Consider the following 57,671-nt stretch of genomic DNA (forward strand, 5'->3'; position numbering starts at 1 on the left):
AAGGACGAACCGCTGGCCGCCGCCGCCGAGTGATCGACGCGGGCTCGGAGCTCCGGAGTGATCCGGTGAAGTCCAGCCCCCCCTCCCTGTCCCTCCCCCTCCAGGGGGGAGGGGACGCCAGAGGCGGGGATCTTCGAGAGGCCGGCGACCGGAGTTCCGGGCGAGGCCGATGAAGAGGGCAGGGCATCGATCCGAGCGTTCCCTCCCCCCTGGAGGGGGAGGGACAGGGAGGGGGGCTGGGCCTCCCCGATCCCGGAGACAACCGAACGACGACACCGCCGCGAGCTCCGCCCGCGCGATCCCCTGCTCACACCCCAATGGCCGTCCGCCGTATGGCGCGGAGGCCGCGAGAGAGGTGAACACCCATGCCCCAGTCAGCCGATCGCGTGCTCGACCATGCTCCGCTGTTCCGCGAACCGGAATACCAGGAGATGTTCAAGACCAAGCGGGAACAGTTCGAGTGCCCGCTGCCCAACGAGCAGGTGGCCGCCCAAGGCGAGTACACCAAGAGCTGGGAATACCGCGAAAAGAACCTGGCCCGCGAATCCCTGGTGGTGAACCCCGCTAAGGCCTGCCAGCCGCTCGGCGCGGTCTTCGCCGCCGCCGGCTTCGAGAAGTGCATGTCCTTCGTGCACGGCTCCCAGGGCTGCGTCGCCTATTATCGCTCGCATCTGTCGCGTCACTTCAAGGAGCCCTGCTCGGCGGTGTCCTCCTCGATGACCGAAGACGCGGCGGTGTTCGGCGGCCTCAACAACATGATCGACGGCCTGGCCAACACCTATTCGCTCTACGAGCCGAAGATGATCGCCGTGTCGACCACCTGCATGGCCGAAGTCATCGGTGACGACCTCCAGAGCTTCATCCAGGGCGCCCGCAAGAAGAGCTCGGTTCCGGAAGAGTTCCCGGTGCCCTTCGCCCACACCCCGGCCTTCGTCGGCAGCCACGTCGACGGCTACGACAACATGATCAAGGGCATCCTCGAGAACTTCTGGAAGGGCGCGGTGCGCTCGGCCGACAGCTCGAAGCTCAACATCATCCCCGGCTTCGACGGCTTCTGCGTCGGCAACAACCGCGAGCTGAAGCGGCTGCTCGACCTGATGGGCGTCGACTACACCTTCATCTCCGACGCCTCCGACCAGTTCGACACCCCCTCGGACGGCCACTACCGCATGTACGACGGCGGCACGACGATCGAGCAGGTCAAGTCGGCGCTCGACGCCAAGGCGACGATCTCGCTGCAGTACTGGAACACCCGCAAGACGATGGACTACGTCGCCGAGCAGGGCCAGGAGACCGCGACCTTCCACTATCCGCTCGGCATCCGCGCCACCGACGCCTTCCTGATGAAGGTCTCGGAGATCTCCGGCAAGGCGATCCCCGAAGCGATCCGCCTGGAGCGCGGCCGCCTGATCGACGCCATGGCCGACAGCCAGGCCCATCTGCACGGCAAGAAGTACGCGATCTACGGCGATCCGGACTTCGTCCAGGCGATGGCCCAGTTCGTCATGGAGACCGGCGGCGAGCCGACCCACTGTCTGGCGACCAACGGCACCAAGGCCTGGGACGCCGAGATGAAGGAAATGCTGGCGGCCAATCCGTTCGGCAAGTCGGCTCAGGTGTGGGCCGGCAAGGACCTCTGGCACCTGCGCTCGCTGCTGTTCACCGAACCGGTCGACTTCCTGATCGGCTCGTCTTACGGCAAGTACCTCGAGCGCGACACCGGCACGCCGCTGATCCGCCTGACCTTCCCGATCTTCGATCGTCACCACCACCACCGCTTCCCGCTGATGGGCTATCAGGGCGGCCTGCGCGTGCTGACGACCTTGCTCGACAAGGTCTTCGACAAGCTCGATCAGGACACCATCATCCCCGGCGAGACCGACTATTCGTACGACCTGACCCGCTGAGGTCGGGAATCCGACACTGTCCGACACACGACGGCCGCCCGAAAGGGCGGCCGTTTCGCGTTCGGCGCGGTCGAAGACACTCGTGACGGGAAGGCGGGCGGCCTATTTCTAGACAGGCGCCAAAATTGGTAGAAAGGCACCATCGATGAGCCTGAACATCAAGGATCCCCGAGCGCACAGGCTGGCGCAGGAGATTTCCCGAGCCACCGGTCAGAACATGACGCGGGTCGTCATCGAGGCCTTGCAGGAGCGTCTCGACAGGATCGAAGGGCGGAAGAGCCGGGCGAGCGTCGACGAACTCCTGGCGATCGCCGATCGCGCTGCGGCTCACGTCCGCCGGCCCCTCGTCGACCACGCCGAGCTTCTTTACGACGAGAACGGGCTTCCCAAATGATCGTCGACACTTCCGCCCTGATCGCGGTCCTCTGTCGCGAACCCGAGGCCCGGGCCTTCGTCGAACGCATTCACACGACGGACGTCTGCCGCATCTCGGTCGCCAACCTTCTGGAACTCCACATGGTCGTCGAGCGTCAACTCGGCCCCGAGGGCGCGCGTCAGGTCGATGCCGTTCTCGGTCGGGCCGGGGTCGTCGCCGAACCGGTGACACTCGAACACGGTGAATTCGCGCGTCGGGCGTTTCTCGACTTCGGCAAGGGGCGGCATCCGGCCGGACTGAACATCGGCGACTGTTTCGCCTATGCCCTCGCCAAGGCCAACGGCGAGCCGTTGTTGTTCAAGGGCGACGACTTCTCGCGGACCGACATCGCGATCGCCTGATCGCCTCCTGGCACACCCCTTGCTCCTACCTCCTCGATCGATCCGCTCGCGTCGCCTTTGCGACACGACGGACCAACCCGAGGGGGACCGGACGCCATGCTGTCACCGAAGGTCCAGGCACTCTTCGACGAGCCCGGCTGCGACAAGAACGCCGCCAAGGACGAGAAGACGCGCAAGAAGGGTTGCGCCAAGCCCCTGACCCCGGGTGCGGCGGCCGGCGGCTGCGCCTTCGACGGCGCCAAGATCGTGCTCCAGCCGATCACCGACTGCGCCCATCTGGTCCATGCGCCGCTCGCCTGCGAGGGCAACTCCTGGGACAACCGCGGTGCCGCCTCGTCGGGCCCGACCCTGTGGCGCACCTCCTTCACCACCGACCTGACCGAGCTCGACGTCGTGATGGGGCAGGGCGAGCGCAAGCTCTGGAAGGCGATCCGGGAGATCGCCGAGGCCCATCGCCCGCCGGCGATCTTCGTCTACGAGACCTGCGTCACGGCGCTGATCGGCGACGACCTCGACGCGGTCTGCAGCCATGCTTCGGCGAAGTTCGGCCTGCCGGTGATCCCGGTCCATGCCGCCGGCTTCGTCGGCTCGAAGAACCTCGGCAACAAGCTCGCCGGCGAGGCGCTGCTCGACCACGTCATCGGCACGGTCGAGCCCGACGACGTCGGACCTTACGACGTCAACATCCTCGGCGAGTTCAATCTCGCCGGCGAATTCTGGCTGGTGAAGCCGCTGCTCGACGAACTCGGCATCCGGGTCCGCGCCTGTGTGCCCGGCGACGCGCGCTACGCCGACGTCGCCGCCGCCCACACGGCGCGGGCCACCATGATGGTGTGCTCGACGGCGCTGATCAATCTCGCCCGCAAGATGGAAGAGCGCTGGGGCATCCCCTATTTCGAGGGCTCGTTCTACGGCGTCGCCGACACCTCCGAGGCGCTGCGCCAGCTTTCCCGGATGCTGGTCGCGCGCGGCGCGCCGGCCGATCTCCTCGACCGCACCGAGGCGCTCATCGCCCGCGAAGAGGCGATCGTGTGGGAAAAGCTTGAGGCCTTCCGGCCGCGGCTCCAGGGCAGACGTGTCCTGCTCAACACCGGCGGCGTCAAGTCGTGGTCGGTGGTCGCCGCGCTGATGGAGATCGGCATCGAGATCGTCGGCACGTCGGTGAAGAAGTCGACGATCGAGGACAAGGAGCGGATCAAGCAGATCCTCAAGGACGAGAACCACACCTTCGACGGCATGGCGCCGCGCGACCTCTACGCGCTGCTCGAGCGCGCCGACGCCGACATCATGTTGTCGGGCGGCCGCACCCAGTTCATCGCCCTGAAGGCGCGGATGCCCTGGCTCGACATCAACCAGGAGCGCCAATACCCCTACGCCGGCTACGACGGCATGGTCGAGATGGTCCGCCAGATCGATCTGGCGATCCACAATCCGATCTGGGAGCAGGTGAGGGCGGTCTCGCCGTTCGATGCCGACGGGCGGGTGATCGGCGAGAGCGTGATCGGGTCGGGGCGCGGCGTCGTCGCGATCGGCGGCGCCCAGCCCCCCCTCCCTGTCCCTCCCCCTCCAGGGGGGAGGGGACCCGTGGGGATGGGGTCTTCGTACGACGATGCGTGGGGCTCCTCCGACGCCGCGACGCCCATCGACGCCGATGGTGCGATCGCCCTCACCCCGGCGTCCTCTCCCCCCTCGAGGGGGAGAGACAGAGAGGGGGGGCTCGGCCTCTCGATCTCGGTCGCCTCCACCCCCACCCACAAGAAGTTCGCCGCCGCCGGGTCCGGCGACGCCGACGACTGTTGAGGAGGGCGCCATGACCACCATCCTCCCCGTCACCAAGTCCGCGTCGGTCAATCCGCTCAAGTCGAGCCAGCCGCTCGGCGCCGCCTTCGCCTTCCTCGGCGTCGATCGCTGCGTGCCGCTGTTCCACGGCAGCCAGGGCTGCACCTCTTTTGCGCTGGTGCTGTTCGTGCGCCACTTCAAAGAGACCATTCCGCTCCAGACCACCGCGATGGACGAGGTCGCGACGATCATGGGCGGCGCCGATCACCTCGAAGAGGCGATCCTCAACCTGAAGTCCCGCACCAAACCCGAATTGATCGGCGTCTGCACCACCGCCCTGGTCGAGACCCGCGGCGAGGACTTCGCCGGCGATCTCGCCACCATCCGCGCCCGCCGGGCCGAGGCGCTGGCCGGCACCGAAGTGGTGCTCGCCGCCACTCCCGACTTCACCGGCTCGATCGAAGAGGGTTGGTCCAAGGCGGTGGTCGGCATGATCGAGACGATCGTCGATCGCACGCCCCAGCGCCGCGATCCCCGCCGCGTCGCCGTGCTGCCGGGCTGGAACCTCACCGTCGCCGACATCGAGGAGATCCGCGACACCATCGAAGCCTTCGGCCTCGAACCGGTGATCCTGCCCGACGTCTCCGGGGCGCTCGACGGCACCGTGCCCGGCAAGTGGATCCCCACCACCTACGGCGGCACCCGAGTCGCCGATATCCGTTCGCTCGGTAGCTGCGTCCATACCCTCGCCATCGGCGAGGGCCAGCGCGCCGCGGCTGAAGCCCTCGAAGCGGTCGCCGGCGTCCCCTTCACGCTGTTCGAGACCCTGACCGGCCTGAAGCCGGTCGACCGCTTCGTCACCGCCCTCGCCGAACTGTCGGGCGCCCCGGTGCCGGCGAAGCTGCGCCGCCGCCGCTCGCAGCTCGCCGACGCCCTGCTCGACGGCCACTTCCACTTCGGCGGCAAGAAGATCGCCATCGCCGCCGAACCCGACCACCTGTTCCAGTTGTCGACCTTCTTCGTCGGGATGGGCGCCGAGATCGTCGCCGCGGTGACCACCACCGGCACCTCGCCGATCCTGCGCAAGGTGCCCGCCGATACCGTCAAGGTCGGCGACTTCGGCGACTTCGAGACGCTGGCGGTCGGTGCCGACCTGCTGGTCGGCCACAGCCATGCCCGTCAGGCCGCCGAGCGGCTGGACATCCCCTTGATGCGGGTCGGCTTCCCCGTCTTCGACCGGCTCGGCGCCCAGCACCGCTGCCACGTCGGCTGGAGCGGCACCCGCGATCTGATCTTCGAAGTGTCCAACATCTTCCAAGCCAATGTCCGGGAGCCCACCCCGGATGCCCTCAACCCGCTCCTGAACCGGGAGGCCGTCCATGACCGCCGTACGCCGCCTGACGCTCGTGCCCACTGACGGGGCCGAGGCCACCTCCGCCGAGCGCCCGGCCGGCGCCGTGCGCGTGGCGATCGCCACCTCCGACATGAAGGGGCTCAACGCCCACTTCGGCTCGGCCGCCCGCTTCGCCGTCTACGACGTCACCAAGGACGGCTGGAGCTTCGTCGAAGCCCTCGCCTTCGACGACGTCACCCAGGAGTCCGGCCAACACAAGACCGACGGCGACGACCGCATCACCCCCAAGGTCGAGGCGCTGGCCGGCTGTCACCTGCTGTTCTGCCTGGCGATCGGCGGGCCTTCGGCGGCCAAGGTGGTCGCCCACAAGATCCATCCGATCAAGGTCGCTCAGGCCTCGCCGATCGACGAGGTGCTGGAGCGCACCCGCACCATGCTCGCCGGAACGCCGCCGCCGTGGCTGCGCAAGGTCCTCGCCGAGGCCGGCTTCGCCCCCCCCAAACCTTCCTTCGCCGACGACTGAGGAGTCCCCGATGACCGACGCCACCGCCACTCTCTCCGCCGACGACGCGGCTCTCGCGACGCCCTTCCTCGCCACCCTGGTGCGCATCATGCGCGCCGAGGACGCCTACGGCGCCTGGGAGAAGCGCTCCGACGCCCATCTCCTCAAGGACTTCATCCTGACCAAGGAACAGCGCCGCGAGATCCCGATCATCGGCGATCCCGATCCGGACGTGCTGTGGCGGGTCGACAAGTTCTACGCGGCGATCGGCCTGACCATCGAGGGGCGGACTGGCTTCGTCGCCTCGCCGATGATGAAGATCGGCCACGAGGGCTTCGGCCGGGTGATCCTCACCGTCGGCCGTCTGGTGGTGCTGTCGCGCAGCCTGCGCGACGTCCATCGCTGGGGCCACGAGGACCTGACCAAGCTCGCCGAGGCCGGCACCAAGGCGGTCGACGAAGCCTGCGAGATGATCGCCAAATATCCCGGCCTCGCCGACTGGTGATCCCTTTCGGATCGGGGCGGCTCCCGCCCCTCCGTCGTCATCCCCGGCGCGACCGACCCTTTCCAGGGGGCGGCGCCCGGTCTCGTGGGCCGATCGGGCGCTCCCCGGAGCGCCGGGGATGGCACACCCGCCAAGCCGACGACCCGGGTCGTCGGTCCGACAACGGCGACCTCGTCGCCCCGAGAGGCGGCCGCACGCGGGCCGCGCCAGGAGATCCGATCATGTCCGACGTCGATGCCCTGAAGGCGGAGATCAAGAAGCTCTCGGCCAAGGCGATCAACGCCAAGATGAACCTGCACGACCTCTCCGAGGAACTGCCGGTCGGCTGGCAGACCATTCTCGGCGTCGCCCAGGCGACCCACGACGCCTATGCCGCCCTCGAAGCGGCCCGGGCCCAGCTCAAGGCGATGGAGGCCGCGTGATGTCCGACTTCAACACCCGCGACGGCTCCACCTGGATGCCGGAATACCTGACCACCATCGACGGCGCGACCTGCATCGGCTGCGGCCGTTGCTACAAGGTCTGTTCGCGCGACGTCATGCACCTCTACGGCGTCGACGACGAGGGCGAGATCCTCGGCCAGTGCGTCGAAGGCGAGGACGAGGACTTCGACGGCGAACTGAACCGCATGATCATGGTGGTCGACAAGGCCGGCGCCTGCATCGGCTGCGGCGCCTGCGCCCGGGTCTGTCCGAAGAACTGCCAGACCCACGTCGCCGCCGACAAGATCGCCGCCTGAGCGGCGATCGCGACCGCGCTCGCCCCGGCGAGCGCCGGCCCCGCGGCGGACGATCGTCGCCCCCCTGGGACGATCGTCCGCCGCTCGGGCGCCCGCCGCGACCGCCGGTCGGATCCGTTCCGGCCTCGCGACGTTCCGTTCCCGCGCGGAGAAACGCCGATGTCGAGCGATTTCCATGCCGACCTGATGGCCGCCCGGCGCCCCACGACGGATGCCTTCGACGACCACGTCCTGGCTTGCGTCCTGGCGCAGGGGCTCGCGGAAGCCGCGGCCGGCGAGGCGACGCTCACAGAGGCGACCGGGCTGTCGGGTGCCGAGATCGTGGATCTGGTGGCGGCGCGGTTCCCGGGGGCGACGGCACTCGTGGCGGGGCAGGCGAGGGCGCTGGCCCCGGCGTGTGAGATCGAAGAGGAGTTGCTGCGGGAGTTGTTGGCGCGGCATGGGGCGGGACGGGGGGACGTCGTCGGGTCGGTGGCGATGGCGGGCGCGACCGCGACCGCTCCGCCCACCGTCGCGACGATTGCCGACGCCGATGGAACGATCGCCCTCGCCGCGACTGCCGACACCGATGGTCCGATCGCCCGCGCCCCATCGTCCTCTCCCCCCTCGAGGGGGAGAGACAGAGAGGGGGGGCAGGGCATCTCCTCTGCGACTCCGGTACATGACACCGCCGCCGCGCCCCCCCTCCCTGTCCCTCCCCCTCGAGGGGGGAGGGGACGCGTGGGGACGGGGCCTTCGGAGCACCTCCCCTCCCTCGACATCGCCCCCATCCTCGCCACCGTGATCGCCCGGCGCGCCATGCGGGCCGATCATCTGTGGCAGGATCTCGGGCTCACCGACCGGAGCGAACTCGGTCGCCTGCTCGCCCGCCATTTCCCCGCGCTCCACGCCGGCAACACCGCCAACATGCGCTGGAAGAAATACTTCTACCGCAAGCTCTGCGAAGCCGAGGGCTTCGTCCTCTGCGCCGCGCCGAGTTGCGCCCAGTGCACCGACTTCGCCGCCTGTTTCGGCGCCGAAGACGGCGAGAGCCGGCTCGCCCGCAATCGCCGCGCCTACGAGACCGCCGAACGCCCGGTCGCCGTCGCCGCCGAGTGACCGGCCGAGCAGCCCCCCGCCGCCGGTCCGTGCCCGTTCCCGGCGAACAGCGATCACATGATCGTTCCTGCCGCATCCCAGCCGCGCGCGGCGGCGGGCCTTGCCGCGACGGGGCTGAAACGGCAGAGTGGCGCCCCTCGCCGATCGCGGGCCCGGGGGCTCGCGCCTCAGCCTCGTCTTCCCGCCGGACGCCCCGGCGCGTCCAGGAACCGCGACCCGTGACCACCACCGCCGACACCGCCGCGCCTGCTGCGCCCACGACTCGTCCCGCCGGCGGCGCCGCCTTCGGCATCATCGTCGCCCTGTCGGTGTCGCACATGCTCAACGACACCATGCAGTCGCTGGTGGCGGCGATCTATCCGATATTGAAGGACGGCTTCGCCCTCGACTTCGGCCAGATCGGGCTGATCACCTTGTGCTTCCAGATGACCGCCTCGATCCTCCAGCCGCTGGTCGGCATCTGGACCGATCGCCATCCCCAGCCCTTCTCGCTGGCCGTCGGCATGGGCTCGACGCTGACCGGGCTGCTGCTCCTGTCGGTCGCCCCGAGCTACGGCTGGGTGCTGTTCGCGGTCGGGATGATCGGCACCGGTTCGGCGGTGTTCCACCCGGAAGCCTCGCGCACCGCCCGCCTCGCCTCGGGCGGACACCACGGCCTCGCCCAGTCGCTGTTCCAGGTCGGCGGCAACGGCGGCTCGGCGCTCGGGCCGCTGCTCGCCGCCTTCGTTGTGCTGCCCAACGGCCGCGGCGCCGTCGCCTGGTTCTCGGGGGTGGCCCTGGTCGGCATGGCGATCCTGACCCGCGTCGGCGTCTGGGCGCGCGAGAAGCGCAAGGCCCGCGGTGCAGCGGGTGCTGCCGCGACCGCCTCGCCGCTGCCGCGCGCCGTGGTGATCCGCTCGATCGCCGTGCTGATGATCCTGGTGTTTTCCAAGAACGTCTATCTGGCGAGCATATCGAGCTACTACACCTTCTATCTGATCGACACCTTCGGGGTCGGGGTGCGCGAGGCGCAGCTCTATCTGTTCGTGTTCCTCGGCGCGGCGGCGGTCGGCACCCTGATCGGTGGTCCGGTCGGCGACCGCATCGGCCGCAAGGCGGTGATCTGGGTGTCGATCCTCGGGGTGCTGCCGTTCTCGCTGGCGCTGCCCTATGTCGGCCTGACCGCCACGGCGATCCTGTCGGTGCTGATCGGCCTGATCCTGTCCTCGGCCTTCTCGGCGATCCTGGTCTTCGCCCAGGAGCTGGTGCCGGGTCGGGTGGGCATGATCGCCGGCCTGTTCTTCGGCCTCGCCTTCGGCTTCGGGGGGCTCGGGGCGGCGGCGCTCGGCGAACTCGCCGATCACACCTCGATCCGCTTCGTCTACGAGGTCTGCGCCTTCCTGCCGGCCTTCGGCCTGCTGACGGTGTTCCTGCCCAACCTGCGCAGCGCGCGGGTCTGAGCGGGGAATCAGGCGGCTTCGGGGTCGGCGGCGACGCTGACCTCGAGCACCAGCCCTTCGGCCCGCTGCAGGGCTTCGATCACCGTGAACAGACTGCGGGCCTGCGGGTTGCCGCTCGGTCCGAGCATCCGCATCAGGCTCTTGACCGGCAAGCCGGTCGCCGAAGCCAGCGCTTCGAAGCCCAGCGTGGCGTTGACGTAGTCGCGCAGCAACGCCTTGCCGGTCTCGAGATCGCCGGCGAGCAGGGTCTCGAGGCCTTCGGTGAGAAGGGCGACCCGAAACGCCGGATCACGGTCGGCACGGGACTTGACGGTGTCCCGGAAGGCGCGGGTGAGGGGCATGGTCGGGAATCCGTGCGGCGCGTTCATTTCGTTCGTTCGGCGAGATAGCGATCCCAACGCCGCTGCGCGACGTCGATGTCGTTCTGCTGGCGCTTCTTGGTGCCTCCGGCGAGCAGGATGACGAGCCGCTGCCCATCCCGGCCGAAGTACACGCGGTAACCGGGTCCGAAGTCGATGCGGAGTTCGCACACCCCTCCGCCGACGCTCTTGACCTGCGACGTGTTGCAGAGCGCCAGCCGTTTCAGCGCCGTCACCACCTTGGCCGCAGCCGGGGCGTCGAGGACGTCGAACCAGGCGGAGAAGGGCGCACGATCGTTCCGATCGACGTAATACCTGATTTCCGGTTCTATTGGTACCATGAAAGTTACTAATGGGCTATAGTGGGGCTTCGGCGCCCAGAGGGGGAAGGGGCGCGTGCCTCGCATCGCAGATTGTGGCGTCGCCGCCGTTCCTGCAACGAGGTTCTTGAACCTGCGGGCATTCCGCACTACCCAAGGGTCTCCTCCCGCAGTCCGTCCGTTCGAGGCACGACCATGTTCACCGCGTTCCGCACCGCCAAGCCGTCGCAGTTCCTCAAGGGCGCGACCGGCGATTGGGAAATCATCATCGGTCTGGAGGTCCATGCGCAGGTCGCCTCGAACGCCAAGCTGTTCTCCGGCGCCTCGACCACCTTCGGCAACGCCCCCAACCACAACGTCAGCCTGGTCGACGCCGCCATGCCCGGCATGCTGCCGGTGATCAATGCCGAATGCGTGGCGCAGGCCGTGCGCACCGGCCTCGGCCTCGAGGCGGAAATCAATCTGAAGTCGGTGTTCGATCGGAAGAACTATTTCTATCCCGATCTGCCCCAGGGCTATCAGATCTCCCAGTACAAGAACCCGATCGTCGGCGAGGGCGTCATCCGCCTCGACATGCCCGACGGCGAGGTCGTCGAGGTCGGCGTCGAACGGCTGCACCTCGAACAGGACGCCGGCAAGTCGATCCACGACCAGAGCCCGACCCACACCTACGTCGACCTGAACCGCTCCGGCGTCGCGCTGATGGAGATCGTGTCGAAGCCCGACATGCGCTCGGCCGACGAGGCCAAGGCCTATGTGTCGAAGCTCCGCACCATCCTGCGCTATCTCGGCACCTGCGACGGCGACATGGAGAAGGGCAACATGCGCGCCGACGTCAACGTCTCGGTGCGGCGACCGGGTGGCGAACTCGGCACCCGCTGCGAGATCAAGAACGTCAACTCGATCCGCTTCGTCGGTCAGGCCATCGACTACGAGGCCCATCGCCAGATCGGCATCCTCGAGGACGGCGGTTCGATCGACCAGGAGACCCGCCTGTTCGATCCCGGCCGCGGCGAGACCCGCTCGATGCGGTCGAAGGAGGAGGCGCACGACTACCGCTACTTCCCCGATCCCGACCTGCTCCCGCTGGAGTTCACGCGCGCCTATGTCGACGAACTGAAGGCCCATCTGCCCGAATTGCCCGACGCCAAGAAGGCCCGCTTCATCGCCGACTACGGCGTGACGCCCTACGACGCCATGGTGCTGACGCTGGAACGCGCCTCCGCCGACTTCTTCGAGGCGGTGGCCAAGGGCCGCGACGCCAAGCTCGCCGCCAACTGGGTGATCAACGAGCTGTTCGGCCGCCTCAACAAGGAAGGCCACGGCATCGACGCGAGCCCGGTCTCGGCGGACCAGCTCGGCGGCATCGTCGATCTGATCGTCGACGGCACCATCTCCGGCAAGATCGCCAAGGACCTGTTCGAGATCGTCTGGGCCGAGGGCGGCGACCCGCGGGTGCTGGTCGAGACGCGCGGATTGAAGCAGGTCACCGACACCGGCGCCATCGAAGCGGCGGTCGACGCGGTGATCGCCGCCAATCCCGACAAGGTCGAGCAGATCAAGGTCAAGCCGACCATGGCCGGGTGGTTCGTCGGTCAGGTCATGAAACAGACCGGCGGCAAGGCCAACCCCCAGGCGGTCAACGAGATTCTGAAAGCCAAGCTCGGGCTCGACTGAGGCCCGTTCGGCGATTCGCGATGCGGCCGCTCTCTACGGGCGGCCGTCGTCGTTTCACGCCGGCTCCGGCGATCGCCGCCTGCGGCTGCGACCCGTCGGCGCATCCGCCGCAGATCTCTGGCGGAGATCGTGAATCGCGGCTCCCCGCAGGCCCCCCCGGTAACCCTTCCTTACCTTTGTTCCGCGACACTCGCCCTCGAGGACGGAGCTCCCGCGCGTCCCCTGTGTGCGAGTAGATCATGGACTATGCCACTTTCCTGGGCATCGGCGGCGGCTTCGGCGTTCTGATCCTCGCCGTCTTCATGGAGGGCTCCAAGCTCTCGATGTTCATGGACCTGCTCGCCACCAATGTCGTGGTGTTGGGCGCCATCACCACCACCATGGCCCGCTTCACCATGGGCGGCTTCATCGCCGCGGCGGGCACCGGTCTCAAGGCGGTCGCCTTCAATCACCATGTCTCCGCCCGCGACATGATCGAGAAGATCGCCGAACTCGCCGACATCGTCCGCAAACAGGGGCCGCTCGGCCTCGAAGCGGTCGAGATCGAGGACGAGTTCCTGGCCAAGGGCATGCGCATGATCGCCGACGGCTTCGATCTGCCGATCATCCGCGAGACGCTCGAGCGCGAGCGCGACCTGCAGATCGAACGCCTCGAAGACGCCAACAAGCTGTTCAACTTCATGGGCAACGCCGCCCCCGGCATGGGCATGGTCGGCACCATCATCGGCCTCGTGTCGATGTTCTCGCACATGGACGATCCCAAGAAGATCGGCCCCGGCATGGCCGTGGCGCTGCTCACCACCCTCTACGGCGCGGTCATGGCCAACGTCGTCGCCCTGCCGATCGCCGACAAGCTGCAGATCAAGGCGATCGAAGAGAACGTCAACTTCACGCTGATCCTCGACGGCGTGCTGATGATCCGTGAGAACAAGAGCCCGGCGGTCATTCGCGACATGCTGCTGTCCTATCTGCCGACCAAGCACCGCGCCGCTTTCGAAGAAGCGGCCTGACGTCGCGCGAACCACGAACGGGGCGTCCACATGGCCAAGAAGAAGGGACACGGCGGCGGCGGCGGACACGGCGGCGCCTGGGTCATCACCTTCGCCGACCTGATGGCCCTGCTGATGGCCTTCTTCGTGATGTTGCTCGCCTCGGCCAATCAGGACAAGCAGAAGCTCGCCGACGCCGCCGGTTCCCTCAAGGATGCCTTCGGCATGCAGCCGATCCCACGCACCGCCGGGATGATCGAGAAGGACGGCCTGCCGGTCCGCAAGTTCCACAAGGAGACCTCGCCGGTGGAAAAGAAGCTCGATGCCGAGACCTCGGCGTTGAGCAAGGACACCGCCGCCAAACAGGGTCCCGAGAACAACACCCACGATTTCGAACAGGCCAAGGAAGAGCGTCCGCGCCAGTTCCTCACCGCCGCCGCCTCGCTGCGCCAGGCCCTCCAGGACATGCCGGAGATCTCCGAAGTGTCCAAACACGTGGTCTTCGAGGAGACCGAAGAGGGCCTCAACATCCGCATCGTCGATCAGGACGGCCGCTCGATGTTCGCCGAAGGGGCAAAGCAGCCCTACGAGTTCACCCGCGCCATCCTCGCCAAGCTGGCGCAGCCGCTGGCCCGCTTGCCCCATCGCCTGCGCATCACCGGCCACACCGCCGGCTCGAGCCGCTGGGCCGGCGCCGGATCGTCGCCGTGGGATCTGTCGGCCGGCCGCGCCGTCGCCGTCCAGGAGGTCCTGACCGGCTACGGCGTGCCCTCCGACCGATTCGATTCGGTGATCGGCAAGGCCGACACCGATCCGCTGTTCCCCAACGAGCCGATGCTCGCCGCCAATCGCCGCATCGACGTGCTGCTGATCCACGAAGCGCCGCCCTTGCCGCCGCGGCCGATCGACTGATCCCGACACCGTCGTCGTCCCCGGTGCCGTCCGGCTTGACCCGCCGCGCCGGCTGACGTCCCATCCCTCGGCCGGCCCAGGGCCGCGCCGAGGGAGTCGCCGTCTTGTCCGATCTTCCGACCTTCCGTTCCGCCCGGCCCGACGATCTCGGCGCGCTGGTGGCGATCTTCGCCGCCGACGCCCTCGGCGGCCACGGCGACACCACCGACCCGTCCGCCCGCGACGCCTATCGCGCCGCGCTCGACGCGATCCTCGCCGATCCGCGCGACCGCCTGGTGGTCGCCGAGCTCGCGGGCGTGACCGTCGGCACCGGGCAACTGACGCTCCTGCGCTCGCTGCCCCATCGCGGCCGCATCCATGCCCTGATCGAGGCGGTCCAGGTCGCTTCGGGCAATCGCGGCCGCGGCATCGGCGCCGCGCTGATCGCCCATCTCGTGGCGCTGGCGCGCACCGAAGGGGCCGGCGTGGTCGAACTGACCTCCAACGCCGCCCGTCTCGACGCCCATCGCTTCTACGAGCGCCTGGGCTTCGCCCGCAGCCATGTCGGCTTCAAGATGACGCTGACGCCGTGAACCGCCGTTTCGGCGCCGTCGGGGCTGGTCGACGCGGCCCCGACACGCCATGTACCGAGCGTGAGCGGGGCGCTCGGTTCCGCGCGACGAGGCCCCCGCCCATTTGCCCCCAAGAAGGGATTCGACGATGAGTGCTGCCGAACCGGCTCCGATCCGCCTCTACTACTGGCCGACCCCCAACGGTTGGAAGATCACCATCCTGCTCGAGGAACTCGGCGTTCCCTACGAGGTGATCCCGATCAACATCGGCAAGGGCGACCAGTTCGACCCGGCCTTCCTGGCGATCTCGCCCAACAACAAGATGCCGGCGATCGTCGATCCCGACGGCCCGGACGGCAAGCCGATCTCGGTGTTCGAATCCGGCGCCATCCTGCTCTACCTCGCCCGCAAGTACGGCCGCTTCCTGCCCGCCGACGAGCGCGGCCGGGTCGAGGTCGAGGAGTGGCTGATGTGGCAGATGGGAGGCTTCGGGCCGATGCTCGGCCAGAACCATCACTTCGCGCTCTACGCGCCGGAGAAGATCCCCTACGCCATCGATCGCTACCGCAACGAGACCCATCGCCTCTACGGCGTCCTCGACAAGCGTCTCGCCGGGCGCGAGTGGATCGCCGGCGATTATTCGATCGCCGACATGGCGGTGGTCGGCTGGGCCAAGCTGTGGGAGCGCCAGGGCATCGACCGCACCGAGTTCCCGCACTTCTCGGCCTGGCTCGATCGCGCGCTGGCGCGGCCGGCGGTCGAACGCGGCCTCGCCGTGGCCGGTGACCTGCGTCGCGACCTCGCCACCGACGACGAAGCCAAGAAGGTCCTGTTCGGCCAGCGCGCCCGCTGACCGGCGGCGACACGACCGACGACACATCGGAATCGCGGTGAACGAAGTCTTGCCGCGATTCCCGACCGGCGCGCGCGCCGGCCTTGAGACTCCAGCGGAATCGGCGCTGCCAAGATGAATCGACCGTGAAATTAATCCCTCGTTCCGATTCTGTTGTCGCTTGATTAAGTATCGCATTTAACTCGTGTTTTATCGATCGCCGTCAGTATCGGACCCATGGAGACCGGCCAAGAGATCAGGTCGGTGGGGCAGATCCGCCCAGTATTCAGGGGGACGTGACATGGCTCGTTTCGAGATCAACAATGCCGAACATGCGGGAATGGGTCCGCAGACCATCACTTCCGACGTGTTCTTCCAGATGGGCATCAATCATTCGATCGGCCGGGGCGTTCCCGCCGACATGGTCGCCGCCCACATGTGGTTCAACCTCGCCGCCGCCCAGGGCAATCGCGAAGCGATCCGCTACCGCCAGGAGATCTCGCAGGAGATGTCGGCGAGCGAGATCGCCGAGGCCCAGCGTCACGCCCGCGAATGGCTGTACCGCCACTGAAACCCGCGCCGGGCGACCGGCGGACGGGTCCGCGAGGGGCACCGGCCGCGCCGAAGGGCGTGCCACGGCGTACTTGATCCGGTTCGCCCGACCATGCTACGCCTGTCGTCGGAACCGACGACAAGCCCTTGAAATATCGGATTTCTCGATTCGCGGACGGTCGTCCCGGAGGGTGTCGGAGCGGTGGCCGCGACGGTCGCTGCGCGATCCGGTTCGGTCGCGGAGGAAATCCGATGCGCATCCTGATCACCAATGACGACGGCATTCACGCGACCGGCCTCAGGGTGCTCGAGCGCATCGCCCTGGCGCTGTCCGACGACGTCTGGGTGGTCGCTCCCGAGACCGATCAGTCGGGCAAGGCCCATTCGGTGTCGCTGTCCGACCCGCTGCGCCTGCGCAAGATCTCCGAGCGCCATTTCGCGGTGCGCGGCACCCCCACCGACTGCGTGATCATGGCGGTGCGCCAGCTCCTCGACGAGCCGCCCCAGCTGATCCTGTCGGGGGTCAACCGCGGCGCCAACGTCGCCGACGACGTCACCTATTCCGGCACCATCGCCGCCGCCATGGAAGGCTCGCTGCTCGGCATCCCGTCGTTCGCCCTGTCGCAGGCCTTCGCCTGGGCCGACGGCGCCAGCCCGCCGTGGACCACCGCCGAGACCCATGGTCCGGACGTGCTGCGCAAGGTGCTCGAGGTCGGCATTGCCCCCGGTTGCCTGGTCAACGTCAATTTTCCGCCCTGTACCGCCGCCGAGGTCATCGGTGTGATGGTCACCCGTCAGGGCGCGCGCAACGATGCCGCGGTCGGGGTCGATGCCCGTGTCGACGGCCGCGGCAACCCCTATTACTGGATCTCCTACCGCCCGCAGTCGAGCGAGCCGGTCGCCGGCACCGATCTCGATGCGCTCGCCCGCGGCGCCGTCTCGGTGACGCCGCTGCGCCTCGACTTGACCGACCACGCCGCCCACGACGCGCTCGCCGCCGCCTTCACGTGAGCGGCTGCGCCGGCCGATCCGCGCCCACCGCGTGGCTGCGGTAACCATTCGCCAACCTCCACGGACTACCCCATCGGGTCGATGCAACGACCGAGGGGAGAGTGATGGCCGGACGATACGCGGCGGCGGTCCGCCGGACCGAGATCACGGTGTCCGAGGCGGAGTCCCGGATCCTCGCCCGCCTCGTCGCGATCCTCGCCGACAAGGGCATCGCCGACCGCGATCTGCTCGCGGCGATCGCCGCGACGCCGCGCGACGCCTTCGTCGCCGAGGCCGCCGGCGCGGCGCTGGGCCGCGACCGTCCCTTGCTCCTCGAATGCGGCCAGACCGTCGAGGCCCCGTCGGCCTTCGCCCGGCTGTGCGTCGCCGCCGAGATCGACCGCGGTCGCCGGGTGCTGGAGATCGGCACCGGGTCGGGCTGGGGCACCGCGGTGCTCGCGGCCCTCGCCGCCAAGGTCTACACCGTCGAGCGCTGGGCGACCCTCGGCGCCGCCGCCGCCGAGCGATTCTCGGACTTCGCCTTCGACAACGTCGTCGCCTCCGTCCACGACGGCCTCGAGGGCTGGAGCCGCCACGCTCCCTTCGATCGCATCCTGGTCTCGGGGGCGACGCCCGAGCCGCCCGCGGACCTCATCGCCCAACTGGCGGTCGGCGGCGTCCTGGTCGCGCCGCTCGGGCCCTCCGGCGGTCCACAGACACTGACCCGCTGGCGTCGCGGCGACCGCGCCGTCGAGGTCGAAGCGCTCGGGCCGGTGCGCTGCGTCGCGCTCATCCCCGGCCGCGCCCAGGCGCTGTGATCGGTCCGGCGTAAACCATGTCGCAGCCCCCGCCGGACGTCGGGGAAACACCGAAAAATTCCAGGAAAACCGCGGGTGCCGCCGCGTCCGCTTCGTTCACCCGCTCGTCCCGGGCGCCGGCGAAATCGGCGAAATCGTCGTCCTTTTAAAGCTTTGTCAACGTTACGAGGTCTTCAATAGGGCCCAGGTAATGGACGAATATCTTCGTCCTGAACGACGTGAGTGGTGCGATGCGTCTTCCGATCCCCAACGTGCGGTCCCGCAGTATGTCCCGGTGTGCGATGGTCGCTCTGGCCGTCGCCGCCCTCGGTGGATGCTCGAACGACGTCGGCCGTTTCGGCGACGGTCCGGTCTATACCGGGTCGACTCCGAACCAGCGTGAGATCCTCGGCGCCGCTCCGGCGGCCCGGCGACCGGCCTATCCGCAGAGCGGCTACAACGTCGACACCACCGGCTCGATCGGTGGCGCCGACCCGATGGTCAGCCGCCAGGATCTGGCGCCGCCGATGGCGCCCGCCGCGCCGGTGGTGCAGCAGTCCTACGCCGCCACTCCCGCGACCCAGCCCTATTACGAGGCACCGGCCGCCCCGAGCGTGCCCCAGGCGCCCCGCGTCGCCGCCGCCGGCGGCTGGACCGCCACGGGTGGATCCTACGTGACGCTGCAGCCCGGCGAGACCGTCGACACCCTGTCGCGCCGCTACGGCGTGCCTTCGGGCGCCATCGTCCAGGCCAACAACTTCTCCGCCACCAACCGGCCGCTGCCGGGCGGCCGGGTGCTGATCCCGGTCTATGCCGCCAATGCCCCGGCCGCCGCGCCGGTCGCCGCCCAGCCGGCACCGGTGGTCCGCCAGATCCCGATCGCCCGGCCGCTCGGTGCGCCGCCGCAGACCCTCGCGGTGCCGCGCACCGCCGTCGCCCCGGCGCCGGCGCCGATGGTGATGGCCTCGCGTCCGCCGGTCGCCGCGGCTCCCGCGCCCTTGCCGGTCGCAGCCCCCCATCCGGTGCCGGTGGCGCCGGTCGCCCAGGCGCCGCGTCCCGATCCCGCCGGCGGCGTCAAGCTGGTCGGCGACTACACCGTCCGGCCCGGCGACACGCTGTCTTCGGTGGCCCGCACCTACGGCGTCAGCGAACAGGCCCTGAAGGAGCGCAACAACCTGCGTCAGTCGAGCCTGACCCCCGGCCAGCATCTGCTGCTGCCGGCCGGCACCAAACTGATGCTCAAGACTTCGCAAGCCCCGGCCCATGCCGCGGAAGCCGCTGCGCCACTCGTCGCCCAGGCGCCGGTCGCCAAGCCCGGCGCCCCGACCAAGGTCGCCGCCGCTCCCGTGCCGCCGGTGACCACCGCATCCTTGGGCCCCAAGCCCGGGACCACCAGCCCGGCGGTCGGCGCCGCGCTGAGCGCTGCGCAGGCCGCCCGCAACGAGAAGATCGACCAGAAGGCCGCGGAGACCGTCGCCGTCGCCAAGGAGACCGCCGCCGAGGAGCCCGCGTCGTCGGCCTCCGCCGCCGCCGGCAGCTTCCGCTGGCCGGTGCGTGGCCGGGTGATCTCCGAATTCGGCGCCAAGCCCAACGGCGAAAAGAACGAGGGCATCAATCTGGCGGTGCCGGAAGGAACCTCGGTCAAGGCCGCCGACGACGGTGAGGTGATCTATTCGGGCAACGAGCTGAAGGGCTACGGCAACCTCGTGCTGGTGCGCCATGCCAACGGCTTCGTCTCGGCCTATGCCCATGCCAGCGAATTGCTGGTCAACCGCGGCGAGAAGGTCTCCCGCGGCCAGATCATCGCCCGCGCCGGCGCCACCGGTTCGGTGACCCAGCCGCAGCTCCACTTCGAACTGCGCAAGGGCCAGAAGGCGATCGATCCCAAGCCCTACCTCGCTTCCAACTGACGACGGCGGGTCCTTCGCGGACCCGCCCGAGTCCGTCCTCCGTCGAGCCCCGCGACCCTGGTTCACCCGAACCGGGGTCGCGTCGTTTCGGGGGGAATGGCGCAGGCGGGCGGGCGCAGGGGCCGATGAAGCAGAAGCGGGGAGGGCGGGAGGTCGCTCTCGCGGCGGGCGCCGCCGAGCGATCGGGCGCCCGGGCCGAGCGTGCGTGGGGCCGCCACCGATCGGCGCAGCGAGATGCCGGGGGAAGGGGAGGCCGCGCGGGATGCGACGAGCCGGCGGACACCCGCACTCGATCCGCGGAGGCGTGATCGCGTGGGCTCCGCGACGCGCAGGCGGTCCTCGGTGGTCCTCGGCGTCAGGCGGCGCGGACGTCGACGGTCTGGGGATCGCGCTCGGTCTCGATCACCGCGATGATATCCTCGATCCGCGAGAAGAACGCGGCGACGCAGGCCGGATCGAAGTGGGTGCCGGAGTTCTGCTCGATGAATTCCGCGGCCTTGTCGAGGCTCCAGGCCTGCTTGTAGGGCCGCACCGCCATCAGCGCGTCGAATACGTCGGCGAGCGCACAGATCCGCCCGACCAGCGGGATCGCTTCGCCGGCGAGGCGATGGGGATAGCCGGTGCCGTCCCATTTCTCGTGATGGCTGACCGCGACCTCCGCCGCGAGCCGGATCAGCGGCGAATCCGAGCCGTGCAGGATCTCCCAGCCGAGCAGGGCATGGGTCTCCATGATCACACGCTCGTCCGGGGTCAGGCGACCCGGCTTGAACAGGATCTCGTCGGGGATGCCGACCTTGCCGACGTCGTGCATCTGCGCGGCGATCTCGATCATCCGGCAGTCCGACTCCGGCAGGCCCATCGCCTCGGCGACGATCCCGCTGATCAGCCCCATCCGCACGATGTGAGCGCCGGTGTCGTTGTCGCGACGTTCGGTCGCCCGCGACAGTCGCCACACGATCTCGCGTTCGCGTTCGAGCAGATGCCGCGTCTTCTCCTCGACCTGGGCGTCGAGGCTCTCGGCGAGTTCGGCGATCAGGCTCTGGGTGTCCTCGATCGCGGTCAATTCGGCCTGCTGGGCCTCGGCGATCATCTTCAGATTGGCGTTGTCGAGTTCGGCCTGCTCGACGCGCAGGCGGTCGGCGTCGGCGAGGGTGTCGCGGAAATAGACCAGCGTCCGGGCCATGTCGCCGATCTCGTCGGAGCGCCGGACGCCCGGAATCGGCGTCTCGAAGCGGCCGGCGGCGATCGCCTGCATGGCCGCACGGAATCCCTGCATCGGCTTGGTCAGATGCAGGAGGACATAGGCCGCGATCGCCGCGCCGACGGTGATCGCCAGGAAGGCGAACAGCATCACCTCGCGTCGCGCCGCGGCGTAGGTCTCGCCGACGAGACGGGTTTCTTCTCCGGAAATCGCGGCGTTACGGACGACCTCCACCTGCAGGGCCGCGGTCGCCGTCAGGAACGCCTCGCGCCCCTCCTCGATCAGGTCGATCGCCCGGATCTGATCGCCGGCCCGTTTGGCGGCGATCGAAGCCTCCTGGATCGGCAGGTAGGTCGCCCACGCCTCTCGGAAGCGGATCCAGCCGGTGCGATCGCCATGATCGCCACTCCGGTCGAGGCCGACCTCGTAGCGGGCGAAGAGTTCGGCGATTTTGACGCCGGACAGCGAGAGCTGCGCGCCGATCTCCGGCAGCCGCTCCGTCTCGGGCGCCATCACGAAGCGCATCGCGCGCAACCGATAGCGGGTCGTCTGGGCGTCGATCTCGCCGAGCAGTTCGGCGGTCGGCAGACGATTGGCCGTCAGGTCGACGGTGGTGGCGTGGACCGCGCCGAGCTTCGACAAGCCGAGCAGTCCCTGGGCACACAGGAGGGCGATCATCAGGACGGCAGCCGCGATGATGCTGCTCTTGACCGAGATCTTCATGGTTCCGCTCCCTTTCCGCCGACGATGCTCCTCATTGCAACGTCGTCGTCGCACCCACGTTTCACAGGTGACGTTGCGCGAAAAACATTAATCGGAGACTAGCGCCGATCGGGGAATCGATTTGCACGTTCGAAATTCGCCGCGATGCGAAGTCGGACCGAAGTCTCGAGACTTTCGCGAGCAATAGGCGGGTTTCCGTTGCGTCATCTGTGCCAGGGCGCAAATGTATTTGCCGACCGCGACCGCAACCACGCGACGGCGAATCCTCGGCGGTAGACCGAAGGCCGCCGGTCGTCGCGGAGCCGGGCGGGTGTCGTCGGGGTGGCCGCTGACGGCGCCTCAGATGTCGAGGACCGCCTCGTCGGCGAAGGCGGCGCGTTCGGTGATGAAGGCGAAGCGGGCTTCCGGGCGGCTGCCCATCAGGCGTTCGACCGAATCCACGGTCGCCTCTTCGCTGTCGTCGAGGATCCCGACCCGCAACAGGGTGCGGGTGCTCGGATCCATCGTCGTCTCCTTGAGCTGGTTCGGCATCATCTCGCCGAGGCCCTTGAAGCGGCCGATCTCCGGCTTCTTGTTCTTGAACACCGTGCGCATCAGCTCTTCGCGATGCTCGTCGTCGCGGGCGTAGATGGTCTTGGCGCCGATCGTCATGCGGTAGAGCGGCGGCACCGCCAGATAGAGATGGCCGTTGCGGATCAGATTGGGCATCTCGCGCCAGAAGAAGGTGACCAGCAGCGAGGCGATGTGGGCGCCGTCGACGTCGGCGTCGGTCATCACCACGATCTTGTCGTAGCGCAGGTCCTCGTCGCGGTACTGCGCCCGCATCCCGCAGCCCAGCGCCTGGACGAGGTCGGAGATCTGCTGGTTGGCGGCGAGCTTCTCGCGGGTCGCCGAGGCGACGTTGAGGATCTTGCCGCGCAACGGCAGCACCGCCTGGCTGCGCCGGTCGCGCGCCTGCTTGGCCGAGCCGCCGGCCGAGTCGCCCTCGACGATGAACAGTTCCGAGCCTTGCGCGGCGGAGTTCGAACAGTCGGTGAGCTTGCCCGGCAGGCGCAGCTTGCGCACCGCGGTCTTGCGCAGGACTTCCTTCTCCTGGCGCCGCTTCAGCCGCTCCTCGGCGCGCTCGATGGTCCAGTCGAGCAGCCGGGCGGCGTTGTTCGGCGAGGCGGCGATCCAGTGGTCGAAGGCATCCTTGATCGCCGTCTCGACGATCCGGGTGGCCTCCTGCGTGGCCAGCCGGTCCTTGGTCTGGCCGACGAACTCGGGTTCGCGGATGAATACCGACAGCATCGCCCCCGACGAGGTCATGACGTCGTCGGTGGTCAGCACCGCGGCGCGCTTGTTGCCGACCAGATCGGCATAGGCCTTGAGGCCGCGCAGCAGGGCGATGCGGAAGCCCGCCTCGTGGGTGCCGCCGTCGGCGGTCGGGATGGTGTTGCAGTAGGAGGAGACGAAGCCGTCGCCGGCGAACCAGGCGACCGCCCATTCGACCGCGCCGTGGCCGGTCTCCTTGGCGGTCTTGCCGGCGAACACGTCCTCGACCACCAGCCGCTCGCCCTTCAGGCGCTCGGCGAGGAAGTCCTTGAGCCCGCCGGGGAAGTGGAACACCGCCTTGTCGGTGATCCCTTCGGCGTCGGCGAGGCACTCGGGCGCGCAGGACCAGCGGATCTCGACGCCGCCGAACAGATAGGCCTTGGAGCGGGCCATGCGATAGAGGCGATCGGCGCGGAACCGCGCCTCGGCGCCGAAGATCTGCGGATCGGGCAGGAAGCGGATGGTGGTGCCGCGCCGGTTCATCACCTCGCCGAGTTCTTCCAGCGGCCCGAGCGGCACGCCGCGGGAAAAGCGCTGGCGATAGAGCTTGCGGTTCTTGGCGACCTCGACCTCGAGCGACACCGACAGGGCGTTGACCACCGACACGCCGACGCCGTGCAGGCCGCCGGAGGTCTCGTAGGCCTTGCCGTCGAACTTGCCGCCCGAGTGCAGCATGGTCATGATCACTTCCAGCGCCGACTTGCCGGGATATTTGGCGTGCTCGTCGACCGGGATGCCGCGGCCGTTGTCGGTCACCGTCAAGGTGCCGTCGGCGGCGAGATGGACCTCGATGAACGACGCATGGCCGGCCACCGCCTCGTCCATGCAGTTGTCGATCACTTCCGCGAACAGATGGTGCAGCGCCTTCTCGTCGGTGCCGCCGATGTACATGCCCGGCCGACGGCGCACCGGCTCGAGGCCCTCGAGCACCTCGATGTGGCTGGCGTCGTAGTCGTTCTCGTTGGGGGTCGCCCGCTTGGTCGCCACGGCGCGGGCGAGCGCCGCCTTGACCTCGGCGGCGCGCGCGGCGGGCTTTTCGACGGGCTTGCGGACCGCCGCGGAGGCGGAGCCGAACAGGTCTTCGTGGGCCATGGCGCGTGGCGTGTTCCCGATTGGCGCGTCCGCGGACGGACGGCGAGAGCGAGGCGACCGCGAGCGTCGCCGCCCACCGCTCGCCGCAGCGAATCGGTCAGGATCGTCGCACGGATCGGCCGATCGCGGAATGTTGCCGCAGGCCGGGCCGCCCCGCGATCCACGGCGATCGCGCCACCCGAGGGCTTCACGGCATCGTCGTCGGTGTATCGTATGCGAACGGATCGCGTGCGATCCCCCGCGCCGTCGCCCGCCGCCCGTCGCCCGCCGTCCCGGAGACCCGATCATGCCCGTCGCCCCGATCCGTTCCGGCCGCCTTGGTCGCCTCGCCGGCCTTCTCGTCCTGGCCGCCACCGCGGCGGTTCCGGCCGTCGCCGCCGAGCGCGCCGTCGAGGTCGGAGGCCACCGCTACGTCGTCCACGGTCTGGTCGGGGTCGGTCGCATCCCGGCGGCGACGCGCGACGGCCTCGGCGAGACCTTCGGCTCCGGGTCGGGCATGGCGATGGACCCGGCCGCCTGGCACCGCACCGCCACCGGCTACGCCGGCGCGCTGTGGCTCCTGCCCGACCGCGGCTACAACGTCGAGGGCACCACCGACTATCGCGCGCGCTTCAACCGCATCGAAGTGACCCTGACCCCGGCTCCCGACGGGGCGAGCGGCTTGCCCCAGACCCAGGTCGACGCGCGCATCACCGCCACCACACTGCTCACCGACGAGACCGGCGAGCCGATGACCGGCCTCGATCCGGTCGGCGTGCGGGCGCCCCGCGCCGGGCTGCCGCGTCTGCCCCAGGCGGTGAACGGCCGCGTCAGTCTCGACCCGGAAGCGATCGTCCACCTCGCCGACGGCGGCTTCTTCGTCTCCGACGAATACGGCCCCTTCGTCTATCGCTTCTCCTCGGAGGGCAAACTCCTGTCGGCGATCGAGCCGCCGGCCGCCTTCCTGCCGATCCGCAAGGGCAAGGTCGACTTCTCCTCGAACAACCCCGGCCCCGGCGCGCCGACCCCCGACCCGAAGAACCCCGAGCGCGGGCGCCAGAACAACCAGGGCCTCGAGGGATCGGCGCTCACCCCGGACGGCCGCTTCCTGGTGTCGGTGCTGCAGAGCGCCACCCGCCAGGACGGCGGCGACGACTCCGCCACCCGCCGCTACACCCGCGCCCTGATCTGGGACGTCGCCGATCCGGCCGCGCCCAAACTGGTCCACGAGTACGTCGTGCCACTGCCGGTCTTCACCGACGCCAAGGGCAAGACCACTGTCGCCGCCCAGAGCGAACTCGCGGCGATCGGCGAGGGGCGCTTCCTGCTGCTCGCCCGCGACAGCAACAACGGCCACGGCGTCAAGGGCGACACCTCGCTCTATCGCAAGATCGAGATCCTCGACTTCGCCGGCGCCACCGACATCCGCGGCACTTATGACGAAGTGACCCCGGTGGCGCCCAAGGGCGTGCTCGCCGACGGCGTCGAGCCGGCGACTCTGACCCCCTTCGTCGATCTCAACGACAATGCCGAACTCGGCCGCTTCGGCCTGCACAACGGCAAGCCCGACGACGAGAACCTGTTGTCGGAGAAGTGGGAGGCGATGGGTCTGGTCCCGACCCTCGATCCCGCACGTCCCGACGACTTCTTCCTGTTCGTGGCCAACGACAACGACTTCATCACCCAGAAGGGCTTCCAGGTCGGTGCCGCTTACGCCGACGCCGGCGGCGCCGAGGTCGACACCATGTTCCTGGTGTGGCGCGTGACCTTGCCGGGCCTCGCCCGGCGCTGAAGTCGGCAGCGCCGGCCGCCCGCAACCGAATCTTCAGCCCCTGGCCCCAGGATGGACCCGGGACGGAGATCGGCGACGGGGAGTGGACCATTGAGCGGAGGATCGGACGCGGCCGCGCCGCAGGCGCCGACGTCGGCGCTGGAGCGCTTCCTGAAACCGCATGTCGCGGTGATCGCTCTCGCCTTCGCGCTGGTGCTGCTGCGCTTCGTCGCCTCCTGGCCGACCATCGGCGAAGTCTTCCACGACACCGACGACGCCATGCGCCTCGTCGAGGTGCGCGATTTTCTCGCCGGACAGGGCTGGTTCGATCTCCACCAGTATCGCCTCGACCCACCGGCCGAATTGCCGATGCACTGGTCGCGCTTCGTCGATCTGCCGATCGCCGTGCTGATCGGCCTGTTCGGCGTGGTCTTCGAGCCGGCGCTGGCCGAGCGCGCGGCGATGATCCTGTGGCCGCCGCTGACCCTGATCCCCGTGCTGCTGGCGCTGCGCTCGCTCGCCGGCCGCTTCGGCGGATCCTTCGCGGCGCTCCCGGCGGTCTATCTCGCCGCGACCTGCGCGCCGGTGATCGCCCAGTTCGTGCCCGGCCGCATCGACCATCACAACGTCCAGATCGCGCTGACCCTGTGGCTTCTCGACGCCGTGGCGGCACCGCCGTCGCCGCGCCGCGGCCTGTTCGCCGGTCTGCTGATCGCCGCCATGACCGCGGTCGGCATGGAGACGCTGCCCTTCGTGCTGATCGTCGCCGCCGGCTTCGCGCTGCGCTGGGTGGTGATCGGCGATCCCGATCGCATCGTCGGCGTGTGGGGCGCGACCGTCGCGGTCGCCGTCCCGGCGATCGCCGCCGCCACCCTGCCGGTCGCCGAATGGACCCGGCCGGCCTGTGACGCCCTGTCGATCTCCTATGTCGCGGTCGCGACGGTCGGCGGCCTCGGCCTGGCGATCGCCTCCCGCGCCCGCCTCGGTCTTCCCGGGCGCCTCGTCGCCTTGGGCGTCGTCGCAGCTCTCGCGCTCGCCGCCTTCGCCGCCCCCGATCCGCGCTGCCTCGCCGGGCCCTTCGCCGGGATCACGCCGCAGGTTCGCGCCCTGTGGCTGGACAACGTCGCCGAGGTCCAGCCCTGGCTGACCTTCACGAGGGCTCACCCGGTCGACGGCCTCGTCGCGATGCTCTTGCCGGGGCTCGGCCTCGTCGCCGCGGCGCTGCTCGCCCGCGATCCCGCCATCCGCACCCGCCTCGGCTTTTCCGTGCTCGTCGCCTCCGCGCTCGCCGCTCTGGCGATCGGCCTCACGCAGATCCGCACCATGGTCTATGCCGACGCGCTCGCGGTGCCGCTGGTCGCCGCGCTGATCGGCCTGATCGGCGCCGAGGCGCGTGGGCGCGGCCGCTCGGCGGTCGTCGCGGTGCTGGTCGGCACCATCCTGGCGTCCTCGTCGCTCGCCACCGTGGTGATCGGCCGATTGGCGCCGGCCTCGTGGTCGAACACCGCCGGCGGCCCGGCGATCCTCGGCGGCGCTTCGGCGACCGCGAACGATGACGAGGGGGCCGCGGCGCGCGGGCCGACCTGCCTGACGCTGGCGCATTACCGGGCGCTCGCCCGCCTGCCCGTCGGCCTGGTCGCCGCCGACATCGATCTCGGCCCCTCGATCCTCGCCGCCACGCCCCATGCGGTGATCGCCGCGCCCTATCATCGGATGCAGCGCGGCATCGTCGACGCCGACCGGATGATCAACGGCGATCCCGCCACCGCCTTTGCCGCACTCGACGCCCGCAAGGTCGACTACATTGTCCACTGCGCCGCCGAAGGCCCCGCCACCAGCACCGGCGGACCCAAGCCCGGCGGTCTGCTCGCCCGCCTACTGGCCGGCGAGGGCTCGACCCGCATCGAGGAGATCCCCGGCGATCCGGCGGTCCGGGTATTCCGCCTGCGCCCCGGCAGCGCCTTCGCCGGTGCCGCAACGTTAACCGGCCGTTGACCACGGATCGACGCGGGGCCTGCGCCGCTCGGTGTGTTTACGCTTTCTTGGACCGCTAAAATCATACTGGTCCCAACGAAGAAACCGGGCCCGACGGCTCGCGGCTCGTCAAGGGTCGCCCCGTCGGGCGCCGACACCGGAGCCGGAAGGGATCGAGGCGAGACCCGTGACGGGCCACGCCGAAGATCGCCGTCCGCCGGCCGGATGAGGGATGGGCATGATGCGCGTGGATGCCGACGTTCTCGTGATCGGAGCCGGCCCCGCCGGCCTCACGAGTTCCTATCTGCTCAGCAAGGCGGGCCGAAGCGTGATCGTGCTGGAGCGCGATCCCACCCGCGTCGGCGGCATCTCGCGGACCGTCGACTACAAGGGCTTCCTGTTCGACATCGGCGGCCACCGCTTCTTCTCGAAGTCCAAGGAGGTGGTGGCGCTGTGGCGCGAACTGCTGCCCGACGACTTCCTGGAGCGGCCGCGCACCTCGCGGATCTTCTACCGCAACAAGCTCTATTCCTATCCGCTCAAGGCCTTCGAGGCGCTGTGGAACCTCGGCCTGCTGCAGTCGGCGGCCTGTGTCGCCTCCTACGCCTGGGCGCGGGTCAAGCCGGTCGCCGAGCCGAAGACCTTCCACCAGTGGGTCCGCAACCAGTTCGGCGAACGCCTGTTCGGGATCTTCTTCAAGACCTACACCGAGAAGGTGTGGGGCATGTCCTGCGACGACATCTCCGCCGATTGGGCGGCCCAGCGCATCAAGGGGCTGAACCTCGGCGCCGCGGTGTGGAACGCCCTGACCCGGTCGTTCCGGCGGAGCGCGGCCGTGGCCAAGGACGGCGAGGTCATCAAGACGCTGATCGAATCCTTCGACTATCCGCGCAAGGGCCCGGGCATGATGTGGGAGGCGGCCGCCGCCAAGACCCGCGCCCAGGGCGGCCGCATCCTGATGGGCCGCAGCCTCGGCGCCATGCGCTTCGACGCCGCGACCGGCATCTGGACCGTCACCGCGACCACCGCCGACGGCGAGACCGAAACCTTCACCGCCCGCCACGTGATCTCCTCGGCGCCGATCCGCGAACTCGCCGATGCGGTTCAGCCGGCGCCCTTGTCGCTGTTCTCGGCGCGCGCGCTGAAGTACCGCGACTTCATCACCGTGGCGCTGATCACCACCAAGAAGGACCTGTTCGCCGACAACTGGATCTACATCCACGACCCCTCGGTGAAGGTCGGCCGCGTCCAGAACTTCCGCTCGTGGTCGCCCGAGATGGTGCCCGACCCGAACCTCGCCTGCCTCGGGCTCGAATATTTCTGCTTCGAGGGCGACGACATGTGGACCAAGTCGGATGCCGATCTGATCGCGCTGGCCTCGGACGAGATCGAGCGGATCGGGCTGGTGCCCAAGGACACGGTGGTCGACGCCTGCGTGGTGCGCCAGCCCAAGGCCTATCCGGTCTACGACGACGACTACAAGCACCACGTCAAGATGGTCCGCCTCGACCTCGAGCGCGCCTATCCGACGCTGCATCTGGTCGGTCGCAACGGCATGCACAAATACAACAACCAGGACCACGCGATGATGACCGCGATGCTGACGGTCGAGAACATCCTCGCCGGCGAGCGCCTGTGGGACACCTGGAACGTCAACGAGGACGCCGAATATCACGAGGCCGGCGGCTCCGGCGTGGCCGCCGCGCTCGGCAGCGAACGGCTGGTGCCGCGCCGCATCGCCTGACCGGCGCTCGCCCGCTCGAAAGACTCGAAGCCCCCGGACCGGATCGGTCGCGGGGGCTTCGTTTCGTGCGGGGGCGCGCGTGCAGCGGGGCGCCGTCCGGCTTCGGGATCGAGGGCGACCTCGTTGCATCGATCCGGTCGGACAGGGGACCGCCGGACGCGCGGATCGCCTCACCAGCCCCAGAAGAACAGCCACCAGGCGGTGTCGGAGATCGCGATCGCCGGCAGCATTGCCACCAGCGTCGCCGCCCGCGCCACCACCGAGCGGCGATAGAGCCCGGCGACCCGCCAGATCAGCCACGCCGACCACGTCGAAGCGCCGGCGAGCAGCCCGATACGCAGCGGCTCGACCCAGTCCATGACGATCCCGTCGGACTTCAGCAGCGTCACGGTCAGCGCCGACAGGCCGAGGAACACGCCGGTGCCGGCCATCGGGATCAGCGTCTGGGCATAGTGGTGGAAGCGCCGGCTCGACCAGCCGCCGCCGATCAGCGAAGCGATCACCAGACCGATCGCGATCACGCCGCCGATCACCGTCGCGGTGGCCAGGATGTAGGTGACCAGCAGGGCGCCGTCGAGCAGCGACAACACGTCGTTCTGCGCCGGATAATGGGTCAGGATCCACCACGGCGGGGTGACGGTCAGCGGCCACAGGATGCCGGCGTCCGCCAGCCCGTCGGCGACCATCTGCTTGGCGTCGATGAACCACGGGCTCGACGACCAGTGGAAGGCGCCGACCGCGATGCCCATCAGGCCGAAGACGATCAGAGCCGTCTCCCACGGGTCGGGCCGGTCGCCGGCGACATGGACGATCTCGTGGTTGGGCGAGCGCCGCGAGAGGGTGATCGAGCCACCGCGGAAGCCCGAGCAGCGCCCGCACATGTGGCAATGGCTGTTGCCGCGCATGGTCGGCAGGGCGACCATCGGCGCGCAGTTGATGCGTTCGGGCTTGGCGCCGGTGAGCCGGAAGGCGTCCCAGCGCGCGCCGTCGACCCGGAAATGCACCGGCGCCAACTTGGACAATACCCGGAACACGCCGTTGACCGGGCACAGGAAGCGGCACCACACCCGCTTGTCGCGGCCCCACAGGTAACCGACCCCGACCGCCGCGACGGTCGAGCCGCCGAGGATCACCAGGACCGGGGCAGGGTACTGATAGACGCTGATCATCTGGCCGTAGATCGTCGTCGAGGCGAAGGCGACGAACGGCCAGCCGGCCCAGGTCACGATGCGCGGGATGGCGCCGGCCCGGCCGTGGCGACTGGCGAGCTCGGTCAGCGCGCCTTCCGGGCACATCAATCCGCACCACACCCGCCCGACCAGCACCATCGACACCAGCACGAAGGGCCACCAGATGCCCCAGAACACGAACTGCGCGAACAGCGTGGCGTGGCTCCAGACGTGGTCGAGGCGGCCGGGCAGCGGCACGATCACCGGCACCACGATCAGCGTCACGTAGATCGCCACCATCGTCCACTGCACCGCATGGATCGCCGTGCGATGGCGCAGCAGGAGGTCGCCGACCTTGGCGAGGACGACGTCGATGCGCGCGCCGATCCGGTCGGTCGGCTCGGCCGCGCGGTCGTCCGGTGCGGCCTCCAGAATGTCGCCGAGGCTCATGACCGCACCTCCCGGACAGGCAGGGTGATCGCCTTGGGCGGCGTCACCAGACGCCACACCAGGAGCCCGTAGGAAACCCACAGCAGGAGCGTGGTCAGATCCGGCCGCGCCCGATAGCCGGTCAGCGCCGCCACGAAACCGCCGACGAAGGTGCCGTCGTCGAGCAGCCAGGCGGTGCTCCACAGCGGCTTCGACAGGGTCGGCAGGAGATCCAGGCCGATCAGCCGATCGACGCCGGTGGTCAACATCGCCAGCGCCAGGAACAACAGCATGATCTCGGTCGCCTGGAAGAAGGTCCGCCACGACAGCACCCGGCCGCCGAGCTGCAGCAGCCCGTAGGTGGCGACCGCCGCGAGGAGCCCGCCGAGCGCCGCGGCGATCGGCGCGACCAGCGCGCTGCCCGACATGGTGGCGAAGGTCCCCCACAGGAACACCACCGTCTCCGATCCCTCGCGCGCCACCGCGACCGTCGCCAGGACGAACACGCCCCAGCCGCTCGCCCGCGCCGAGGCCGCCGACAAGCCGCTCTCGAGATTGCGTTTGAGGTTGCGCCCGTGGCGCCGCATCCACGCGACCATCTGCAGGATCAATCCGGCGGCGAGGAACACCATGACGATCTGGAACCAGTCCTGACCCTCGTCGCCGAAGGCCTCGGCGAAGAACAGGAGCGCCACGGCCAGCGCCGCCGCCACCGCGAGCCCGGCGCCGACGCCGCCCCACAGCCAGGCCCGGCCGCCGGCGAGGCCGCGCACCGCGCCCTCGCGGGCGAGCCAGGCGTTGAGAATGCCCACCACCAACAGGGCCTCGACGCTCTCGCGCCAGACGATGAAGGCGATCTGTCCGAACTGGCCACCCATATGCTGCTGCCTCATACGTCTCGGTCGATGCCGCGTCGCGCGGGTAGGGTCACTTGGCGACCACCACGGCCCGCGGCATGTCGAGATGGAAATCGTCGAAGAACGGATATTCCCCCGGATCGAGGCGACGGATCACCATCACCGTGTCCGATCCCGGGGCGATCACCTTTTCCTTGCGCAATTCGAGGCTCTCGAACTCGGCCGGGGTCGTGCCGACATTGGCCAGTTCCAGACGCAGCCGGGTGTCGGCCGGCACCTCGAGGCGCAGCGGCGTGATCACGCCGTCGCGGAATTCGATGCGGTAGGTCTTCTCGTCCTCGGCGCGGGCCGAGCCGAAGGCCACCGCGACGATGGCCACGGCGGCGCCGAGACGGAGGATGCGATGCGCGATGGTCATGCCCGATGCCCTCCCGGGGGCGGGAGCGGCCATGACGGCCGCCCTCGCGAAGCGCCTCAGTAGGCGCCCTTCTTGCCGATGCCGGCATAGGTGAACTCATAGCTCACCGTGAAGGTGTCGAACCACTTGCCGACGCCGGTCTCCTTGTCGATGTGGCGGCCGAAGTGGTTGCCGTGGGTCGAGTTGGGCGGCGAGATCGTGTAGGTCAGGCGGTACTTGCCGGGGCCGGCCATCTTGACGTTGTCACCGTAGTGCGGTCCGTCGCTGGCCACCATCGGCATGAAGTCGCCGGCGATCTTGGTGTTGTCGTCGAGCTTCACCAGTTCGAACTTGATCGCCAGATAGGGCATCCAGTCGCCTTCGGCGAAGCCGCTCTTGTTGCCCTTGGCGGCATGGATGTCGGCTTCGAGATGGACGTCGGAGTCGGCGGCGGGCTTCATCATGCCCGGCGGGTCCATCTCGATCGGCTGCAGATAGACCGCGCCGATCTCCATGCCGGCCACCGACTGGGGCTTGCCGATCGGGTATTCCTTGGCGGCGGCGCCGAGGGTGGCGGCGGCGAAGAGCGCCGTGGCGAGCCCGATGCGGGCGGACGTCGAATGCATGTCGCAGTCTCCTCTGGCGGCCGGCGACGGACGGCTTTCGGGCCGATCCGACGCGGGCCCTGGCGGTGGCTCCCTCGGAGTGCGGCGGGTGGACCGCCGCGTCTCCGGTGCGTCTGAACCAGCGATAACGAATATGCGAATGATTTGCAATATCAAGTAATGCTACCTAGCCACATTGAAATCGCTCTAGAATTCAAAGGTGGACACCGCCCGGAGCCGGCGTCCGGGAGGCCGCGGCGGGCAGGAGAGGCGGCCCGGAACGCCGGCCCGGAGCCCCCTCGGACGTGCCGTCCGACCGGGTCGAGGAGACCGCTGGACCGCGGGAATCGGCGCCGGCGAGGGCAGGAGAGGCCCCCGCTTTCGGCCGCGGGCGGAGGTCGTGAGCCGGCTCGGGATCGGTGCGATCGGGCCCGTGTCGGTGGTCGCCGGTCGCGCTTCCGCACCGCGAGAGGTGGATGTGTGCATCTGCGACAATTCGCCTCGGGACGTGCCGCGCTGCGGGGAAACCCCGACTGGATCTTTGACCGCGACCTGCCTAGACGAAGGGACGAGCCCTCCCGCCCTTGCCCTCCGGGCCCCTCCGACCGCCGAGGCATCGATGAACGATCTCTCCAGCCTGCAACGTCTCGCCGCCGTTCTCGCCGCCGCCCGCCGCGACGGCGTCAAGCTCCAATCCGTCGATCCCGACCTGGTGCCGCTCGACGACGCCGGCGCCGATGCGGTCCAGGATCTGGTGCTGGCCGGCGCCGGTGCGATCGGCGCCTACAAGGTGTTCCAGGTCGCCGACGGCCCGGGCTGCCTCGGCCAGATCCCGGCCGCCCGCATCCTCGCTTCGCCCGCGCCGCTGCCCGCCGTCGACGGGCTCAAGGTCGAGGCCGAGATCGCCTTCCTGGTCGGCGCCGGATTGCCCGGTCGCGCCGACGGCGCGCCCTACCGCGCCGAAGAGGTCGCCGACGCCCTGTCGGGCGCCTTCGCGGCGCTGGAGATCGTCGAGAGCGCCTTCGTCGAGGCCCCCAAGCCCGCCCCGCTGCTGGCCCGCGCCGACAACATGAGCAACTGGGGTCTGATCACCAGCCCGGTGGTCGCCGAATGGCAGATCCTGCCGCTCGAGACCGTCGCGGTGCGGCTGGAGATCGACGGCCGGGTGATCGTCGACCGTCGCGGCGGCCATCCCTCGGGCGACCCCTTCCATCCGATGGTGTGGCTCGCCAACGAGCTCGTCCGCCGTGGCCGCGGCCTGCGTGCCGGGCAGATGGTCACCACCGGCGCCTTCGGCGGCTCCCATCCGATCCGCCCCGGCGAGACGGCGATCGCCACCATCGAAGGCTTCGCCCCGGTCTCCTGCCGCCTCGGCTGACCGGTTCACGTCTCACCGACACCCACACCCCGCTCGGTCGCCCGCGCGGGGTGTCTTCGTCTCGGACGGGGGAGGGGCGGATCGCGCCCTCAGGCGACGGAGATCGGCCGCTGCGGTACCGGCAGCGACTGCGGCGTCAGGCGCCGCTCCAGCACCGCGAAGGCGGTGGTCAGGGCGTAGTTCATCGCCAGATAGATCGCGCCGGCCACCGACAGCACCTCGAAGGCCCGGAAGGTCTCCGAGACCAGCGAATAGGCGAGGCCGGTCACCTCGAACAGGGTGATGATCGAGGCCAGCGACGTCGCCTTGACCATGATCACCACTTCGCTGGTATAGGCCGGCAGCGCCTGACGGATGGCGATCGGCAGGATGATCCGCCGGAGCATGGTGAAGCGCGTCATGCCGCACACCCGCGCCGCCTCGATCGCCCCGTTCGGGACCGCATTGAGACCGCCGCGCAGCACTTCCGCCTGATAGGCGGCGGTGTTCAGCGCCAGCGCGGTGATCGCGCACCAATAGGGTTCGCGTAAGAAAGGCCACAGGAACGACTGGCGCACGAATCCGAGCTGGCCGAGCCCGTAGTAGATCAGGAAGATCTGGACCAGCAGCGGCGAGCCGCGCAGCACGAAGACATAGGCCGACACCAGCCAGTTGCCGATCGTCGAGGCGCGCCGCACCAGGGTCAGGGCCAGCGCCAGCACGCCGCCGATCGCCACCGAACTGGTGACCAGCGTCAGCGTCACCGGTACGCCCTCGATCAGCGTCAGGAAGGTCTCGGAGAGGAAGCCGAATTCGGTCATGCCCGTCGCCCTCCGCCGCTCGGCATGCCGCGCATCGCCCAGCGCTCGGCGCGCCGGAAGGCGGCACCGGAGAAGGTCGTGACGACCAGGAACAGCGCCGCGCCGGTGGCGTAGAAGGAGAAGGCGGCGCCGGTCGAGCCGACCGCGATGCGGGTCTGGTTCATGATCTCCACCAGCCCGACCACCGAGATCAGTGCCGATTCCTTGATCACCAATTGCCACACGTTGCCCATGCCGGGCAGCGCGAAGCGCAGGGTCTGCGGCGCGATGATCCGGCGCAGCATCAGCAGGCGTCCCATTCCCGCGACCCGCGCCGCCTCGAGCTCGCCGCGCGGAATCGCCTGATAGGCGCCGCGCAGCACTTCGGTCTCGTAGGCGCCCGACACGATGCCGACCGCCAACGTGCCGACCACGAAGCCGTTGAGGCCGAAGAAGCCCTGATGGCCGAGCAGGCGGGCGATCGAGCCGATCGCCTGGGATCCGCCGAAATAGAGCAGGTAGATCACCAGGAGATCGGGGATGCCGCGCAGAATCGTGGTGTAGGCGGTCGCCGCGCCGCGCGCGACGACCGATCCCGACAGTTTCGCCCAGCATCCGAACATGCCGAAGACGATCCCGACGCCGAAGGCGGCGATCGACACGGCGAGCGTCATCAGGGTGGCCTGCGCGAGCGCCGCCCCCCAACCGCGCGGGCCGAAGCCGATCAACGTGAAATAGGCGATGAGACCGTCCACGACGATTGTCCGATCACTGCCGCGGGGTGGTGTCGACGTGGAACCACTTCAACGCCAGCGTCTTCACGGTGCCGTCTTCGATGGTGCTCTTGATCGCCGCGTCGAGCTTGGCCTTGAGATCCGGCTGATCCTTGAGGATGCCGAAGGCCGAGCCGATGCCGAGCAGACCGTCGTAGAACTTCGGTCCGGCCAGCACGATCTTGCCCTCGGACTGCTCGAGCGTCGACACTAGGCTGGAGCCCGAGGCGAAGATCGCGTCGACGCGGCCGGCCTTGAGGTCGAGGTCCTCTTCCTGGGTGGTCTCGTAGACCCGGGTCTTGACCCCCTTGAGGTAGGTCTTGGCGAAGTCGAGCTGGATGGTCGCGGTCTGCACGGCGAGCGTCTTGCCTTCGAGCGCCTTGGTGGCGATCTCGGTCGAGCTCTTGGTCGTGCCTTCGTCGGTCAGATAGATCCGCGCGTCGGCGCCGAGCGCCTTGGCGAGCGGGTTGTCGGCCATCACCGCGAAGGTCGAGGGCGAGTTGGTGTAGGGGATCGAGAAGTCGATCACTTCCAGGCGCTTCGGCGTGATGCTCATGCCCGACATGATCGCGTCGTACTTGCCGGAGAGCAGGCCGGGGATGATGCCCTTCCATTCCTGGATGACCGTCTCGCACTTCAGCTTGGCGCGGGTGCAGATCACCTCGAGCAGGTCCGGCTCGAAGCCGATCACCTTGCCGTCCGGGGTCTGGCTGTTGAAGGGCGGGAAGGCGCCTTCGGTGGCGACCCGGAGCGTCGTCCACTCCTTGGCGGTGACGGTGGTCGCGGCGAGCGGCAGGGCGGCGAGAGCGACGGCGGCGATGGCGAGGGATGCGAGCTTCGACATGGGAGACCTCGTGGGCTTCGGGCTCAACGGCGGGATCTGCGGCGTGGCCTCGGGTCTTGGGCCCGCCGCCGCGCGGACGGCGAGCCCCGATCCGGTTCGACCGGTCGGGCGACCGGTCGTGGCGAAATCCGTCCCCGAGCGCCACGCCGTGGCCCGAGGGGACGGAGAAGTCAGCGGGCCTTCGACGCCTTGGCCATGTCGAGCGGCGGCACGGCGTCGGCGGGGAGCGGCGACAGGAACGGCGTGCCGGCGCGCCAGGCTTCGAACTCCCGGCGGGCGCGGGCGATGGTCACCTCGTCGGCGAACAGGTCGCCGGCGGTGGTCGCCATGATCTTGGCGGCATGGGTCATCCCCTTGTGGGCGGCCGGGGCCTTGCCCTGGGCGACCAACTGCCAGGAATGGCCGGGCGTGCCGACCGCATAGCAGGCGACCCGCGCCTGCACCGTCGGCACCACCCAGCTGACGCTGCCGACGTCGGTCGACCCGACGAAGTCCGCCGACCACGCGTCGGGCGGGATGATCGTCTCGCTGAGCGGATTGGGCTGGGTCACCGGCAGGCCGGCGCGCTTGTACGCAGCCGAAATCTCCTCGGCCGACAGGGTCGCGCGGAAGCGCGCCGCGAAGGCCTGATCGGCGGCGTCGAACGGTACCGGCCCGAGCCGCACGATCGCCTGATGCATCGCCTGCTCGAGCGGCCCGTTGCCGATCAGATTGGCGTCGCCCGACAGCACCGTGACTTTGACCGAGGTTTCGGTCATCAGCGTCGCGCCTTCGGCGATCTTGCGCACCCGGGCGACCAGCGTGTGCATGTCGGCGAGCTCGCGGGCGCGGATCAGGTAGCGCACCGTCGCTTTGGCCTGGACCACGTTGGCGGCGATGCCGCCGCCGTCGACGATCGCGTAGTGGACGCGCGCCGAGGACGGCATGTGCTCGCGCATGTAGTTGACGCCGACGTTCATCAACTCGACCGCGTCGAGCGCCGAACGGCCGAGTTCCGGCGATGCGGCGGCATGGCTGGCGCGGCCGGTGAAGTGGAAGTCCATTTCGCTGCAGGCCAGCGACACCGGCGCGTTGACCCCGGTGAAGGCCGCCGGATGCCAGCAGATCGCCACGTCGACGTCGGAGAACACCCCGTCGCGGGCCATGAAGGTCTTGGCCGAGCCGCCTTCTTCCGCCGGGCAGCCGTAGTAGCGCACCCGTCCCGGCCGGCCGGTCTCGGCGAGCCAGTCCTTGATCGCCGCGGCGGCGAGCAGCGAAGCGGCGCCGAGCATGTTGTGGCCGCAGCCGTGGCCGTGGCCGCCGGCTTCGACCGGGGTCGGCGTGTCGACGCCGGCCTGCTGGCTGAGCCCCGGCAGCGCGTCGTATTCGCCGAGGATGGCGATCACCGGACCACCTTCGCCGGCTTCCCCGACCATCGCGGTCGGCAGCCCGGCGATGCCGGTGGTGACCCGGAAGCCCTCGCGCTCGAGCATCGCCGCGTGGAGGCCGGCGGCGTGGGTCTCGGTGTAGTTGAGCTCCGGCACGTCCCAGATGCGGTCGGACAGTTCGGCGTAGGCCGCCCAGCGTCCGTCGATCAGATCCCAGAGCCGTTCACTGTTCTGCGTCACATGAGTCTCCTCGTGGATCGTCGCGGCGATCCGTGGGCGGTCAGCCGCGACGGGCCAGATGGCTGGTCAGGAATTGCCGGCAGCGCTCGGACACCGGTTGCTCGAACACCTGCTCGGGCGGCCCCTCTTCCTCGATGCGGCCCTGATGCAGGAACACCGCCCGATTGGAGACGTCGCGCGCGAAATTCATCTCGTGGGTGACGATCAGCATCGTCCGCCCTTCCTCGGCCAGCGCCCGGATCACCAGCAGCACCTCGCCGACCAGTTCCGGATCGAGCGCCGAGGTCGGCTCGTCGAACAGCAGGGCGCGCGGATGGGTGGCCAGCGCCCGGGCGATCGCCGCCCGCTGCTGCTGCCCGCCCGACAGCTCGGCCGGATAGGCGTTGCGCTTCTCGACGATGCCGACCTTGTCGAGCAGGGCCTCGGCCTCGGCGATGCATTCGGCGCGCTGCCGCTTGTGGACGTGGATCGGCGCCTCGATGACGTTCTCGAGGATCGTCATGTGGGACCACAGATTGAAGCTCTGGAACACGAAGCCGAGGCGGCCGCGCACCCGCTGGACCTGGGCGTCGTCGGCGGCGCGGCGGCCGTGGCGCGTCTCGCGCATCGCGATGGTCTCGCCGGCGACCGCGATCTCGCCCGAATCGGGCATCTCCAGCAGCGGGATGCAGCGCAGCATGGTGCTCTTGCCGGAGCCGCTCGACCCGATGATCGCCACCACGTCGCCGTCGCCCGCTTCGAGCGACACACCGCGCAGCACTTCGATTCCGCCGAAACTCTTGTGGACGTCGTTCAGGCTGAGGACGGTCGGCACGCTCGTCTTCCCTCGAAGGCCGCGTGCCGCGAAATACTCGCGGCCGGGCGTCATTGGTCGGTCACCTTAGAGAGGCGTTGTACGACCGTCAAAGGTGGGATTGACCCGCATGGGGGCCGATTCTGCCGAAATCGGCGTCGTTTTGCCTGCGTCTGCCGCAGATCCGTTGCGCGGACCCCGCGGCGCGCGCAAACCGCTTCCGGACGCCGCGCTCGCCAACGACGACGGGGCGCCCGAAGGCGCCCCGCGAAGATTGCACGATGATCCGAGGACCGATCAGCAGGAGTAGTACATCTCGTACTCGACCGGATGCGGGGTCATCTCGTAGCGCATCAGCTCTTCGTACTTGAGCTCGATGTAGCTCTCGATGAAGTCCGCGTCGAACACGCCGCCGGCCTGGAGGAAGCCGCTGTCCTTCTTGAGGCTGTCGAGCGCCTCGCGGAGCGAACCCGACACGGTCGGGATCTTCTTGAGCTCCTTCGGGGGCAGATCGTACAGGTTCTTGTCCATCGCCTGACCCGGATGGGTCTTGTTGGCGATGCCGTCGAGACCGGCCATCAGCATCGCCGCGAAGGCGAGATAGGGGTTGGCGGTCGGGTCGGGGAAGCGGACTTCCAGACGCTTGGCCTTGGGCGAGGTGGCGTAGGGGATGCGCACCGAAGCCGACCGGTTACGGGCGGAGTAGGCGAGCAGCACCGGGGCCTCGTAGCCCGGGACCAGACGCTTGTAGGAGTTGGTCGACGGGTTGGTGAAGGCGTTGAGCGCCTTGGCGTGCTTCAGGATGCCGCCGATGTAGAACAGGCAGGTCTCGGAGAGATCGGCGTACTGGTTGCCGGCGAACACCGGCTTGCCGTCCTTCCAGATCGACTGATGGACGTGCATGCCCGAGCCGTTGTCGCCGAAGATCGGCTTCGGCATGAAGGTCGCGGTCTTGCCGTAGGCCTGGGCGACCTGATGGATCGCGTACTTGTAGATCTGCAGATGGTCGGCGACCTTGGTCAGCGGCGCGAACTTGATGCCGAGTTCGTGCTGGGCCGAGGCGACCTCGTGGTGATGCTTCTCGACGGCGACGCCCATCTTGGCCATCATCGACAGCATTTCGCCGCGGATGTCCTGGTAGCTGTCGATCGGCGGGACCGGGAAGTAGCCGCCCTTGGTGCGGACGTGATGGCCCTGGTTGCCACCCTCGTACTCGGTCGCGGTGTTGATCGGCAGTTCCGGATCGTCGACCTTGAAGCCCGTGTTGTAGGGGTCGGCGGAGTACTTCACGTCGGAGAAGATGAAGAACTCGGCTTCCGGGCCGAAGTAGGCGACGTCGCCCACGCCGGACGCCTTGAGGAAGGCCTCGGCCTTCTTGGCGATGCCGCGCGGATCGCGCGAATAGCGCTCACCGGTCGACGGCTCGAGAATGTCGCAGACGATGACCAGCGTGTTCTGGGCGAAGAAGGGGTCGATGAAGGCCGATTCCGGATCCGGCACGAGGATCATGTCGGACTCGTTGATGGCCTTCCAGCCGGCGATCGACGAACCGTCGAACATCGTGCCCTCGGCGAACATCTCCTCGTCGACGAGGCTCACGTCGAAGGTGACGTGCTGCCACTTGCCGCGCGGGTCGGTGAAGCGGAGGTCGACATACTTGACGTCCTGCTCCTTGATGAGGGCGAGTACGTCCTGCGCAGTCTTCGTCATGGGAGAGTTCCCTTTTGCTGGTGTGTGCTCTGTGCCCGGTGCCTGACTCGCGACGTCGGCGGGCAAGGAGGGGAGGAGGGTCGGGACCCCCGGCCACGATCGTCAGATCGCGTCGAGGCCCGTTTCGCCGGTGCGGATGCGCACCGCTTCTTCGATGTTGGAGACGAAGATCTTGCCGTCGCCGATCCGCCCGGTCTGGGCGGCCTTGCGGATCGCTTCGACGGCCTTTTCGACCGTCTCGTCCGGCAGTACGATCTCGACTTTCACCTTGGGCAGGAAGTCCACCACGTACTCTGCACCACGGTACAGTTCGGTGTGACCCTTCTGGCGGCCGAAGCCCTTCGCCTCGGTGACGGTGATGCCCTGGAGACCGACCTCCTGGAGAGCTTCCTTCACCTCGTCGAGCTTGAAGGGCTTGATGATGGCCTCGATCTTCTTCATCGCCTTCCGATACTCCGAAGAAACAAGAGGGGACCGGATCGAGAGACCGGCCCGCGCCCGTCATTAGCACAGCGCGTGCCACGCGTAGGGTCGACCCACGACCACAAAGGGATGGTCCGGAAACGGCGCCTTTCGACGAGCACTCCCCGACGATCGAACACTAAGCCTCGGATCAAGGATTGGGCAAATGAAAAAATACTGGGCATTCGCACTGCACAACCGGCGATCCGGTGCTCCGGAACGGGGTTCGGAGAGCACGACGGGCCGCCTCCGACGCCTCGGCGCAGCGATTTTGCTCGTCACGGGGCTCGTCGGGGCGGTCGCACCCGCCGTCGCCGCCGAAGGCGAGACCGTCCATATCGCGCCGCGGCAGGACGGCGATGGTGAATTGAACGCCGTGCTGTGGCGCCCTGCGACCGATCGCCCCGCGCCGGCGATCGTCGTCCTGCACGGCTGCGGCGGCCTGTGGACGGCCAAGGGCGACCTCGGCCGGCGCGAGACCGACTGGGCCCGGCGCTTCACCGACGCCGGCTGGGTGGTGCTGTTCCCCGACAGCTTCGGCTCGCGGGGGCTGGGCTCGCAGTGCAGCACCGTCGAGCGCACCGCGCGGACCTGGAAGGAACGGGTCGCCGACACCCGCCGCGCCTTCGACTGGCTCGCCGCGCAAGCCTTCGTGCGCCCCGACGCGATCGCCCTGATGGGCTGGTCGAACGGCGGCTCGACCGTGCTGAACGCGGTGCGGACCAAGAATCGCCCGGCGACCGGCGATTTCCGCGCCGCGGTCGCCTTCTATCCCGGCTGCCGGCCGATGGCGGCGAACCCGGCCTGGACCTCGCGGGTCGATCTGCTGATCCTGATCGGCGAGGCCGACGACTGGACGCCGATCGAACCCTGCCGGACCCTCGCCGCCGCCCATCCCGACCGCCTCACCCTGGTCGGCTACCCCGGCGCCTTCCACGACTTCGACAATCCGTCCGCCCCCGTGCGCGAGCGCCGCGGCCTCGCCTACACCGCCGGCGGCACCGGCGTCGCCCATGTCGGCACCGATCCGGCGGCGCGCGCCGATGCGATTCGCCGCGTTCCCGACTGGTTCGCCGCGCATCTGAAGTGAGGCGGGGAGGGGCGGGGTCGTCCGAGGGCGCGCGCGAGCCGTCGCGGATGTAAGGTGTCGGCCAAATCCGATCCGTCGCGAAGGACACCACCGTGATCGAACTGCTCACGCCCACCGAGATGGCCGAGGCCGACCGCCGCACCATCGCCGCCGGCACCCCCGGTCACGTGCTGATGGAGGCGGCCGGTCGCGCCGTCGCCGATGCGGTCTCGCACCGCCACCCGGTCGGCACCCGCGTCCTGGTGCTGTGCGGTCCCGGCAACAACGGCGGCGACGGCTTCGTCGCGGCCCGCATCCTGCGCGACCGCGGCTTCGTGGTGCGGCTGGTGCTGTTCGGGACCCGCGCCGCGCTGATCGGCGACGCCGCCCGCGCCGCCAAGGCCTGGCTCGGCGACATCGAACCGGCCGAAATCGCCTCGGTGCGCCGGGCGCTCGGCGACTGCCGGGTGGTGGTCGACGCGCTGTTCGGGGCGGGATTGTCGCGCCCCCTCGACGGCGCCGCCGCGGCGCTGATCGAGGCGGTCACCGCCGCCCGCCGTCCGGTCGTCGCGGTCGATCTGCCCTCCGGCATCGACGGCGCCACCGGCCGCGTCCAGGGCGTGGCGATCCGCGCCGAGCTCACCGTCACCTTCTTCCGCCGCAAGCCCGGCCACCTGCTGCTGCCCGGCCGCCTCCACTGCGGCAAGGTGCTGGTCGCCGACATCGGTATCCCGGCTTCGGTCCTGGCGACGATCCGCCCGGGCACTTGCGTCGACGCTCCGCCCTTGTGGGAAGCGGTGCTCCACGCCCCCGGCCTCGGCGATCACAAATATACTCGCGGCCACGCCGTGGTGGTGTCGGGGCCGATGACCCGCACCGGCGCCGCCCGGCTCGCCGCCCACGCGGCCTTGCGCGCCGGCGCCGGGCTGGTGACGCTGGCCTCGCCGCCGAGTGCGGTGATGGTCAATGCCGCGCATCTGACCGCCGTGATGCTGGCGCCGATGGCCGGCGCCCAAGGCTTGGGTGAAATCCTCGCCGACCCGCGCCGCAACGCCTTGGTGCTCGGCCCCGGCGTCGGCCTCGGCGCCGAGACCGCCGCCCTGGTCGCCACCGCGCTCGCCGCCTCGCCCGCCCTGGTGCTCGACGCCGACGCCCTGACGGCGATCGCCGCCGATCCGGCCGCGACCTTCGCGGCGATCCGCGCCCGCCCCGCACCGGTGATCTTCACCCCCCACGAGGGCGAATTCGCCCGGGTCTTCCCCGATCTCGCCGCCGAAGCGCCCGGCGCGCCGCTCGCCAAGACCGCCCGCGCCGCCGCCGCCGCCGTCCGCTCCGGGGCGATCGTGGTGCTGAAGGGCGCCGACACGGTGATCGCCGCCCCCGACGGGCGCGTGGCGATCGCCGACAACGGCCCCGCCGATCTCGCCACCGCCGGGTCCGGCGACGTGCTGGCCGGCATCCTCGGCGGCCTGCTCGCCCGCCGCCTGCCGGCCTTCGAGGCCGCCGCCGCCGCGGTGTGGATGCACGGCGAGACCGGCCGCCGCGCCGGCCCCGGGTTGATCGCCGAGGATCTCGCCGATCGCCTGCCGGCGGTGCTCGCCGAGCTCTACGAGGCGGAGCGGCACCGCGCCTGGGCGGAAGCCGACGAACCGGGCGCGGCGGAGGCCGAGGCCGACGACGAGATCGAACTCGGCGGCAGCGACTGACCGCCCGCGGGATCCGCGGGCGATTGGGTGCGGCCCGCGCGACGCGAGGCGCCTGAGTGGCGCCCCCGTTCCTTCTCCCCTCGCGGGAGAAGGGAAGGCGCCGCGGCGGAGGCGGGGAAAAAGGGCGTCGCCGCCTCATCCGGCCCCCTGCGCCCGTCCGCCCTGCCGATGTGCCCCTCCGCTCGGGCGTTCCGCCCGCCTCCGCCCTTCGCGTTCTTGTGTCCTCCGCGCGGTTGGGGCATGTCACGGCGCGACGCGACGGCGGCACCTGCGCCGTCCCGCCCCCGTCGACCGACCGGAGGTCCCGCCTTGATCGTCGCGCGTCTCGCCTCGGCCGTGTCGCCGCGCCCCGTCCTGCTGGTCGGCTGCGCCATCCTGTGCCTCGCCTGCACGGTCTATTACCTGTGGCGGATCCCGATCCCGATCGAGGTCGGCTACAACGAACCGTGGAACGCCTGGCACGCCCTGCGCTGGGCCCACGGCCTGACGCTCTATCCCGATCCCGCCGATCTGATCATCCAGAACTATCCGCCGCTGTCCTTCGTGCTGATCGGCAGCCTCGCGCGGCTCGGCGCCGACCCGGTGTTGGTCGGGCGGATCCTGTCGCTCCTCGCCGTGCCGGTGGTCGCCGCCGCCGCTTTCTCGGTGGTGCGCGACCTCGGCGGCAGCCGGCCGGCCGCGGCGCTCGCCGCACTGTGGTGGTGCACCGCGCTGCTCGCCGGCTTTTCCACCTACGTCGGCATGAACGACCCGAGCGTGCTCACCGTGGCGATCATGGCGGTCGGCTTCGCGCTGTTCGTCAGGGCCGATGCGCGCGGGCGTACCGGCTCGGCCGGCCTGGCGGTGATGGTCGTCGCCGGATTCTTCAAGCACAACGTCGTCACCCTGCCGGTGACCGCGGTGATCTGGATGGCCACGACGCGCGGGCGCCGCGCCGTCCCGCCGATCGTCCTCGCCGTTCTCGCCGCCGCCGGCGGTCTGATCCTCTGCCGGGTGATCTGGGGCCCGTCCTTCGTCGATCAGATGACCATGCCGCGCGACATGTCCTGGGCCCGCGCCTTCGCCTCGCTGGAGACCCCGCCGTGGCCGGCCTTCGCCCTGGCGCTGGTCGGGCTGATCCCGGCCCGCCGCGAACGTCCCGCACGGCTGATCCTGATCCTGATGGCGACGGCGGTGCCGGTGTTCCTGCTGCAACGCTCCGGCGAGGGCGTCTCCAAGAACGCCCAGCTGGAGCTGGTCTTCGCCGCGGCGGTCGGCCTCGGTTGGGCCTCCGATCGGCTGGTCGATCGGGCCGGCGGTTCGCGCCGCGCCGGTCGGCTGATCGCGCTCGCCTTCGCCGCGATCTTCGCCAAGGAGGCGTGGTCGTTCGCCGCCGGGCCCTTCCCGCTGCCGCTGTCGTCCACCTTCCGCGCCGACATCGCGGGGCGCGAGACCGTGCTGGCCGCCGAGATCGAACGGGTCCGGGCGATGCCGGCGACCACCGTCTGCTGGCAGATGATGGTCTGCGTGCGCGCCGGCCAGCCGTTTCTCTACGACCCCTTCGGCGTCCACAGTTTCCAGGTCACCGGCCGCTGGAGCCGCGAACGCATCGACGCCGCGGTCGCCGCCCGCGGCCTGGTCTTCGTCGACATCGACCCGCGCGTCGCCTGGCCGCGGCGCTGAGGTGGTCGCGACTCACGATCGTCGAATCTCTCGAGAGTTGAGAAATGGTTAATTGCAATCTGAAGGAGACGAAGCGATCCTGATTCCCTCATCGAAGGGGGGATCTCATGTCGCGTCTCACATCCGCCGCCGCTGCGGCCGTCCTGGCCCTCGGCCTGTCCGCCTGTTCGCTCGTTCCGGATTGGGATCATCGCTACGGTCCGGGGCCGGTGTTGTCCGACACCGACATCGACGCCCGGCTCGCCCGGCAGAAGAACGTCATGAACCGCCTCTACCTGGAGGCGGAAACCTACGGCTCGAAGACTGCGCTGCGCAATCGCTGGTACGACGCCACGCTGCTCGGCTTCAATTACGCCGACGAGGATTGCGGCGAATATCTGCGGTTGAACTTCCGGCTGGCCCGCATGCGCGAGCGCGATCACGGCCTGCTCACCCATGTCGGCGGCGGCCTGCCGGGCCTGCTCAGCGCGACCACCGTCCCGGCCGCGGCGACAACCACGATCGCGGCGGCCTTCGGCATGGGCGCGACGGTGACCGACGACCTCCTGAGCAGCTACCTGTTCACCAACATGGATCCGAGCGTGGTGTTCCGCACCGTGACGCGGCTGCAGAATTCCTACCGCAACGAAACCCTGAAGCGGAAGGCCGAGATCGATTCCGGCGCCACCGCCTATCGCGCGGTGCAGAACTACTATTCGCTGTGTTTCCCCCAGACCATCGAAGCCAAGATGTCGGAATTCCTGGCGAGCGCCAACGTCGAGACCGTCAATCCGGACGGCACGCCGACCGCCTCGACGCCCGCCGACAAGGGCACCGCCAAGCCGAAGACCACCGACCAGGCGGCCGCCAGCAATCCGGGCACCATCGAACCCAAGCTCACGTCGAAGACGCCGTGATCGGATCGGTCCCACCGCGCGGTCGCGGCGAGAGGCCCGGCGGACGCCGCCGCGACCGCGCTCCGTCGCCGCACCCGTGGCGCCGGCTCGCCCGGAAAATCCCCGGCGACCGGCCCCTTCGCCGTCGCGGGGAGGGGAGAATCCGCCCCGTTTCCGCTTTTCCTCTTGTCCTTCCCCCCATGACGCGCTTATGAAGCCGCACCACGGCGGGTCCGGATCTCCATCCCCGTGAGCGCGTGCGCGCGACCCCGTCTCCCGGCCCCTCCCGCGATCCATCTCTGACCCAGGACGTCGACCCCATGCAGGTGACCGAGACCCTTTCCGAAGGCCTGAAGCGCGAACTCTCCATCACGGTTCCCGCCGCCGATCTCGCCGGCCGGCTCGACAAGCGCCTGGCCGAACTCAAGGACACCGTTCGCATCAACGGCTTCCGCCCCGGCAAGGTGCCGACCGCGCACCTCAAGCGCCTGGTCGGTCCGCAGGAGATGGCCAAGATCGTCGACACGGTGATCGGCGAATCGATCCGCGTCGCCCTCGAGACCCGCGACGAGCGCCCGGCGCTCAACCCCGACATCGATCTCGCCGAAGGCGTCGCCGCCGAGAAGGTGGTCGCCGGTGAAGCCGATCTGGTGTTCACGGCGAGCTACGAGCTGCTGCCGACCTTCGAGATCCAGGATTGGACCGGCGTCGAGCTGGAGCGTCCGGTGGTCGAAGTCGGCGAAGACGAGGTCGACGCCCGCGTCGCCCAGATCGCCGAGAGCAACCGTCCCTTCGTCGACAAGACCGAAGGCGCCGCCGCCACCGGCGACCGCGTCAAGATCGACTTCGTCGGCTCGATCGACGGCGTGCCGTTCGAGAACGGCTCGGCCGAAGACGCCGATCTGGTGCTCGGCTCGTCGACCTTCATCCCCGGCTTCGAAGATCAGCTGATCGGCGTGTCGGTCGGCGACGAGGTCACCGTCACCGTGACCTTCCCGGCCGATTACGGCGCGGCCCACCTCGCCGGAAAGGAAGCCGCCTTCGCCGTCAAGGTGAAGGCGATTTCGGCGCCCGGCGAACTGGTCGTCGACGACGAATGGGCGACCAAGCTCGGTCTCGAATCGCTCGCCCGCCTGCGCGAAGTGGTCAAGGAGCAGATCGGCTCGCAGTATGCCGCCGCCACCCGCACCAAGATCAAGCGCGCCCTCCTCGACAAGCTCGACGAGCAGTATCGCTTCGATCTGCCCTCCAAGCTGGTCGACGGCGAGTTCGACAACATCTGGAATCAGGCCCAGCAGGAGATGACCGGCGCCGGCAAGACCTTTGCCGACGAGGGCACCACCGAAGAGGCCGCCCGCGCCGACTATCGCAAGATCGCCGAGCGCCGCGTCCGCCTCGGGCTCGTCCTCTCCGAGATCGGCGAGAAGCGCGAGGTCAAGATCACCGACGAGGAAGTGTCGCGTGCTCTGATCGAACGCGCTCGCCAGTTCCCCGGCCAGGAGAAGCAGGTGTTCGACTACTACCGCTCCAACGACATGGCGCTCGCGACCCTGCGCGCCCCGATCTTCGAGGAGAAGGTGGTCGATCTGATCCTCGCCGAGGCCAAGGTCACCGACAAGCCGGTGACCAAGGACGAGCTCCTCGCCGACCCCGACGAGGCGTGAGCGACGCCGCGCCGACGGCCTCCGCCCGGCGCGACGAACGGCGATTCTCTCCCGAAGCCCGCCCTCGTGGCGGGCTTCGTCGTTGCGCGGGAGCGGGCGCGCGCCCCGGCAACGCGGCGACGGTGCGCCGGATCTCGCGCCAACCCCTTGAACCGCGGCGCTTTCGCACCCAACTGTCGCTCTTCGGGAGGGGCGTTGACGATGAATCCGGGCAACCGGGACGGCGCGTCGCCACCCCTTTCGAATTCGTCCCCCATGCAATATGTATCGGGAAAAGGGGGGCCGACGCTCCCGGCGTCGTTCATGCCCGCGCCCGGCTCGCATCCGGGCTCCCGTCCGGCGACCCTCGCAATCCGTCGCCCCCGTCCGTCGACCCCGAGGGTCGGCACGAGGGGACCCGCAAGTTTCCGAAAGGCCAGGTGAGCCGATGCACGATCCCCTCGACACCTTGATGAGCACGCTGGTTCCGATGGTGGTGGAGACCACCAACCGCGGCGAGCGCGCCTACGACATCTATTCCCGCCTCCTCAAGGAGCGGATCATCTTCATCACCGGCCCGGTCGAAGACTACATGGCGACCCTGGTGTGCGCGCAGCTCCTGTTCCTCGAAGCCGAGAACCCGAACAAGGAGATCGCGATGTACATCAACTCTCCGGGAGGTTCCGTTACGGCGGGTCTTGCGATCTACGACACCATGCAGTTCATCAAGCCGGCGGTCTCCACGCTCTGCGTCGGTCAGGCCGCGTCGATGGGCTCGCTGCTGCTGGCCGCCGGCGCCAAGGGTGCGCGCTACTGCCTGCCCAATTCGCGGGTCATGGTGCATCAGCCCTCGGCCGGCTTCCGCGGCAACGCCGCCGACATCGCCATTCGGGCCCAGGAGATCCTGTCCCTGAAGCATCGCCTGAACGAGATCTACGTCGAGCACACCGGTCAGACGATGGACGCCATCGTCGAGGCGCTCGACCGCGACAACTTCATGACGGCGGCCGGCGCCAAGGACTTCGGGCTGGTCGATGCGGTCATCACCACCCGCGCCGCCCTCGAAGCGGTCAACGGCTGAGCGACGGCGACGGGCCGACGGTGCGCCGCCGGCTCCATTGGCATGAAGATCGCATCGAACGGTTCGATGTGATGGCTCCGAGGCGGAAGTGTCGGTTCGGCGACGAATCGACGGTCTCGGGTAGGAAAGCGCGCGAGACGCGATCGAGCGCCCTCGAAAGTCCTCTCCCGGACACCGGTGAGGGGGCTCGGGGTCATTAACGTGACCTCGAGCATTGGCTCCCTACCATGGTGATGGTCGAGGGAGTTTCCCCTCGCACCGTCCGTGCGGCGGTGGCGAGGCGAGGAGACCCGCGGCGGATCGGTCCGCTGGCGGCATCCGGTCGGAAGATCTGCGCGGTTACGAGGTTGGCGATGAGCAAAGTCACGGGAAGCGACACCAAGAACACCCTCTACTGCTCGTTCTGCGGCAAGTCGCAACACGAAGTCAGGAAACTCATCGCGGGTCCGACGGTGTTCATCTGCGATGAATGCGTCGAACTGTGCATGGACATCATCCGTGAGGAGAACAAGTCCTCGCTGGTGAAGTCGCGGGACGGCATTCCGACGCCGCGCGAGATCCGCAAGGTCCTCGACGACTACGTCATCGGCCAGGAACACGCCAAGAAGGTGCTGTCGGTCGCCGTCCACAATCACTACAAGCGGCTGAACCACGCCTCGAAGAACAACGACGTCGAGCTGTCGAAGTCGAATGTCCTGCTGATCGGTCCGACCGGTTCGGGCAAGACGCTGCTCGCCCAGACGCTCGCCCGGATCCTCGACGTGCCCTTCACCATGTCGGACGCCACGACGCTGACCGAAGCCGGTTACGTCGGCGAGGACGTCGAGAACATCATCCTGAAGCTGCTCCAGTCGGCCGACTACAACGTCGAACGGGCCCAGCGCGGCATCGTCTACATCGACGAGGTCGACAAGATCTCCCGCAAGTCCGACAACCCGTCGATCACCCGTGACGTCTCGGGCGAGGGCGTGCAGCAGGCCCTGCTGAAGATCATGGAAGGCACCGTCGCCTCGGTGCCTCCCCAGGGCGGCCGCAAGCATCCCCAGCAGGAGTTCCTGCAGGTCGACACCACCAACATCCTGTTCATCGTCGGCGGCGCCTTCGCCGGCCTCGAGCGGATCATCTCCGACCGCGGTCGCGGCACCTCGATCGGCTTCAAGGCCAAGGTCCAGGCCCCCGAAGACCGCCGCACCGGCGCGCTGTTCGCCGAGGTCGAGCCCGAGGATCTGGTCAAGTTCGGCCTGATCCCCGAGTTCATCGGCCGTCTGCCGATCATCGCGACGCTGGGCGACCTCGACGTCGACGCCCTGGTCGAGATCCTGACCGCCCCGAAGAACGCACTGGCGCGTCAGTACCAGCGCCTGTTCGAGATGGAGGGCGTCGAGCTGGTGTTCCACGAGGACGCGCTGAAGGCCATCGCCAAGCGGGCGATCGAGCGCAAGACCGGCGCCCGTGGCCTGCGCTCGATCCTCGAGGCGATCCTGCTCGAGACCATGTTCGAGCTGCCGGGCCTCAAGGGCGTCAAGGAGATCGTCATCTCCCCCGAAGTGGTCACCGGCAACGCCCGGCCGCTCTACACCTACGAGGACGAGGCGACGGCGACCTCCGCCTGATCCGCTTCCCCGCGATCGTCTCTGCGACGCCCGGCCGAACCCTCGGTCGGGCGTCGTCGTGTCGAGGACCCGACTCGTGTCGGCCACCGCGCCGGCGCCCCCGACTCCCGCCGCCATCGCCACCCGTATTCCACCCAGGTTACGCCACGTCGCCGAGAAGTCCCTGACGCTACGAGGAAATTCATCCTTTTCGCAGTGCGGCGATCACAGACCGGTGTTTTCCTTGACACGGCCGGACCCGGTAGCCACCTAATGGGAGAACGGGACCTTCGCAGGGGATCTCATCGTCGGGCCCCAGGAGGGGACGGGGGAGGGGTGGTCTGCCGAACGGACGGCGCGTGGGACGGCTCGGGGCCGCTCGCCACGCTGCGGTCCGCGGGACGTCGGTCGCCGGTCCGCCGCCGAGATCGGGGCACGTGGTGCCCGATGGTCGGAGGCGTGGCCAGAAAGGACGGGAACATGACCGCCGAAGACACTTCGACCGCCGCCGGCACCCCCGGCACCGACATCTATGCCGTGCTGCCGCTGCGCGACATCGTCGTCTTTCCGCACATGATCGTGCCGCTGTTCGTGGGCCGCGAGAAGTCGATCCGCGCCCTCGAGCAGGTGATGAAGGCCGACAAGCAGATTCTGCTCGCCACGCAGAAGAACGCCTCCGACGACGATCCGACCAGCGATGCGATCTATGAGATCGGTACGCTGGCCAGCGTCCTGCAGCTTCTCAAGCTGCCCGACGGCACCGTCAAGGTGCTGGTCGAGGGCGCCAGCCGGGCCGAGATCGTGCGCTTCGTCGAACGCTCCGACATCTTCGAGGCGGAAGTCCGCGTCGTCGACGAAGTGGTCGCCAGCCCCGTCGAGATGGAGGCGCTCGCCCGCTCGGTGGTCACCGAGTTCGAGAACTACGTCAAGCTCAACAAGAAGGTCTCGCCGGAGGTCCTGGGCACGGTCACCCAGATCACCGACCATTCCAAGCTCGCCGACACCGTCGCCTCGCATCTCGCGGTCAAGATCCCGGAGAAGCAGGAGCTGCTCGGCATCCTCTCGGTGTCGAGCCGCCTCGAGAAGGTGCTCGGCCACATGGAGAGCGAGATCTCGGTGCTCCAGGTCGAAAAGCGCATCCGCTCGCGCGTCAAGCGCCAGATGGAGAAGACCCAACGCGAGTACTATCTGAACGAGCAGATCAAGGCGATCCAGAAGGAGCTCGGCGACAACGAGGACGGCCGCGACGAACTGGCCGAGCTCGAGGAGCGGATCGTCAAGACCAAGCTCTCCAAGGAGGCCCGGGAAAAGGCCACCGGCGAGCTCAAGAAGCTGCGCCAGATGAGCCCGATGTCGGCGGAAGCCACCGTCGTGCGCAACTACCTCGACTGGCTGCTCGGCATCCCCTGGCAGAAGAAGTCGAAGCTGAAGCAGGACCTGAACTTCGCCCAGGAGATCCTCGACGACGACCACTACGGCCTCGACAAGGTCAAGGAGCGGATCGTCGAATATCTCGCCGTGCAGAGCCGCGGCAACAAGCTGAAGGGCCCGATCCTGTGCCTGGTCGGCCCTCCGGGCGTCGGCAAGACCTCGCTCGGCAAGTCGATCGCCAAGGCGACCGGCCGTGAGTTCGTGCGCGTGTCGCTCGGCGGCGTGCGCGACGAATCGGAGATCCGCGGTCATCGCCGCACCTACATCGGCTCGATGCCCGGCAAGGTCGTCCAGTCGATGCGCAAGGCCAAGAAGTCCAATCCGCTGTTCCTGCTCGACGAGATCGACAAGATGGGTATGGACTTCCGCGGCGATCCCTCGTCGGCCCTGCTCGAGGTGCTCGATCCCGAACAGAACTCGACCTTCATGGACCACTACCTGGAGGTCGAATACGACCTCTCGGACGTGATGTTCGTGACCACCGCCAACACGCTGAACATCCCGGCGCCGCTGATGGATCGGATGGAGATCATCCGCATCGCCGGCTACACCGAGGACGAGAAGCTCGAGATCGCCCACAAGCACCTGATCCCCAAGATCATGAAGGATCACGGGCTGAAGGCGAAGGAGTTCTCGATCGACGATTCGGCCCTGCGGATGGCGATCAGCACCTACACCCGGGAAGCCGGCGTGCGGAATCTCGAGCGCGAGCTCGCGACTCTCGCCCGTAAGGCGACCAAGGACCTGGTGCTGAAGAAGGCCGACAAGATCGTCGTCGATCCGGCGCAGCTCGAGGCCTATCTCGGCGTTCCGCGCTTCCGGCACGGCGAGGTCGAGCTCGAGGATCAGGTGGCGGTGGTCACCGGTCTCGCCTGGACCGAGGTGGGCGGCGAGTTGCTGACCATCGAGGCGGTGATGATGCCCGGCAAGGGCCGCATGACCGTCACCGGCAACCTGCGCGACGTGATGAAGGAGTCGATCTCGGCGGCGGCGTCCTATGTCCGCTCGCGGGCCCTGGACTTCGGCATCGAGCCGCCGCTGTTCGAGAAGCGCGACGTCCACGTCCATGTTCCCGAAGGCGCCACGCCCAAGGACGGGCCGTCGGCCGGCATCGCCATGGCCACCACCATCGTCTCGGTGTTGACCGGCATCCCCGTGCACCACGACGTCGCCATGACCGGCGAAGTCACCCTGCGCGGTCGCGTCCTGCCGATCGGCGGGCTCAAGGAGAAGCTCCTGGCGGCGCTGCGCGGCGGCATCAAGAAGGTGCTGATCCCGCAGGAGAACGCCAAGGATCTCGCCGAGATCCCGGAGAACGTGAAGTCCGGGATGGAGATCATTCCGGTCAGTCGGATGGACGAGGTGCTCGCCCATGCCCTGACCCGGATGCCCGAACGCATCGAATGGGAGGAGCCGGCGACCACCGCGGCCGCCACTCCCGACGACGACGCGGCCTTGCCGACCGCGCACTGACCGGCCGAATCGCTGCCCGTTCGTCCCTCGAGACCCCCGCGTGTCGGCCACACGCGGGGGTTTTTCGTGGGTTGAAGGCGACAGTTCGGAAACGTCTTCGGTGAAAATTGCCGATTCCGGTCGAAAATCCACGGGAGACGTCGAGAAAACCCTTGCGGCGCGCCGCTTTTCGGGGCTTTTGGCGCAAGTCCGTCCGGTCGGCGGGCGTTCGCTGCGGGCTGCGATACGACATTCCGTCGGGTCGTTTCGCCGCGGTCAGGACGCCGATCGTCCCCGGGCGGGTCTGAGACAGACTGTTCCGCCGATGGTTCCGCGGCCGCGATGCGCCGCCGTGCCGAGATCAAGAACGAGGGAAGACGACGATGAACAAGAACGACCTGATCGCCGAAGTGGCCTCCAAGACCGGCCAGACCAAGGTTGCCGCCGGTGAAGCCGTGGACGCCGCCTTCGACGCGATCACCGCGGCCCTCGCCAAGGGCGACGACGTCAAGATCGCCGGCTTCGGCAACTTCGTCGTGTCGACCCGCGCCGCCTCGGAAGGCCGCAACCCGCGTACCGGCGAGACCATCGCCATCCCCGCCCAAAAGGCCGCCAAGTTCCGCGCCGGCAAGGCCCTCAAGGACGCCGTCAACGGCTGATCCATCGTGCGGTGTGATCGGCCGCCCACGGGCCCGATCGCCCGCCGTTCCCCTCGCGCGCCGGCCTGCGGCGGCGGGGAGGGTCGTGACGAGATCGCGCCGCCGCGTTCGGCCGCGCGGTCGCACCGACGATCGCGATCCCTCGTGGATCGCCGGTCGCTTTCGAACTTCCGGTCGCGCGGGGCGCTCGTTCACCGCGCACCGGCGCCGATCGGACAGGGTCGCAGGCGACGCGCGAAGTTTTCGCGCGCGCCTTTCGGCCTTCGACGGCAGGGATCGCGGCGCGGCATCGCCGTCGCGATCGACCGGCGCCGCTCGCCCGCGGCGTCCCCGGGCGGTTAGCTCAGCGGTAGAGCGACGGTTTTACACGCCGTTGGTCGGGGGTTCGATCCCCTCACCGCCCACCATCTATCTAGTTGTTTTGAAATCGCTTTTTATTTCGCCGGCTTACACGTCTTTCGGGGCTCTGGCGATTTGGAAGCAGATGGTAACCAACCCAGGCGGAATGGCACCGTTTGGAAGCCCCGTCTTTGGTCACTGACATTTTCAGAGACCCCGTTTTGGGCACCAGGAAAATGCCCGGAAATTCCCTCTGGCCCCTGAAATTCTAACCCCCTGTTCTAATATTCGGAGGCCTCCGGCTTTGGTTCAAAACCCTGACCCCTTTTCGGCATATTCGCCGCACCTGTAGGGGGGGTGTAACTCACTGATTTCCCTACGCTTTCGACTTCCTTAATTTTTATAATATTCTCTAATATCCGCTGTCCACCCTGTCCACGCCGTCCAAACCTCATGAATTCAACAACTTACGGCGGAGCCGCGCTGTCCAAGTGCTGTCCAACACCGTCCAAATAGTCGCCGAGAAAGGGTGGTTTCACCGCACAACGCCGCGGGCGCACACCAACACCGGCGCCGGTCTCGCAAATTTTTTTGAAAATTCCGTTTCACGAGGGCGCGGCGCGGGCTCGCGTCGGGGTGGCGCTGAGCGATGCGGCAGCGGGGGGCAAGTCCGCCGCCGCGGTGCGTAATCGAGCCAACCCGAGTTAATGCAACCAGCAGGAGAATAACGCGTGTACTGCGCTTACACTGGTTGGGAAGCGTGTATAGGTTTCGCCGGAGCGACACTGGAGAAACCTCGGGCTGCGTCCGCACTCGCAGGCCACCCGGGGTGGGGAAGGACCCGAAGGTGGGCCGCCATGGTTGTCGCGTGGGGATGGGAGCACACATCCGCCGGATCGCCGGTGGCGCGCCCGCTTCCGATCACGCAACGGCTGTTTCCAACTGATCGTGGTCAGCGTGGGGCGGTGCGGCATTAGAGGCGAAGAGAGGGCGCGGGAGAGTGGTGCGGTAGTCGACCAATTATTGGTTTCGGATGTATGCTCAAAGGCCGAGGACATAGGAACCTGTATCCATCGGAAGGTTTCATGCTTGGCATCGAGACATCGCGCGACTTACTCGCAGTCCTTTGCGAAGACGACGACGCCTATTGACTGGATCCGACGTCAGAGCGGCTGGCGGTGCACTGTTCAGTAACCGGACGCCATCTTCACGATTGAATTTTTCACGAGTTCATCGATGAGAAGAAAGCGCCGGGCCTCGGCGAACTTCGTGGCGACCCGATTGTCGACGAGGCCGGGGAGCCCATCTCGGCACCGAAACCCTTCTGGTGGTCGTGGACCAAGCGACCGCTCCCTTGGTTCCCGGTCCTCCAAAATCTCGCCAACGGGACAAAGCAAATGAACCTCGGCTCGCCGAACCTCGGGGCCGCCGTCACAGGATCGCGCTCGGCGGCGTCGCGCACGGCTCTGGACGGCGCTCGGGCGGGGGACATTGATGGGATGAACGGTCATCCGAGGGCGCCATCTCCATTCGCCGACCCCGGATGACCCCGCGTCCACAAACCCGTCTTGACGAGTGCGACAGATGGACTCATTGTCAGTTCAATCGAAGGGATTTTCCGGCTCTGTGGACACGAGCGGGATGGCTCCCGCATCGCCCGAGTGTTCCCTCGAAAATCCCTACGCCCCACCCGGCCGTGGAGTCGGGGCTGCGCAGCTCGTCTCACCTCATTCAGCCGGAACAACTCCGGCTGATCGCCGATAGTTGTCCCGGCGACGTGCTGCTGATCGAACAGGTCGATCGGCTCTCGCGCCTCACCTCCTCCGATTGGCAGCGGTTGCGCTCCGAACTCGACGCCCGACAGATCTGCGTCGTCGCCCTCGACCTCCCCACGTCGTGGATGCTCACCGCACCGGCCGACGACTTCACCGCCCGCATGTTCGGCGCCGTCAATTCGATGATGCTCGACGTGCTCGCCGCCGTGGCGCGGAAGGACTACGAGGACCGCCGCCGCCGGCAGGCTCAAGGACAGGCGAAGGCCAACGCGGCGGGTAATGATACCTGTGCGCGGGTAACTCTCGACGACAGGATTTTGACGTGATTCACTCAATTAAGGCAATGGAGTGAGGTGTGTCATGTCGCGGCGGCGAATCGGACAGGAGAGCTTCGGGTTCGACGACGCGGGCGTCGGCACTCATCCTTGGATGATCTGTCGAAGTTGATCTATTGGGCTCCGGTCGATCAGGCGCTCGTCGGCATTTCCTGCGCGGCGAAGGGGGAACCGGCGTGGCCGCCTCTGGCTTTGTTCAAGGCGTTGCTCCTCGCGGTCTGGTACGACGTGTCGGACGTGAAGCTCGCCGAAGCCCTCGACGATCGTACGTCGTTCCGCCGGTTCTGTGGCTTCTCGGGTGCCGAGCCGACGCCTGAGCGCACCGCCTTCGTTCGGTTCCGCAGGGCATTGACCACTCGAGGGCTCGATCAGGTGTTGTTCGGCGACGTGACGGTCCAGTTGACGGCCAAGACAATCCGGGTGAAGACCGGCACGCTCGTCGACACCACCATCATTGCTTCC

At 68.7% G+C, this 57,671-nt stretch carries 49 protein-coding genes, 1 tRNA gene and 2 pseudogenes (2 of these 52 only partly in view); 37 read left to right on the forward strand and 15 right to left on the reverse strand.

Translation table 11 applies throughout. The features are described from left to right. From nifD to EYW49_RS10465, 12 genes and pseudogenes are all read left to right on the forward strand, one after another. Positions 1–33: the end of a nitrogenase molybdenum-iron protein alpha chain gene (nifD, locus tag EYW49_RS10405; RefSeq protein WP_131309313.1), read on the forward strand. The gene continues 1,470 nt to the left of window position 1, outside the view; the window shows 33 of its 1,503 coding nt (coding positions 1,471–1,503); the start codon falls outside the window, past its left edge; its stop codon occupies positions 31–33. A gap of 332 nt (positions 34–365) precedes the next feature. Continuing rightward, complete coding sequence (gene nifK, locus EYW49_RS10410) at positions 366–1,907, forward strand: nitrogenase molybdenum-iron protein subunit beta (RefSeq protein ID WP_131309315.1); 1,542 nt, start codon at positions 366–368, stop codon at positions 1,905–1,907. Between the two features lie 145 nt (positions 1,908–2,052). Then, on the forward strand, positions 2,053–2,301 hold the full coding sequence (locus EYW49_RS10415) for a type II toxin-antitoxin system VapB family antitoxin (RefSeq protein ID WP_131309317.1): 249 nt from the start codon (positions 2,053–2,055) through the stop codon (positions 2,299–2,301). Then, the gene (locus tag EYW49_RS10420) at positions 2,298–2,684 is read left to right on the forward strand and encodes a type II toxin-antitoxin system VapC family toxin (protein ID WP_131309319.1); all 387 of its coding nucleotides are present in this window, start codon (positions 2,298–2,300) and stop codon (positions 2,682–2,684) included. Before EYW49_RS10415 ends, EYW49_RS10420 begins: the two co-directional genes overlap by 4 nt. Before the next feature lie 96 nt (positions 2,685–2,780). Continuing rightward, positions 2,781–4,484 (forward strand): nitrogenase iron-molybdenum cofactor biosynthesis protein NifE, encoded by a 1,704-nt coding sequence (nifE, locus tag EYW49_RS10425; protein ID WP_228259562.1) that lies wholly within the window; start codon positions 2,781–2,783, stop codon positions 4,482–4,484. Between the two features lie 10 nt (positions 4,485–4,494). Then, complete coding sequence (gene nifN / locus EYW49_RS10430; protein WP_131309321.1) at positions 4,495–5,880, forward strand: nitrogenase iron-molybdenum cofactor biosynthesis protein NifN; 1,386 nt, start codon at positions 4,495–4,497, stop codon at positions 5,878–5,880. Beyond that, a complete protein-coding gene (nifX, locus tag EYW49_RS10435; RefSeq protein ID WP_131309323.1) occupies positions 5,843–6,340 on the forward strand; it encodes a nitrogen fixation protein NifX in 498 nt (165 codons plus the stop codon). The genes nifN and nifX overlap by 38 nt, the downstream gene beginning before the upstream one ends. A 10-nt stretch (positions 6,341–6,350) precedes the next feature. After that, on the forward strand, positions 6,351–6,824 hold the full coding sequence (locus EYW49_RS10440; protein ID WP_131309325.1) for a NifX-associated nitrogen fixation protein: 474 nt from the start codon (positions 6,351–6,353) through the stop codon (positions 6,822–6,824). A 221-nt stretch (positions 6,825–7,045) separates the two neighbouring features. Continuing rightward, positions 7,046–7,246, forward strand: a complete 201-nt coding sequence (locus tag EYW49_RS10445) for a CCE_0567 family metalloprotein (RefSeq protein WP_131309328.1) — start codon at positions 7,046–7,048, stop codon at positions 7,244–7,246. Then, positions 7,243–7,563, forward strand: a complete 321-nt coding sequence (gene fdxB, locus EYW49_RS10450; protein ID WP_131309330.1) for a ferredoxin III, nif-specific — start codon at positions 7,243–7,245, stop codon at positions 7,561–7,563. Before EYW49_RS10445 ends, fdxB begins: the two co-directional genes overlap by 4 nt. 774 nt (positions 7,564–8,337) lie before the next feature. Beyond that, positions 8,338–8,661 (forward strand): annotated as a pseudogene (locus EYW49_RS23420) (nitrogen fixation protein NifQ); the annotation flags it as partial. 218 nt (positions 8,662–8,879) lie between these two features. After that, positions 8,880–10,100, forward strand: a complete 1,221-nt coding sequence (locus tag EYW49_RS10465) for an MFS transporter (RefSeq protein WP_407695470.1) — start codon at positions 8,880–8,882, stop codon at positions 10,098–10,100. Positions 10,101–10,108: 8 nt separating this feature from the next. Here the strand turns inward: EYW49_RS10465 and EYW49_RS10470 are convergent, their stop codons facing one another. Continuing rightward, positions 10,109–10,441 (reverse strand): helix-turn-helix domain-containing transcriptional regulator, encoded by a 333-nt coding sequence (locus tag EYW49_RS10470; RefSeq protein ID WP_131309332.1) that lies wholly within the window; start codon positions 10,439–10,441, stop codon positions 10,109–10,111. 23 nt (positions 10,442–10,464) lie between these two features. After that, the gene (locus EYW49_RS10475; RefSeq protein WP_131309422.1) at positions 10,465–10,800 is read right to left on the reverse strand and encodes a type II toxin-antitoxin system RelE/ParE family toxin; all 336 of its coding nucleotides are present in this window, start codon (positions 10,798–10,800) and stop codon (positions 10,465–10,467) included. A gap of 174 nt (positions 10,801–10,974) precedes the next feature. Between EYW49_RS10475 and gatB the strand changes: the two genes are divergently transcribed. The 9 genes from gatB to EYW49_RS10520 all read left to right on the forward strand — a co-directional run bounded on the left by gatB (position 10,975) and on the right by EYW49_RS10520 (position 19,989). Beyond that, on the forward strand, positions 10,975–12,456 hold the full coding sequence (gene gatB / locus EYW49_RS10480) for an Asp-tRNA(Asn)/Glu-tRNA(Gln) amidotransferase subunit GatB (protein ID WP_131309334.1): 1,482 nt from the start codon (positions 10,975–10,977) through the stop codon (positions 12,454–12,456). 239 nt (positions 12,457–12,695) lie between these two features. Continuing rightward, positions 12,696–13,466 carry a motility protein A gene (locus tag EYW49_RS10485; RefSeq protein WP_131309336.1) on the forward strand — a complete coding sequence of 257 codons (771 nt, stop codon included), beginning with the start codon at positions 12,696–12,698 and terminating at the stop codon, positions 13,464–13,466. Between the two features lie 30 nt (positions 13,467–13,496). After that, positions 13,497–14,357, forward strand: a complete 861-nt coding sequence (locus tag EYW49_RS10490; protein ID WP_131309338.1) for an OmpA/MotB family protein — start codon at positions 13,497–13,499, stop codon at positions 14,355–14,357. Positions 14,358–14,461: 104 nt separating this feature from the next. Then, positions 14,462–14,929, forward strand: a complete 468-nt coding sequence (locus EYW49_RS10495) for a GNAT family N-acetyltransferase (RefSeq protein ID WP_228259563.1) — start codon at positions 14,462–14,464, stop codon at positions 14,927–14,929. Positions 14,930–15,056: 127 nt separating this feature from the next. Next, positions 15,057–15,761, forward strand: coding sequence for a glutathione S-transferase N-terminal domain-containing protein (locus EYW49_RS10500; protein ID WP_131309343.1), 705 nt, complete (start codon positions 15,057–15,059; stop codon positions 15,759–15,761). A 280-nt stretch (positions 15,762–16,041) separates the two neighbouring features. After that, positions 16,042–16,311, forward strand: a complete 270-nt coding sequence (locus EYW49_RS10505) for an SEL1-like repeat protein (RefSeq protein ID WP_131309345.1) — start codon at positions 16,042–16,044, stop codon at positions 16,309–16,311. Between the two features lie 233 nt (positions 16,312–16,544). Continuing rightward, the gene (gene surE / locus EYW49_RS10510; RefSeq protein ID WP_131309347.1) at positions 16,545–17,303 is read left to right on the forward strand and encodes a 5'/3'-nucleotidase SurE; all 759 of its coding nucleotides are present in this window, start codon (positions 16,545–16,547) and stop codon (positions 17,301–17,303) included. A gap of 104 nt (positions 17,304–17,407) precedes the next feature. Then, entirely contained in the window at positions 17,408–18,100 is a 693-nt protein-coding gene (locus EYW49_RS10515) for a protein-L-isoaspartate(D-aspartate) O-methyltransferase (protein WP_131309349.1), read from the forward strand. 281 nt (positions 18,101–18,381) lie between these two features. Further along, positions 18,382–19,989, forward strand: coding sequence for a LysM peptidoglycan-binding domain-containing M23 family metallopeptidase (locus EYW49_RS10520; RefSeq protein ID WP_165498205.1), 1,608 nt, complete (start codon positions 18,382–18,384; stop codon positions 19,987–19,989). A 355-nt stretch (positions 19,990–20,344) separates the two neighbouring features. Here the strand turns inward: EYW49_RS10520 and EYW49_RS10525 are convergent, their stop codons facing one another. Continuing rightward, a complete protein-coding gene (locus tag EYW49_RS10525) occupies positions 20,345–21,913 on the reverse strand; it encodes an HD domain-containing phosphohydrolase (RefSeq protein WP_131309353.1) in 1,569 nt (522 codons plus the stop codon). 339 nt (positions 21,914–22,252) lie between these two features. Beyond that, positions 22,253–24,319: a DNA topoisomerase IV subunit B gene (parE, locus tag EYW49_RS10530; protein WP_131309355.1), complete on the reverse strand. Its 2,067-nt coding sequence runs from the start codon at positions 24,317–24,319 to the stop codon at positions 22,253–22,255. A gap of 286 nt (positions 24,320–24,605) precedes the next feature. On the opposite strand from parE, the gene EYW49_RS10535 reads away from it, so the two are divergent. The 3 genes from EYW49_RS10535 to EYW49_RS10545 all read left to right on the forward strand — a co-directional run bounded on the left by EYW49_RS10535 (position 24,606) and on the right by EYW49_RS10545 (position 29,787). Then, the gene (locus tag EYW49_RS10535; RefSeq protein ID WP_131309357.1) at positions 24,606–26,090 is read left to right on the forward strand and encodes an esterase-like activity of phytase family protein; all 1,485 of its coding nucleotides are present in this window, start codon (positions 24,606–24,608) and stop codon (positions 26,088–26,090) included. A 90-nt stretch (positions 26,091–26,180) separates the two neighbouring features. Beyond that, entirely contained in the window at positions 26,181–28,064 is a 1,884-nt protein-coding gene (locus tag EYW49_RS10540) for a hypothetical protein (protein WP_131309359.1), read from the forward strand. A 220-nt stretch (positions 28,065–28,284) separates the two neighbouring features. Next, complete coding sequence (locus tag EYW49_RS10545) at positions 28,285–29,787, forward strand: NAD(P)/FAD-dependent oxidoreductase (RefSeq protein WP_131309424.1); 1,503 nt, start codon at positions 28,285–28,287, stop codon at positions 29,785–29,787. 170 nt (positions 29,788–29,957) lie between these two features. On the opposite strand, the gene EYW49_RS10550 is transcribed toward EYW49_RS10545, so the two are convergent. The 4 genes from EYW49_RS10550 to EYW49_RS10565 are packed head-to-tail and all read right to left on the reverse strand — an operon-like array spanning position 29,958 to position 33,265. Further along, positions 29,958–31,406 (reverse strand): 4Fe-4S binding protein, encoded by a 1,449-nt coding sequence (locus EYW49_RS10550; protein ID WP_131309361.1) that lies wholly within the window; start codon positions 31,404–31,406, stop codon positions 29,958–29,960. Continuing rightward, positions 31,403–32,263, reverse strand: a complete 861-nt coding sequence (locus tag EYW49_RS10555; protein ID WP_131309426.1) for an FTR1 family iron permease — start codon at positions 32,261–32,263, stop codon at positions 31,403–31,405. The genes EYW49_RS10550 and EYW49_RS10555 overlap by 4 nt, the downstream gene beginning before the upstream one ends. Before the next feature lie 49 nt (positions 32,264–32,312). Further along, positions 32,313–32,660 (reverse strand): cupredoxin domain-containing protein, encoded by a 348-nt coding sequence (locus tag EYW49_RS10560; protein ID WP_131309363.1) that lies wholly within the window; start codon positions 32,658–32,660, stop codon positions 32,313–32,315. A 56-nt stretch (positions 32,661–32,716) separates the two neighbouring features. Next, on the reverse strand, positions 32,717–33,265 hold the full coding sequence (locus EYW49_RS10565; RefSeq protein ID WP_131309365.1) for an iron transporter: 549 nt from the start codon (positions 33,263–33,265) through the stop codon (positions 32,717–32,719). Between the two features lie 598 nt (positions 33,266–33,863). Here EYW49_RS10565 and EYW49_RS10570 point away from each other — a divergent pair. Beyond that, positions 33,864–34,622, forward strand: coding sequence for a 2-keto-4-pentenoate hydratase (locus tag EYW49_RS10570; protein ID WP_131309367.1), 759 nt, complete (start codon positions 33,864–33,866; stop codon positions 34,620–34,622). Between the two features lie 89 nt (positions 34,623–34,711). Here the strand turns inward: EYW49_RS10570 and EYW49_RS10575 are convergent, their stop codons facing one another. The 7 genes from EYW49_RS10575 to EYW49_RS10605 form a co-directional block, all read right to left on the reverse strand. Continuing rightward, positions 34,712–35,422, reverse strand: a complete 711-nt coding sequence (locus EYW49_RS10575) for an ABC transporter permease (protein WP_131309369.1) — start codon at positions 35,420–35,422, stop codon at positions 34,712–34,714. Then, positions 35,419–36,156, reverse strand: coding sequence for an ABC transporter permease (locus EYW49_RS10580; RefSeq protein ID WP_323052990.1), 738 nt, complete (start codon positions 36,154–36,156; stop codon positions 35,419–35,421). The genes EYW49_RS10575 and EYW49_RS10580 overlap by 4 nt, the downstream gene beginning before the upstream one ends. Before the next feature lie 13 nt (positions 36,157–36,169). Continuing rightward, positions 36,170–37,018: a transporter substrate-binding domain-containing protein gene (locus EYW49_RS10585; protein ID WP_131309371.1), complete on the reverse strand. Its 849-nt coding sequence runs from the start codon at positions 37,016–37,018 to the stop codon at positions 36,170–36,172. Positions 37,019–37,188: 170 nt separating this feature from the next. Continuing rightward, positions 37,189–38,625, reverse strand: a complete 1,437-nt coding sequence (locus tag EYW49_RS10590; protein WP_131309373.1) for an amidohydrolase — start codon at positions 38,623–38,625, stop codon at positions 37,189–37,191. Positions 38,626–38,665: 40 nt separating this feature from the next. Next, complete coding sequence (locus tag EYW49_RS10595; RefSeq protein WP_131309375.1) at positions 38,666–39,493, reverse strand: ABC transporter ATP-binding protein; 828 nt, start codon at positions 39,491–39,493, stop codon at positions 38,666–38,668. A 222-nt stretch (positions 39,494–39,715) separates the two neighbouring features. After that, positions 39,716–41,128 (reverse strand): type I glutamate--ammonia ligase, encoded by a 1,413-nt coding sequence (gene glnA, locus EYW49_RS10600; protein WP_131309377.1) that lies wholly within the window; start codon positions 41,126–41,128, stop codon positions 39,716–39,718. A gap of 102 nt (positions 41,129–41,230) precedes the next feature. Next, on the reverse strand, positions 41,231–41,569 hold the full coding sequence (locus EYW49_RS10605; protein WP_131309379.1) for a P-II family nitrogen regulator: 339 nt from the start codon (positions 41,567–41,569) through the stop codon (positions 41,231–41,233). Positions 41,570–41,966: 397 nt separating this feature from the next. Between EYW49_RS10605 and EYW49_RS10610 the strand changes: the two genes are divergently transcribed. The 12 genes and pseudogenes from EYW49_RS10610 to EYW49_RS10665 form a co-directional block, all read left to right on the forward strand. After that, complete coding sequence (locus EYW49_RS10610; RefSeq protein WP_228259568.1) at positions 41,967–42,680, forward strand: dienelactone hydrolase family protein; 714 nt, start codon at positions 41,967–41,969, stop codon at positions 42,678–42,680. Between the two features lie 95 nt (positions 42,681–42,775). Next, positions 42,776–44,365 (forward strand): NAD(P)H-hydrate dehydratase, encoded by a 1,590-nt coding sequence (locus EYW49_RS10615; RefSeq protein WP_131309430.1) that lies wholly within the window; start codon positions 42,776–42,778, stop codon positions 44,363–44,365. A gap of 309 nt (positions 44,366–44,674) precedes the next feature. Further along, positions 44,675–46,027 carry a glycosyltransferase family 39 protein gene (locus tag EYW49_RS10620; RefSeq protein ID WP_165498206.1) on the forward strand — a complete coding sequence of 451 codons (1,353 nt, stop codon included), beginning with the start codon at positions 44,675–44,677 and terminating at the stop codon, positions 46,025–46,027. A gap of 107 nt (positions 46,028–46,134) precedes the next feature. After that, positions 46,135–46,923: a hypothetical protein gene (locus tag EYW49_RS10625; RefSeq protein ID WP_131309385.1), complete on the forward strand. Its 789-nt coding sequence runs from the start codon at positions 46,135–46,137 to the stop codon at positions 46,921–46,923. Positions 46,924–47,222: 299 nt separating this feature from the next. Beyond that, positions 47,223–48,566: a trigger factor gene (tig, locus tag EYW49_RS10630; protein WP_131309386.1), complete on the forward strand. Its 1,344-nt coding sequence runs from the start codon at positions 47,223–47,225 to the stop codon at positions 48,564–48,566. 427 nt (positions 48,567–48,993) lie between these two features. Next, positions 48,994–49,626 carry an ATP-dependent Clp protease proteolytic subunit gene (locus EYW49_RS10635; protein WP_131309388.1) on the forward strand — a complete coding sequence of 211 codons (633 nt, stop codon included), beginning with the start codon at positions 48,994–48,996 and terminating at the stop codon, positions 49,624–49,626. 353 nt (positions 49,627–49,979) lie between these two features. Beyond that, complete coding sequence (clpX, locus tag EYW49_RS10640; RefSeq protein ID WP_131309390.1) at positions 49,980–51,239, forward strand: ATP-dependent Clp protease ATP-binding subunit ClpX; 1,260 nt, start codon at positions 49,980–49,982, stop codon at positions 51,237–51,239. 459 nt (positions 51,240–51,698) lie between these two features. Then, positions 51,699–54,122 (forward strand): endopeptidase La, encoded by a 2,424-nt coding sequence (lon, locus tag EYW49_RS10645; RefSeq protein WP_131309392.1) that lies wholly within the window; start codon positions 51,699–51,701, stop codon positions 54,120–54,122. 362 nt (positions 54,123–54,484) lie between these two features. Then, positions 54,485–54,760 (forward strand): HU family DNA-binding protein, encoded by a 276-nt coding sequence (locus EYW49_RS10650; RefSeq protein WP_131309394.1) that lies wholly within the window; start codon positions 54,485–54,487, stop codon positions 54,758–54,760. Between the two features lie 332 nt (positions 54,761–55,092). Continuing rightward, positions 55,093–55,167, forward strand: a tRNA-Val gene (locus EYW49_RS10655). A 1,646-nt stretch (positions 55,168–56,813) separates the two neighbouring features. Further along, a pseudogene (locus EYW49_RS23425) lies at positions 56,814–57,152 on the forward strand (recombinase family protein); the annotation flags it as partial. Positions 57,153–57,227: 75 nt separating this feature from the next. Beyond that, on the forward strand, positions 57,228–57,671 hold the 5' portion of the coding sequence (locus EYW49_RS10665) for an IS5 family transposase (RefSeq protein ID WP_228259565.1). It continues 276 nt past the right edge of the window; only the first 444 of its 720 coding nucleotides appear in the window; the start codon lies at positions 57,228–57,230; the stop codon falls past the right edge of the window.

Origin of the sequence: Siculibacillus lacustris (assembly GCF_004328075.1) — a bacterium.
In the GTDB taxonomy this organism is placed as follows: domain Bacteria; phylum Pseudomonadota; class Alphaproteobacteria; order Rhizobiales; family Ancalomicrobiaceae; genus Siculibacillus; species Siculibacillus lacustris.

Excerpts from the sequence above, each read along its gene's own strand:
- nifK (WP_131309315.1), top strand. The coding sequence starts at position 366 with ATGCCCCAGTCAGCCGATCGCGTGCTCGACCATGCTCCGCTGTTCCGC.
- EYW49_RS10415 (WP_131309317.1), top strand. The coding sequence starts at position 2,053 with ATGAGCCTGAACATCAAGGATCCCCGAGCGCACAGGCTGGCGCAGGAG.
- EYW49_RS10420 (WP_131309319.1), top strand. The coding sequence starts at position 2,298 with ATGATCGTCGACACTTCCGCCCTGATCGCGGTCCTCTGTCGCGAACCC.
- nifE (WP_228259562.1), top strand. The coding sequence starts at position 2,781 with ATGCTGTCACCGAAGGTCCAGGCACTCTTCGACGAGCCCGGCTGCGAC.
- nifN (WP_131309321.1), top strand. The coding sequence starts at position 4,495 with ATGACCACCATCCTCCCCGTCACCAAGTCCGCGTCGGTCAATCCGCTC.
- nifX (WP_131309323.1), top strand. The coding sequence starts at position 5,843 with ATGACCGCCGTACGCCGCCTGACGCTCGTGCCCACTGACGGGGCCGAG.
- EYW49_RS10440 (WP_131309325.1), top strand. The coding sequence starts at position 6,351 with ATGACCGACGCCACCGCCACTCTCTCCGCCGACGACGCGGCTCTCGCG.
- EYW49_RS10445 (WP_131309328.1), top strand. The coding sequence starts at position 7,046 with ATGTCCGACGTCGATGCCCTGAAGGCGGAGATCAAGAAGCTCTCGGCC.
- EYW49_RS10470 (WP_131309332.1), bottom strand. The coding sequence starts at position 10,441 with ATGCCCCTCACCCGCGCCTTCCGGGACACCGTCAAGTCCCGTGCCGAC.
- EYW49_RS10475 (WP_131309422.1), bottom strand. The coding sequence starts at position 10,800 with ATGGTACCAATAGAACCGGAAATCAGGTATTACGTCGATCGGAACGAT.
- gatB (WP_131309334.1), top strand. The coding sequence starts at position 10,975 with ATGTTCACCGCGTTCCGCACCGCCAAGCCGTCGCAGTTCCTCAAGGGC.
- EYW49_RS10485 (WP_131309336.1), top strand. The coding sequence starts at position 12,696 with ATGGACTATGCCACTTTCCTGGGCATCGGCGGCGGCTTCGGCGTTCTG.
- EYW49_RS10490 (WP_131309338.1), top strand. The coding sequence starts at position 13,497 with ATGGCCAAGAAGAAGGGACACGGCGGCGGCGGCGGACACGGCGGCGCC.
- EYW49_RS10500 (WP_131309343.1), top strand. The coding sequence starts at position 15,057 with ATGAGTGCTGCCGAACCGGCTCCGATCCGCCTCTACTACTGGCCGACC.
- EYW49_RS10505 (WP_131309345.1), top strand. The coding sequence starts at position 16,042 with ATGGCTCGTTTCGAGATCAACAATGCCGAACATGCGGGAATGGGTCCG.
- surE (WP_131309347.1), top strand. The coding sequence starts at position 16,545 with ATGCGCATCCTGATCACCAATGACGACGGCATTCACGCGACCGGCCTC.
- EYW49_RS10515 (WP_131309349.1), top strand. The coding sequence starts at position 17,408 with ATGGCCGGACGATACGCGGCGGCGGTCCGCCGGACCGAGATCACGGTG.
- EYW49_RS10520 (WP_165498205.1), top strand. The coding sequence starts at position 18,382 with ATGGTCGCTCTGGCCGTCGCCGCCCTCGGTGGATGCTCGAACGACGTC.
- EYW49_RS10525 (WP_131309353.1), bottom strand. The coding sequence starts at position 21,913 with ATGAAGATCTCGGTCAAGAGCAGCATCATCGCGGCTGCCGTCCTGATG.
- parE (WP_131309355.1), bottom strand. The coding sequence starts at position 24,319 with ATGGCCCACGAAGACCTGTTCGGCTCCGCCTCCGCGGCGGTCCGCAAG.
- EYW49_RS10535 (WP_131309357.1), top strand. The coding sequence starts at position 24,606 with ATGCCCGTCGCCCCGATCCGTTCCGGCCGCCTTGGTCGCCTCGCCGGC.
- EYW49_RS10545 (WP_131309424.1), top strand. The coding sequence starts at position 28,285 with ATGCGCGTGGATGCCGACGTTCTCGTGATCGGAGCCGGCCCCGCCGGC.
- EYW49_RS10550 (WP_131309361.1), bottom strand. The coding sequence starts at position 31,406 with ATGAGCCTCGGCGACATTCTGGAGGCCGCACCGGACGACCGCGCGGCC.
- EYW49_RS10555 (WP_131309426.1), bottom strand. The coding sequence starts at position 32,263 with ATGGGTGGCCAGTTCGGACAGATCGCCTTCATCGTCTGGCGCGAGAGC.
- EYW49_RS10560 (WP_131309363.1), bottom strand. The coding sequence starts at position 32,660 with ATGACCATCGCGCATCGCATCCTCCGTCTCGGCGCCGCCGTGGCCATC.
- EYW49_RS10565 (WP_131309365.1), bottom strand. The coding sequence starts at position 33,265 with ATGCATTCGACGTCCGCCCGCATCGGGCTCGCCACGGCGCTCTTCGCC.
- EYW49_RS10570 (WP_131309367.1), top strand. The coding sequence starts at position 33,864 with ATGAACGATCTCTCCAGCCTGCAACGTCTCGCCGCCGTTCTCGCCGCC.
- EYW49_RS10575 (WP_131309369.1), bottom strand. The coding sequence starts at position 35,422 with ATGACCGAATTCGGCTTCCTCTCCGAGACCTTCCTGACGCTGATCGAG.
- EYW49_RS10585 (WP_131309371.1), bottom strand. The coding sequence starts at position 37,018 with ATGTCGAAGCTCGCATCCCTCGCCATCGCCGCCGTCGCTCTCGCCGCC.
- EYW49_RS10595 (WP_131309375.1), bottom strand. The coding sequence starts at position 39,493 with ATGACGCCCGGCCGCGAGTATTTCGCGGCACGCGGCCTTCGAGGGAAG.
- glnA (WP_131309377.1), bottom strand. The coding sequence starts at position 41,128 with ATGACGAAGACTGCGCAGGACGTACTCGCCCTCATCAAGGAGCAGGAC.
- EYW49_RS10605 (WP_131309379.1), bottom strand. The coding sequence starts at position 41,569 with ATGAAGAAGATCGAGGCCATCATCAAGCCCTTCAAGCTCGACGAGGTG.
- EYW49_RS10625 (WP_131309385.1), top strand. The coding sequence starts at position 46,135 with ATGTCGCGTCTCACATCCGCCGCCGCTGCGGCCGTCCTGGCCCTCGGC.
- tig (WP_131309386.1), top strand. The coding sequence starts at position 47,223 with ATGCAGGTGACCGAGACCCTTTCCGAAGGCCTGAAGCGCGAACTCTCC.
- EYW49_RS10635 (WP_131309388.1), top strand. The coding sequence starts at position 48,994 with ATGCACGATCCCCTCGACACCTTGATGAGCACGCTGGTTCCGATGGTG.
- clpX (WP_131309390.1), top strand. The coding sequence starts at position 49,980 with ATGAGCAAAGTCACGGGAAGCGACACCAAGAACACCCTCTACTGCTCG.
- lon (WP_131309392.1), top strand. The coding sequence starts at position 51,699 with ATGACCGCCGAAGACACTTCGACCGCCGCCGGCACCCCCGGCACCGAC.
- EYW49_RS10650 (WP_131309394.1), top strand. The coding sequence starts at position 54,485 with ATGAACAAGAACGACCTGATCGCCGAAGTGGCCTCCAAGACCGGCCAG.